Annotated in this window: 39 protein-coding genes and 1 pseudogene (2 of these 40 cut by a window edge); 27 read left to right on the top strand and 13 right to left on the bottom strand. The window is 44.3% G+C overall.

Going from position 1 to position 57,671, the window contains the following annotated elements:
• The 4 genes from AC58CZ_RS10400 to uvrA form a co-directional block, all read left to right on the top strand.
• On the top strand, positions 1–898 hold the 3' portion of the coding sequence (locus AC58CZ_RS10400; RefSeq protein WP_494224681.1) for a DUF1176 domain-containing protein. Its footprint begins 185 nt before the window's first position; the window shows 898 of its 1,083 coding nt (coding positions 186–1,083); its start codon lies off the left edge, out of view; the stop codon is at positions 896–898.
• Between the two features lie 565 nt (positions 899–1,463).
• Entirely contained in the window at positions 1,464–3,128 is a 1,665-nt protein-coding gene (gene csdA, locus AC58CZ_RS10405; protein WP_494224682.1) for a DEAD/DEAH box helicase CsdA, read from the top strand.
• A 259-nt stretch (positions 3,129–3,387) separates the two neighbouring features.
• A complete protein-coding gene (locus tag AC58CZ_RS10410) occupies positions 3,388–4,632 on the top strand; it encodes a DUF819 family protein (RefSeq protein ID WP_494224683.1) in 1,245 nt (414 codons plus the stop codon).
• Between the two features lie 234 nt (positions 4,633–4,866).
• Positions 4,867–7,434 (top strand): excinuclease ABC subunit UvrA, encoded by a 2,568-nt coding sequence (uvrA, locus tag AC58CZ_RS10415; protein WP_494224684.1) that lies wholly within the window; start codon positions 4,867–4,869, stop codon positions 7,432–7,434.
• Between the two features lie 50 nt (positions 7,435–7,484).
• Here uvrA and AC58CZ_RS10420 read toward each other — a convergent pair whose 3' ends face one another.
• From AC58CZ_RS10420 to AC58CZ_RS10430, 3 genes are all read right to left on the bottom strand, one after another.
• Positions 7,485–8,225 (bottom strand): proteasome-type protease, encoded by a 741-nt coding sequence (locus tag AC58CZ_RS10420; RefSeq protein ID WP_075107608.1) that lies wholly within the window; start codon positions 8,223–8,225, stop codon positions 7,485–7,487.
• Positions 8,226–8,266: 41 nt separating this feature from the next.
• A complete protein-coding gene (locus tag AC58CZ_RS10425; protein WP_075107609.1) occupies positions 8,267–9,052 on the bottom strand; it encodes a transglutaminase family protein in 786 nt (261 codons plus the stop codon).
• 73 nt (positions 9,053–9,125) lie between these two features.
• Positions 9,126–11,573 carry a circularly permuted type 2 ATP-grasp protein gene (locus AC58CZ_RS10430; protein ID WP_494224685.1) on the bottom strand — a complete coding sequence of 816 codons (2,448 nt, stop codon included), beginning with the start codon at positions 11,571–11,573 and terminating at the stop codon, positions 9,126–9,128.
• A 227-nt stretch (positions 11,574–11,800) separates the two neighbouring features.
• On the opposite strand from AC58CZ_RS10430, the gene AC58CZ_RS10435 reads away from it, so the two are divergent.
• Both AC58CZ_RS10435 and AC58CZ_RS10440 read left to right on the top strand, forming a co-directional pair.
• Complete coding sequence (locus AC58CZ_RS10435) at positions 11,801–12,205, top strand: GDSL-type esterase/lipase family protein (RefSeq protein ID WP_494224686.1); 405 nt, start codon at positions 11,801–11,803, stop codon at positions 12,203–12,205.
• Positions 12,206–12,788: 583 nt separating this feature from the next.
• Positions 12,789–13,544 carry a zinc-dependent peptidase gene (locus tag AC58CZ_RS10440; RefSeq protein ID WP_494224687.1) on the top strand — a complete coding sequence of 252 codons (756 nt, stop codon included), beginning with the start codon at positions 12,789–12,791 and terminating at the stop codon, positions 13,542–13,544.
• A gap of 132 nt (positions 13,545–13,676) precedes the next feature.
• On the opposite strand, the gene AC58CZ_RS10445 is transcribed toward AC58CZ_RS10440, so the two are convergent.
• Positions 13,677–14,345: a hypothetical protein gene (locus AC58CZ_RS10445; RefSeq protein ID WP_494224688.1), complete on the bottom strand. Its 669-nt coding sequence runs from the start codon at positions 14,343–14,345 to the stop codon at positions 13,677–13,679.
• Positions 14,346–14,555: 210 nt separating this feature from the next.
• Here AC58CZ_RS10445 and AC58CZ_RS10450 point away from each other — a divergent pair, with 210 nt between their 5' ends.
• On the top strand, positions 14,556–15,041 hold the full coding sequence (locus tag AC58CZ_RS10450; protein ID WP_494224689.1) for a hypothetical protein: 486 nt from the start codon (positions 14,556–14,558) through the stop codon (positions 15,039–15,041).
• A 585-nt stretch (positions 15,042–15,626) separates the two neighbouring features.
• Positions 15,627–16,592: an EamA family transporter gene (locus AC58CZ_RS10455; protein WP_494224690.1), complete on the top strand. Its 966-nt coding sequence runs from the start codon at positions 15,627–15,629 to the stop codon at positions 16,590–16,592.
• Between the two features lie 151 nt (positions 16,593–16,743).
• On the opposite strand, the gene AC58CZ_RS10460 is transcribed toward AC58CZ_RS10455, so the two are convergent.
• Positions 16,744–17,457 carry a DarT1-associated NADAR antitoxin family protein gene (locus tag AC58CZ_RS10460; RefSeq protein WP_494224757.1) on the bottom strand — a complete coding sequence of 238 codons (714 nt, stop codon included), beginning with the start codon at positions 17,455–17,457 and terminating at the stop codon, positions 16,744–16,746.
• A gap of 706 nt (positions 17,458–18,163) precedes the next feature.
• Between AC58CZ_RS10460 and AC58CZ_RS10465 the strand changes: the two genes are divergently transcribed.
• Positions 18,164–19,438, top strand: a complete 1,275-nt coding sequence (locus AC58CZ_RS10465) for an integrase arm-type DNA-binding domain-containing protein (RefSeq protein WP_494224691.1) — start codon at positions 18,164–18,166, stop codon at positions 19,436–19,438.
• Between the two features lie 233 nt (positions 19,439–19,671).
• Complete coding sequence (gene ppc, locus AC58CZ_RS10470; RefSeq protein ID WP_494224692.1) at positions 19,672–22,458, top strand: phosphoenolpyruvate carboxylase; 2,787 nt, start codon at positions 19,672–19,674, stop codon at positions 22,456–22,458.
• 185 nt (positions 22,459–22,643) lie between these two features.
• Here ppc and AC58CZ_RS10475 read toward each other — a convergent pair whose 3' ends face one another.
• Positions 22,644–23,606: a hypothetical protein gene (locus tag AC58CZ_RS10475; protein WP_494224693.1), complete on the bottom strand. Its 963-nt coding sequence runs from the start codon at positions 23,604–23,606 to the stop codon at positions 22,644–22,646.
• 247 nt (positions 23,607–23,853) lie between these two features.
• On the opposite strand from AC58CZ_RS10475, the gene AC58CZ_RS10480 reads away from it, so the two are divergent.
• The 12 genes and pseudogenes from AC58CZ_RS10480 (at position 23,854) to AC58CZ_RS10535 (ending at position 39,077) form a co-directional block, all read left to right on the top strand.
• Positions 23,854–24,867, top strand: a complete 1,014-nt coding sequence (locus tag AC58CZ_RS10480) for a LysR family transcriptional regulator (RefSeq protein ID WP_071001559.1) — start codon at positions 23,854–23,856, stop codon at positions 24,865–24,867.
• Between the two features lie 316 nt (positions 24,868–25,183).
• Positions 25,184–26,470, top strand: coding sequence for an NRAMP family divalent metal transporter (locus tag AC58CZ_RS10485; protein ID WP_093070913.1), 1,287 nt, complete (start codon positions 25,184–25,186; stop codon positions 26,468–26,470).
• Positions 26,471–26,829: 359 nt separating this feature from the next.
• Entirely contained in the window at positions 26,830–27,723 is an 894-nt protein-coding gene (prpB, locus tag AC58CZ_RS10490; protein ID WP_075107124.1) for a methylisocitrate lyase, read from the top strand.
• Between the two features lie 61 nt (positions 27,724–27,784).
• Positions 27,785–28,912, top strand: coding sequence for a bifunctional 2-methylcitrate synthase/citrate synthase (gene prpC, locus AC58CZ_RS10495; protein ID WP_494224694.1), 1,128 nt, complete (start codon positions 27,785–27,787; stop codon positions 28,910–28,912).
• A gap of 297 nt (positions 28,913–29,209) precedes the next feature.
• Positions 29,210–31,843: a Fe/S-dependent 2-methylisocitrate dehydratase AcnD gene (acnD, locus tag AC58CZ_RS10500; RefSeq protein WP_494224758.1), complete on the top strand. Its 2,634-nt coding sequence runs from the start codon at positions 29,210–29,212 to the stop codon at positions 31,841–31,843.
• Positions 31,844–32,056: 213 nt separating this feature from the next.
• Positions 32,057–32,317: pseudogene (locus tag AC58CZ_RS10505) on the top strand (type II toxin-antitoxin system Phd/YefM family antitoxin); the annotation flags it as partial.
• A 101-nt stretch (positions 32,318–32,418) separates the two neighbouring features.
• Complete coding sequence (locus AC58CZ_RS10510; RefSeq protein ID WP_037025847.1) at positions 32,419–32,679, top strand: Txe/YoeB family addiction module toxin; 261 nt, start codon at positions 32,419–32,421, stop codon at positions 32,677–32,679.
• A gap of 80 nt (positions 32,680–32,759) precedes the next feature.
• On the top strand, positions 32,760–34,013 hold the full coding sequence (gene prpF, locus AC58CZ_RS10515) for a 2-methylaconitate cis-trans isomerase PrpF (RefSeq protein ID WP_494224695.1): 1,254 nt from the start codon (positions 32,760–32,762) through the stop codon (positions 34,011–34,013).
• 54 nt (positions 34,014–34,067) lie between these two features.
• Positions 34,068–34,832 carry a hypothetical protein gene (locus AC58CZ_RS10520; RefSeq protein ID WP_494224696.1) on the top strand — a complete coding sequence of 255 codons (765 nt, stop codon included), beginning with the start codon at positions 34,068–34,070 and terminating at the stop codon, positions 34,830–34,832.
• Positions 34,832–36,685 carry an ATP-binding cassette domain-containing protein gene (locus AC58CZ_RS10525; RefSeq protein ID WP_494224697.1) on the top strand — a complete coding sequence of 618 codons (1,854 nt, stop codon included), beginning with the start codon at positions 34,832–34,834 and terminating at the stop codon, positions 36,683–36,685. The genes AC58CZ_RS10520 and AC58CZ_RS10525 overlap by 1 nt, the downstream gene beginning before the upstream one ends.
• 71 nt (positions 36,686–36,756) lie before the next feature.
• Complete coding sequence (locus AC58CZ_RS10530; protein WP_494224759.1) at positions 36,757–37,383, top strand: GNAT family N-acetyltransferase; 627 nt, start codon at positions 36,757–36,759, stop codon at positions 37,381–37,383.
• A 152-nt stretch (positions 37,384–37,535) separates the two neighbouring features.
• Positions 37,536–39,077, top strand: a complete 1,542-nt coding sequence (locus tag AC58CZ_RS10535) for a bifunctional 2-methylcitrate dehydratase/aconitate hydratase (protein ID WP_494224698.1) — start codon at positions 37,536–37,538, stop codon at positions 39,075–39,077.
• 46 nt (positions 39,078–39,123) lie between these two features.
• Here AC58CZ_RS10535 and AC58CZ_RS10540 read toward each other — a convergent pair whose 3' ends face one another.
• On the bottom strand, positions 39,124–39,903 hold the full coding sequence (locus tag AC58CZ_RS10540; protein WP_494224699.1) for an SDR family oxidoreductase: 780 nt from the start codon (positions 39,901–39,903) through the stop codon (positions 39,124–39,126).
• Positions 39,904–40,089: 186 nt separating this feature from the next.
• On the opposite strand from AC58CZ_RS10540, the gene AC58CZ_RS10545 reads away from it, so the two are divergent.
• The 3 genes from AC58CZ_RS10545 (at position 40,090) to AC58CZ_RS10555 (ending at position 44,406) form a co-directional block, all read left to right on the top strand.
• Complete coding sequence (locus AC58CZ_RS10545) at positions 40,090–41,490, top strand: DUF2868 domain-containing protein (protein ID WP_494224700.1); 1,401 nt, start codon at positions 40,090–40,092, stop codon at positions 41,488–41,490.
• Positions 41,491–41,611: 121 nt separating this feature from the next.
• Positions 41,612–42,586, top strand: coding sequence for a sterol desaturase family protein (locus AC58CZ_RS10550; RefSeq protein WP_371547019.1), 975 nt, complete (start codon positions 41,612–41,614; stop codon positions 42,584–42,586).
• A 125-nt stretch (positions 42,587–42,711) separates the two neighbouring features.
• Positions 42,712–44,406, top strand: a complete 1,695-nt coding sequence (locus AC58CZ_RS10555; protein WP_494224701.1) for a DUF3482 domain-containing protein — start codon at positions 42,712–42,714, stop codon at positions 44,404–44,406.
• On the opposite strand, the gene AC58CZ_RS10560 is transcribed toward AC58CZ_RS10555, so the two are convergent.
• The 3 genes from AC58CZ_RS10560 to AC58CZ_RS10570 all read right to left on the bottom strand — a co-directional run bounded on the left by AC58CZ_RS10560 (position 44,401) and on the right by AC58CZ_RS10570 (position 47,600).
• Positions 44,401–45,438 carry a TRC40/GET3/ArsA family transport-energizing ATPase gene (locus tag AC58CZ_RS10560; RefSeq protein ID WP_494224702.1) on the bottom strand — a complete coding sequence of 346 codons (1,038 nt, stop codon included), beginning with the start codon at positions 45,436–45,438 and terminating at the stop codon, positions 44,401–44,403. The genes AC58CZ_RS10555 and AC58CZ_RS10560 overlap by 6 nt on opposite strands.
• A gap of 52 nt (positions 45,439–45,490) precedes the next feature.
• Positions 45,491–45,802: a cory-CC-star protein gene (locus tag AC58CZ_RS10565; protein ID WP_494224703.1), complete on the bottom strand. Its 312-nt coding sequence runs from the start codon at positions 45,800–45,802 to the stop codon at positions 45,491–45,493.
• Between the two features lie 115 nt (positions 45,803–45,917).
• Positions 45,918–47,600, bottom strand: coding sequence for a carbon starvation CstA family protein (locus tag AC58CZ_RS10570; protein WP_494224704.1), 1,683 nt, complete (start codon positions 47,598–47,600; stop codon positions 45,918–45,920).
• A gap of 307 nt (positions 47,601–47,907) precedes the next feature.
• Between AC58CZ_RS10570 and AC58CZ_RS10575 the strand changes: the two genes are divergently transcribed.
• Entirely contained in the window at positions 47,908–48,576 is a 669-nt protein-coding gene (locus AC58CZ_RS10575; protein ID WP_494224705.1) for a hypothetical protein, read from the top strand.
• 92 nt (positions 48,577–48,668) lie between these two features.
• On the top strand, positions 48,669–49,232 hold the full coding sequence (locus AC58CZ_RS10580; RefSeq protein ID WP_430284397.1) for a hypoxanthine-guanine phosphoribosyltransferase: 564 nt from the start codon (positions 48,669–48,671) through the stop codon (positions 49,230–49,232).
• An 81-nt stretch (positions 49,233–49,313) separates the two neighbouring features.
• Here AC58CZ_RS10580 and recD read toward each other — a convergent pair whose 3' ends face one another.
• The 3 genes from recD to AC58CZ_RS10595 all read right to left on the bottom strand — a co-directional run.
• Positions 49,314–51,518: an exodeoxyribonuclease V subunit alpha gene (gene recD / locus AC58CZ_RS10585; protein ID WP_494224760.1), complete on the bottom strand. Its 2,205-nt coding sequence runs from the start codon at positions 51,516–51,518 to the stop codon at positions 49,314–49,316.
• A 72-nt stretch (positions 51,519–51,590) separates the two neighbouring features.
• Positions 51,591–56,105: a UvrD-helicase domain-containing protein gene (locus tag AC58CZ_RS10590; RefSeq protein ID WP_494224706.1), complete on the bottom strand. Its 4,515-nt coding sequence runs from the start codon at positions 56,103–56,105 to the stop codon at positions 51,591–51,593.
• Positions 56,106–56,177: 72 nt separating this feature from the next.
• On the bottom strand, positions 56,178–57,671 hold the 3' portion of the coding sequence (locus AC58CZ_RS10595; protein WP_494224707.1) for an exodeoxyribonuclease V subunit gamma. Its footprint extends 2,988 nt past the window's final position; the window shows 1,494 of its 4,482 coding nt (coding positions 2,989–4,482); its start codon lies beyond the right edge, outside the window; it ends in the stop codon at positions 56,178–56,180.

Raw genomic sequence — 57,671 nt, forward strand, 5'->3', positions numbered from 1 at the left:
ATCTATCTTGCTGACTCGCCGTGCAGGGGCAAACGCCGCTGTAGATGGCAAAGTCAAGCTTGGTGGTGCTAAAGACAGCTCTTCTAAAGCCTTAATGCAATTAGGTAACCGTCACCGGATATCACTATTTATTAACGATCGAAATTATGGTGAAACCAAGCCGTATTCTGCAGCCGCAGGCAGTGCTGAGCTAACCCAAGCACAGGTTACCGCCTTAGTTAGTGCCCTTCAGCGATCAAGCAAAATCACATTCGCATTACGTAACTCGCGCTGGCAACTCTCAGACAGAGGAGCTAGTGCGGTCATGTTAAAGGCCGATGATGTCCAAGGACGCGTGGGTACGCCAAGTGCGCTGATGAACCATGATAATGCGACCAAATCTAATAGTAATATCTTACCCCCTAAAGCAGTACCTGTACTACGTTTTGTAGAGCCTAGTGGCAAGTCTGCTGCTAGCGATAAAAAGTTTGTCATGAGATCCTCTCAATTGGCCTCATTGATGAAAGGAACGATGAAAGATGCCGATGCTGACTGCCCAAATCTATCAGACAAGTCACCTTGGCGTGTCAGTCGCCTAAATGATTCACAGCTGCTCGCACAGCATGATTGTTGGACAGCTGCTTACAATGCAGGTAGTGGGGTGTGGGTGATCAATGATAGCAAACCTTACAAGCCGACATTGGTCACGACTAGCGCCACCAATTACGACAAAGGTAAGCTTAGCTCAGTACAAAAAGGTCGCGGTATTGGCGACTGTATGAGTCAAGTCGATTGGGTGTGGACGGGCCGCGCGTTTGAGAAAAGCCATGAAAGCACCACTGGACTGTGCCGTCTTATTGAAGCGGGCGGGGCATGGCAGCTGCCGACTTATGTCACGGATGTTAAAGTAGTCAAATAATCACCGATTTTTTATTGAATGAGACGTTTAGCATGCTCAATAGAGGACTTATTCGGGCTATTTACTCAGTAATTGAATAAATGGCTACACATAATTTTTTATTGTGCTATACTGCGTCGCCACGCAAGCTTAGGCTTTCGTGAATTATGAGATTGATAACATCGCCTGCGATTTTGGGTCTAGGATGACCATAAGTAATTGTTGCCGATGATTTTGTGTACTTAAATAACGCCTTAAACATATCAGTTATTTTTGACTCATATCTTATCTACTGACCTATATAGGGTCTAGATTGGTTGCTGTTTGCGATTATCTGCTTTGGACAAAGCATTGATAATGCGCGTATATCAAACATGGATAAGACACTCGGCACTACCACCAAAATACGTCAGACAGCACGAACGCATTTATTATAAAGACGCTAAGCTCTAATGGCTTGGTTTCTGATTATCGACACTTTTATGTTGCTCGGTAACCTTTAATAAAAGCAGCGTGATGAACGGTTATCAGTGGTATGCATCAAGTTTGCTGAATTTACAGCAGCTTATACTTACCAAGGATTACTATGACTGACATCTTATCTGCAATCGCTGCTGAAAACGGCATCATCGAAAGCAACGACACTACTGCAAATACTGACACCAATACTCAAGCGGCTACTACTGACGCTGCTGAAGAAAACAAAGTCACCTTTACTGATCTTGGCATTGCTAAGCCAATTCTTACTGCACTTGATCGCAGTGGCTATACCAATCCAACCCCTATTCAAGAACAAGCCATTCCTTTTGCACTAGCCGGCCGTGACCTTTTATTGTCAGCGCAAACGGGTAGTGGTAAAACAGCGGCATTCGTGATCCCAGTACTCGATCGTTTGAGCCGTGCGACCAGCTTTGACAAACTAACCAAAGCACTTATCCTAACACCAACGCGTGAACTTGCTCAGCAAGTACATGATAGCGTCCGTACGTATTCTAAAGACATGCGTGGTCTATTTTGTGTACCACTCGTTGGCGGCGCACCATACAACGGTCAGATCACTGCTTTGAAAAAAGGCGTTCAAGTAATCGTTGCAACACCGGGTCGTCTACTCGACCATATCAATGCAGGTCGCGTTGATCTATCAAACCTAGAAGTATTGGTACTGGATGAAGCGGATCGCATGCTAGACATGGGTTTTGCTGATGATATCAGTGACATTTTGCGCGCCGCTCCTGTGGATCGCCAGACCGTCATGTGTTCAGCAACTTGGGATGGCCCAGTCGGTAAAATCGCTGCCAGCTTCACTAAGAACCCTGAGCGCGTATCAATCAAAGTAGAATCTGCACACATCGAAGAAAAAGTGTACTACTGTGATGATTTTGATCACAAAAACCGCTTGCTTGACAAAATCGTTTGCCAACAAGAGATGGATCAAATCATTATCTTTGCTGCAACCAAACGTAGCACTGAAAAATTGGCAAAACAACTACAAGAAGCGGGTCATAAAGCAAGCTTCCTACATGGTGACCTGCCACAGAGCAAGCGTAACCGCATCGTTCAAGATTTGCGTAATGGTAAGGTAAAAATCTTAGTAGCGACTGACGTTGCGGCTCGTGGCCTAGACGTGCCAGCTATCTCGCACGTCATCAACTATGATTTACCACGTCAGACTGAAGATTACGTCCACCGTATTGGTCGTTGTGGCCGTGCTGGTCGTACTGGTGTGGCTATCAGCCTATGCAGCATGGATGATCGTCCACAATTGGCCGCCATCAACCGTTACTTAGATCGCAAGATGGAAGTCTGTGTTATTGAAGGTATGGAGCCTAAGAAAACCTACGTACCTAGCGAAAACAAAGGTAAAGGCCGTGGTCGTGGCCGTGGTCACTCTAATGGCGGTGGTCAAAGCCGTGGTCGTTCAAGCGGTGGTTATGCTGGCAAATCTAGTGGCGGTGGTCGTGGCCGTTCAAGTGATGGCACACTAACTGGTCAACGCGCAAGCAATGACAGCGGTTATCAAGGTAAGCCACGTGATTCGTCTGGTAAGCCAAATGAGCGTTCAGGTGGCAAGCCGTACCAAGGTAAGCGTACTGGTGGCCCAAGCCGTGGCGACAGCAACGGTGTTCCACGTGGTGAGCGTGCGGCAACTGGTCGTGGTCGTCCAAGTGGTAGCCAAGGCCGTCCGGCAAATCGTTCTGACAGCCGCGGTCAAGGTCGTCCAAACGGTGGCAACCGTGGTAAAAACTCGTAATATCGCTATAGCTGACGATTAATATTCGTAATTAATATTAATCGTCTAAAGTAGTAAAAAGCCAGATACTTGTTATCTGGCTTTTTTGTGTGTGACCCATTGTTCGCTGATGGTATAGTTAAGCTTTTGCAGGCATGACTAACTATGATTCGTTTAGAACTCAGCAGTTATTAAGATCATTGACATGGCTGCTTGCGCGAGTTTTTTAGCTTGTCTATACTGATTCACTTTTGCCAGTTGTTTGCCTCGGAGCGCCTTGATGCCTACTACCTCCACTTTAGCAATTGATAGCCTGCCATTAGCTTTCGGTATCATTATGGCAATCATTGGCCTAGTATTCTATACCCAAGGTTTGCCGGGTAAATTCTGGCGACGGTTTTATGCGGTATTACCCGGTATTGTGCTGTGCTGCTTTATACCTGCTACTTTGAATAGCTTAGGGGTGTTCGCCGATGGGGTGGGTTCACAGATTTATGGATTTACCGCGACGTATCTGCTGCCAGCCAGTTTGCTATTGATGACCTTATCCATGGATGTTCCCAAAATACTAGGATTGGGTTGGAAAGCGATTGCCATGTTCTTTGCCGCCAGTATCGCCATTATCATCAGTGGACCTATTAGCTTAGGAATCGCCAAATGGGTGTCACCTGAGATGTTTGTCGACGATACATTATGGCGTGGATTTTCAGCCGTGGCAGGCAGTTGGATCGGCGGTGCAGCTAACCAAGCGGCAATGAAAGAGCTGTTTGGGGTCAGCGATGATTTGTTTGGTATGATGATTCTGGTCGATGCCACTAATGCCTCATTGTGGCTATTGGCAATATTAGTAATGGCAAAACACAGCGCAAAGATCGATCGATTCTTGCGAGCGGATACCAGTAGTATTGATAAAGTCATTAAAGCCGTCGAAAGCTATGAGCGCGATCATGCCCGTCCAGCCACCATCAATGATTTGATGGTGATGTTTGGTTTGTGCTTTGCCATGGTAGGAGTCGCGCACTTTGTTGGTGGACAAATTGCTGACTTTTTTGCCCCATATAAATGGGCGGTGCAATATAGTTTTGCCAGTTCATTCTTTTGGATGGTAGTCATTATTACTCTGTTAGGTGTCATTTTTTCTTTTACTAAGATTCGCAGACTCGACCATGTGGGCGCGTCCAAAATGGGTACCGTATTTATCTTCGTGCTGATTGCCGCGATTGGTATGCAGATTAATTTAGCGGGTATTGTCTCGCAGTGGCGGCTATTGCTTATCGGCTTTTTATGGATGAGTATTCACGTCGTGATTATCTTTGCTGTTGCCAGACTTATCCGTGCGCCGTTTTTCTTTTTGGCGGTAGGTTCTAATGCCAATACAGGCGGTGCATCGTCGGCACCGATCGTCGCGACGGCTTTTCATCCATCGCTTGCGCCTGTTGGGGTATTTTTGGGTATTATGGGCTATGCGGTGGGGACGTTTGGCGGGTATATCAGTACCCAGCTGATGCGCTTGGTAGTGGGTTAGTATTTAGGTTATCCATATTCTGATAGCATTTTTTCCTCAAAAAACCTGCAATGATTGCGGGTTTTTTTATTATAAGGTGCCTAATGACTTAAGTTGTCGTTTTGTCTATCTATGCTATTGATACGTAAGCATTGCCACACCCCTGCATGAGTACGTGTTAACCTTCCTGCTACTCAGATGAATAATAATAAATACGTTAGCAATAAATAGTGTCTCAATAGGAAAAATAGCGTCATGGCCAATCCAAAACAATTAGAAGCAACAGAAAATAAGACAAGTATCGTCAAGAACGCTCTATACAACCCTAATCAAGAAAATATTCAGGTCAGAGGTGCGCGTGTTCATAATTTAAAGAACGTCGATGTGGATTTGCCGCGCAATGCCTTAGTGGTCTTTACGGGTATATCTGGATCGGGAAAATCATCATTGGCATTCGGTACGCTATTTGCCGAGTCACAGCGCCGCTATCTTGATTCAGTATCGCCTTATGCCAGAAGGCTCATCGATCAGGTTGATGAACCCGATGTCGATACTATAGAAGGGTTACCGCCAGCAGTTGCCTTACAGCAGCAGCGGGGTACGCCGTCAGTACGCTCGTCCGTCGGTAGTGTAACAACTATATCTAATGGTCTTCGTATGCTGTACTCACGAGCCGGAGAGTATCCCGCCGGCCAAGAGATACTGTATGCCGATGCGTTCTCGCCCAATACGCCAGATGGTGCCTGTCCCACGTGTTCAGGTATCGGCCGTGTGTTTGAGGTCACCGAGGATCTGCTGGTACCAGATAATACCAAGAGCATTCGCGAGCGTGCCATTGCGGCATGGCCACCGGCATGGCAAGGTCAAAACCTGAGCCGTATATTGACCACACTAGGCTATGATATCGATAAGCCTTGGCACACCCTGCCAAAGAAGACCCGCGACTGGATCTTGTTTACCGATGAGACACCAACAGTGCCTGTTTATCCTGAGTATGATATAGAACAGACACGGGAGGCAATTGAGAAAGGGGAAAAGCCAAACTATATGGGTACGTTTACCAGTGCCAAAAACTTTATTTTACATTCTTTTGCCACCACTCAAAGCCCGCGCACCAAAAAACGCGTGTCGCAATTTATGCAGATATCCGAGTGTCCAGAATGTCACGGCAAAAAACTTAAGAAAGAATCACTGTCGGTTAAATTTGCAGGACTCGATATCGGTGAGCTGTCACAGCTTACATTGACGGACATGGCCCAAAAACTTGAGAAAACAGCACACACCAAAGTGGCAGATGACACACCAAACCGCGAAAAAGCCATCGTTGCCCAGCGTATTGCCAGTGATATTCTCTCTCGTATTGAGGCACTAACACGGCTTGGTCTGGGCTATCTGTCACTTGAGCGTACCACGCCAACGCTATCGCCTGGTGAACTGCAACGATTGCGATTAGCGACCCAGATTCGCTCGCAACTGTTTGGCGTGGTTTATGTCCTTGATGAGCCATCAGCAGGTCTGCACCCTGCTGACACGCAGGCGCTACTTGGGGCGCTAGATGAGTTGATCGCGTCTGGTAACTCGGTGTTTGTGGTTGAGCACGACGTGAGTGTGATTGGGCATGCTGATTGGGTGGTAGATGTCGGGCCACAGGCTGGCACGCATGGCGGAGAGATTGTCTATAGTGGGCCTGTAGAAGGGCTACGTGAGGTTGCGCAGTCGCATACGGGTCAATATCTCTTTGCTAACGACACGGCGAATCATCAGTCAAAATCTGACACAAGGCAACCGACAGCGTGGCTGAAACTCGCAAATATCGAGCGCAATAATATAACAGGCTTGGATGTTGAGTTTCCGCTTGGGGTGATGACTAGTGTCACGGGTGTCTCAGGGTCAGGTAAGTCGAGTCTTGTCAGCCAAGCATTGGTAGAGCTTATCAGTGAAGTATTGGGGCAAAAGACGGTTACTGAAGCGCCTGTAGGTGAGGCAGATTTGCTTGAGCAAGAGCTTGAGACAGTCACTGGTGGTGAAATTGTCGCTGGCATGGAGCAAGTCCGTCGTCTTATTAATATCAATCAAAAGGCGATTGGGCGGACACCGCGCTCAAACCTAGCAACCTATACAGGATTGTTCGATGATGTGCGTAAGCTGTTTGCCGCAACTAAGCAAGCAAAAGCACATGGCTATGACGCTGGACGTTTCTCGTTTAACACCAAAAAAGGCCGCTGTCCAAATTGTGAAGGTTTGGGTTTTGTCAGTGTGGAGCTGCTATTTTTACCAAGTGTTTATGCACCTTGCCAGGTCTGTCACGGGCAACGCTATGACGAAGAAACACTTACCATCACGTATCGAGATAAAAACATTGCTGAAGTATTAAATTTAACCGTTGAAGCGGCTCATGAGTTCTTTGTTGATGAAGCGCCTATCTTGCGCGCATTAGATGCGTTGCTGCAAGTGGGGCTTGGTTACTTACGTTTGGGGCAGCCCGCCACTGAGCTGTCAGGGGGTGAAGCACAGCGTATTAAGCTGGCCACTGAACTACAACGCACGCAACGAGGCGATACGCTCTATATCTTAGATGAGCCAACCACAGGTTTACATCCTGCTGATGTATCCATGCTGATGGCGCAATTAAACGGTTTGGTCGATGCGGGGAACACCGTCATCATGGTTGAGCATGATATGCAAGTAGCCAGTAATAGCGACTGGATGATTGATATGGGGCCAGGGGCAGGTGATGAGGGCGGGTTAATTGTCGCTCAAGGTACGCCAGAAGACGTGGCCCAATCAGAAGACAGTCGCACCGCACCGTTTTTATTGGTGTGATTTTATTGATGTGACGACCAGTTTTCAAATGGGGTCTAAGAGTGAAGGGGCTATCCCCAATAATTATCAGGGCATTTGGGCAATTCAACTAACGTGCGACGTAACGCATCTGACCATTGATGACGGATGGTATTAAAGTACTCATCACGCTCATCAATACGGCGACCTTTGGGTAAGATTAAACTGTCATTTTTATAAAGCACAAAATCTATCGGCATACCGACCGATAGATTTGAGTGAATAGTCGAATCAAATGACAGCATCAACGCACGTGCCGCGTGTCTTACATCCATGTTATAGCTGACAGAACGATCCAAAATAGGTTTGCCATATTTGCTTTCGCCCAACTGAAAGAAAGGCGTATCTTCTGTGGCTTTGATGCAATTGCCTTCAGGATAAATCAGGTATAACTCAGGCAGATGTCCTTTAATTTGACCACCAAGCATAAACGAGCTAGTAAATGCCCCATCGCGACTAGAATTAGCGACTGCTTTTGCATGATTCATAATATCACGCATACATTCGCCAACCATTTGCGCCGCATCAAACAACGTCGCTACCGTATTGAGGTTGCTCTCAGCACGCTGGTCAATGTCGTTTTGTAGTTTATTGAACACTGCCTGCGACGTCGCTAAGCTACCCGCTGTCTGTAGCACCATAAAGCGCTCGCCCTCAACGCCATATTGATATAACTTTCTAAATGTCGATATGTGATCAACACCGGCATTGGTGCGCGTGTCACTGGCAAAGACCATACCGTCTTTTAGACGAATGGCAGCACAATAGGTCATAAGATACCCTTGATGAAAAAAGTAATAGAAAATAGCAAACGCTATGATAGCTTTTTGACTAATACTAAACTGTAAAGATTTTCGTAACCGCCGCCCATACGCACGCCGCGAACAGGTGCCGTATCTAGATAATCTCGCCCAATCGCCACATACACATGTGAGTTTGGGGTAAATGCCTGATTTGAGATATCAAAAGTATACCAGTAACCATCTAGCCAAACCTCAGCCCATGCGTGACTGGCCATGTGATTTTCGGTATCATCATACAGATAACCAGATACATAACGCGCTGGAATCTGTTGATCGCGCAAGATGCTTAAAAATACATGCGTATGGTCTTGGCACACACCGGCACTTGTCGCAAATGCCTCAGCAGCGGTCGTGCCCACATGCGTGACGTCTTTAACAAAAGGCATTTTCATAATCAGTGCATTTGCCAACGCCTTTAGGCTGTCGTGAGTAGGGGTTTTCAGATAAGGTGCTGCAAACTCTCGCATCTCTTGTGAGCATTTGGTTAACGGGGTTTGTACGGTAAATAGCAGGTAGGGGACATGATCCATATCCTCTAAACGTTCGGTTTCGGTATTGATCTCAACGACACCCGACGCCTGCATTTGTAAGTTGTTATGTGCCTCGTTACGACTGAGCGTGAGCCATGCATTACCAAAGCCGTCCTTTTGGTTGGTCGCCACTTTAGGGAGCATAACATCCCATTTATGAATGGTTTGGTGCGGCATTTGCATGGGGGTCATGCGTATATACTGTACACTGCGCTGCGCCAGCTCATCGTAATAATAGTTGGTTTGATGACTGATTTGAAGTTTCATAATATCTTCTCCTTTTTCTGTTTATTCCATATGTCTCATGAGCCATTATTATTGGTTTTTGGCTAGACACCTTTTAGACACCTTGACGCAATATGAGATTGAACTCTTTGCTAATCAGCGCAAAATCACTAAATTTCTTTGACCTAATCATCTGATTGGTCAAACGGATAAGCTCACGCCAGCGCGTATTCTCCGGCAACTCATTAATCCAATGTCTGAATTCAAAACTGACCTCTGTTGAATCCTCTCCCAACAAGACGGCACGCTCAAGCTGCTCAAAGTGACGCCCCAATTGCCAGAAGCAAGTCACTGTCGGATTCTCTTGTTTCATCGCAGCGTTACACGCGTATAGCTGCAAAGTCGCTGCTCGATACGTGCCAGCACTAGATAGACGCTTGATCAAGTTATACAGCTCAGCAGTATCTTTACCAATGACACCTTTGGCCTCTTGGACATTGTCCTCAATCGATTGCACGATATTGGGGATGATGTTTTGTTCTAAATCAGACATCATTTGTGCTTTCATGGTGGTAAGCGACGCTTCACCATCAACAGCAAACCCTAAGTGACTGATTAAATGTTTGATCTGTGATTTTTTGAGATCGCCTTTGATGAGCTGTTTCATGACATCGTCATAGTGATACAGGCGCTCACTATATCGACCTAGCCATATTAAGTGACTGGCGGTAGAGAGTAGCAGTATCATGGGCGCATCATCTAAACTCTCGTAACCGGTTTCTAAGGGCTGGACGCGATTATAGTAGTTCGCATGCCCTAAAGCGTTGCCTGTAGAATTGACACTTACTGAGGATGAAGGCAAGCACTTGTCGGCTTGCTGGCTGTCTAAATCACTGTCATCAATAACCCAAGTGTCTTTGATACCGCCGCCTTGCGATGAATTGACGACCAAAGAACCTTCAACCATGGCCACTCTTGTCAGACCACCGGGTACGATATCTACCGTGCCATCACCATGACTGAGAATAAAAGGACGCAAGTCAATATGACGCGGTGCGATACCATCGCTCACGGCAGTGGGGTTGGTAGATAGTGAGATGGTTGGCTGAGCAATAAAGCCGGCTGGATTTTCAAGCAGACGCAGGCGATATTCTTCGATTTCTTCTTTGGTTGATGTCGGACCAATAAGCATCCCATAGCCGCCTGAGCCTTGCGTTTCTTTTACCACCAGCTTGTCCAGATTATCAAGCACATATTTGAGATCATCAGGCTTACGGCACTGGTAGGTCTCAATATTAGGTAGGATAGGCTCTTCATTTAAGTAAAACTTAATCATATCTGGTACAAAAGGATATAAACTCTTATCATCGGCCACGCCCGTACCTGGTGCGTTTACGATAACGACGTTGCCAGCGCGATACGCACTCATGAGCCCTGATACACCCAATATGGAGTCAGATTTAAAGGCTAACGGATCAATATAAGGATCATCAATGCGGCGGTAGATGACATCGACTTGTACTTTACCGCGAATACCTTGCATGTAGACTTTGCTGTCCTCAACGACCAAGTCATAACCATGAACGAGTGGTACATTCATCTCATGCGCTAAAAAAGCATGCTCATAATAGGCACTATTAAAGCGACCTGGCGTTAAAATGACGACTTGCGGATCATATTTGGACGTTGAGCTGGCAAGACAGGCTTTGAGACGGTTTGGATAATCACTGATGCCCATAATAGGGGTGTCAGCAAATATATCAGCTAAGAGGGTTTCTGATATATTGCGGCTCTCAAGCATATATGAGATGCCTGACGGGGTGCGCAAGTTATCCTCTAAGACACAGAACTTGCCAGACTCATCACGAATTAGATCGATACCACTAATGTGAGAGTAGATTGGTTTGTCGAGCTCAATGCCCATCATCCACGGTTCATAGCAGCCACTGGCATACACATAGCTGGCAGGAACAATATCGGCCTTCATAATGGCTTGATCATGGTAGATATCATGCAAAAAAGCATTGAGAGCAGTGATACGCTGTTTGCAGCCTGCTTCTATCTGTTGCCATTCGCTCGCTGCAATAATGCGTGGAATGATATCAAATGGAATCATACGCTCGATGTTTTTGGCATCGCTATAGACCGTAAAAGTAACCCCTTTACGGTAAAAGATGTTTTCTGCTTGTTCGTTTAGATAATTGAGGGCATCCATGTTGATGTTATCAAGCCAATGACCAACGGCTTTTGCAACGGGACGATACTGACCTTTGCCTGTTTGGAGTTCATCAAAACTTGGTGCGCGTGATGGGGGAGTGTCTGTTGAGTTACTATCTGCTGACTGATTGGCGGGCGTGTCCTGTGACTTATTTTGTGATTGACTCTGCGACTGGCTTTGCGATTGCCCTGAAGTGTTGTCCTTGTCTTTTACACTGGTTTCAGGGGTAGCCGTATCCTCATTTGTATTTTTATTCTGACTTTGGTCTTTGATGTGACCTATTGACTGCTCTTCTTGAGGTTGATTTTGGCTCTGACCCTGACTTTGAGATGATTTTTTATTCATAAGTACCTCACGTATCCTTGGTAAAGTTATACTTTATGATGACTACACCCTCTATGCTAAGCAAGGGATCACTTGTATTTCGCCAAACAGGTAGTCTATCTCCTGTATGAACTATACAACGGTTACTGAGTAGCATACAACAAGGGTTAAGTAATAGGTTTTTAGTAATATCAACTTAAGTCTGATAAATTTAACTCAATTTTTATGAAAAAAGGAAAAGAGTGGACATGAAGATGCGAGGTAAGTTTTTGGTGCTGGCTAGCATGGGATTGGTCGCGACTCTCAGTATGACCGGCTGTGATAGTGAGCCACAGCAAGAAGCCGTGCCAGCTGGTAGCATAGTGATTTCCCTTGGTGACTCGCTGACTTACGGTTATGGCGCGAGTCTAGATGCAGCTTATCCTAAGGTGCTTGCCGATTTGAGTCATTGGACCGTTATTAATGCAGGCGTCAATGGCGATACCTCCGCAGATGTGCTGGCTCGTGTCGATGATATCACTACTCAAAATCCCGACTTGGTACTGCTTGGCGTGGGTGGTAATGATGTATTGCAACGCGTTCAGCCTGAGACTACACGTGCCAATATCACCGCTACTATCGACACCTTGAAAGAGGAGGGCGTGGCGCGATGAAGAATAGCTACTTACTGATGGCAATAAGCGCAGCGGAGCCTTCTTATTTGTAGATTTTTCACACCGTAACGGACGCTTACTCAATGATAAAGGTGAGATGGTGATCAATAACACAGGTCTTGCTGCTTTGACATTATTGGTCGCTGAGTCTGAGCCGAATCAAAAGGAAACCTTAATCAAGTTGATTATGAACATGTTGTCGTTGGAGGTTTGATTTAAAAAATGCGTTGTTTCTTTTTCTTGTAAACCACATTTAATTGAGTTATTTTTTAGTGTCTATGACGTTCAAATCGAGACGTTTGAGCTGAGTGTTAGCAACAAGGTTCATAACAATGTCTATGCTTATCTGAATGGCGATACTACCTTTGTACGTGATGATAAAGACAGCTCAGTACAGTTAGGCTTACAGTATCAATTTTAAAACATAATGTATGGATGACAGTCTGCGCCGCTCAGTAATGTATTTATGAGCGGCGTTTTTTATACATTTTAATATAGTAATTATCATGGCGTGCTACTGGTTATCGCTATAATATACGTAGAACGGCTGGCCTATATACTAAGAAGAATAGGGATAAAGTGTATGTTTGACATCATAAAAGACTGGCGTGAGCAGCGTATATTGGACAACAGCGAGTTCACGCATGAAGACTGGACGCGAGCAGCTGAGCGTATCATGATATTGGATAGGTTGATTGAAGACGAGCTAAGCCGCTTGTTTGATTTGGCGACTTTGTTTTTGGATGATAAGTCGATTGTGGGCGCACAAGGTTTTGAGATTACTGATGCGGTCAGACAATCCATTGCACTACAGGCGTGCTTGCCTATCTTAAACCTCAGCCTTGAGTGGTATCGCGGTTGGTCATCTATTATTATTTATCAAGGTTCGTACAAAAGCGAGAGTATAACGGTAGATGAATTTGGTATCGTCCATGAGGGCAGTCAGCACCGTAGTGGGGAAGCATGGCAGCGAGGTCCTGTCGTTCTCTCATGGAAGGATGCCAAGCACTCAGGTGAGCGTGATGGACACAATGTGGTCATTCATGAATTTGTGCATAAGCTTGATATGATGAATGGCCGCGCTAATGGCTTTCCACCGATGCAGCCTGACATGGATCCTGCACGTTGGACACAAATCATGTCGCGAGATTTCGAAGACTTTCAAACGCATCGTAAGTCAGGTTTAGATCGTTATGGTGCGACCAATCCTGCCGAGTTTTTTGCGGTATTGAGCGAAGTATTCTTTGAGACGCCGCAAAAGCTGGTGGATGCTTATCCCGATATTTACGATATTATGGTGAAGTTTTTTAAGCAAAGTCCACTTCAGCCAAAAGCATAATTTTAAATTTATATATCAAAAATTGAATATAATTCAATATGATAAAGAGACAAAAAGGGCAGTGCTTCATATGTGATGCACTGCCCTTGTTTAATATAATTTATCTGACCATCCAGATGCTTACGCTGTTATTTAAACCGTCCACTGATCGTTAACGACAGCGACGAGATAACGCTTACCCTGATACTCATCAAACACCAAGCGCAACACCCGCCAGTCTAAACCGCTGTATTCATCACTACCTTTATAGTAAAACTCAACGACATCAGAGTTTTGATATATTTTATTTAGGTTATTGATGCTATTGCCACTTTTTTGAAACTCATTGACGCTAAGGGTAGCGTCATTAAAGGTTTTGGCCTTTACCCAAGTGTCTAGGTACTCTGGTAGCGGTATGATTAATGGCTCACCAGAGCCGTCACGTTCACCCCAAGTAAAGCGGATTTTGGACTGCTGCAAATACTGTGCATATTGCGCGCGATTAAAGACTTTATCAGACTCAGGGCGCACGTAGGCATACATCGAAAAACGGACGCCACGTGTGGGATGAATATCATCAGTAATTCTAGCAAAATCCTTATTGGCGAGCGCCCGCTGTATACGCAACGCTTGCTGCTTTAGGGTTTGTTGACTGATATCAGTACTTATAGCCGTTGCTGAGGTGCTGGTAGGTTGAGAAACAATGGCTTCACTGGACTCAGAAGCGGACTGGCAACCAGTCGCGGTCAAAGTAAGCAATAAAAAGCCACTAGAAGCCAATGCCGCAGATTCATCCTTAAAAAAGGTAGGTAGTATTATCATAAAAGCATCCTTACCACAGTTATTAGTGAAATAAACGTCACGATAAGCCACTAAAAGTTGTCGTCACAATAGATAAAAGAGCATAAAAGCGCTATGTAATCGGAATTTTGATGAGTGAACCTGAATGATACGATAATACAGCAGAGTCGTTATATGGCTATGATGTAATAGACCGTAACACTTATAAGATAAAAGCTCGTAGAGAACGACATGCCAACATACAAATCGCTGATATTACTATCAACCATAGCACTGACAACTGTCGGTACTGCTACAGCAGATGTGACAAAAGCATCTCAGAAACAAGCTGCTGCGACTGATATGAAAATCACGACCATTACAAAAATGTACCAACAAGATATCGATGACCAAGGTATGAGTAATCCTATAGTGCTACAGCAATATGCCAATGCTGACTTACAAGCAGCCATGCAGCTAGAACAAGATTACTTTGATAAAAATCAAATGTCCTGCAATGTTGATTATGATGTGCTGTGGGATTCTCAAGACCCTGATTATACTCAAGACAAGAAGTTTTCGACGACTGATAAAGGATTGGTTCAAGTCAGCTTGGCGCAAGGTAGCAATATTTATTATGATTTGACATGCAATGATAAAGATTGCCAAATCGCAGATGTTAGCTTAAATGAAGATGGTGGAACTTTGAGTAAGCATTTACTTGAAACTTGTCGTTAGTAGAAAACTGAATTGATATTAAAAATGTCAGCGCCAAGCTATTTTAAATTTAAAAATACGCAGTTAAATATAGAAACGATATGACGATATTGATGTTTACTCTTATACTGAAACCGCTGGTATGTTTTCGCATAATGTATATTATGTTAAATAAAGTCTATATGCTTTGGATATGAATGCGCGCTTATTAATATCGATGTCTGATTTGGAACTGCTTTTTTAATAAACACTTATGCATTTCATGTTATCCATGTATAAGATTAATAGAAAATACTGCAATCGGTATGCTCTCAACGCATTACTTTGTGATAGATTGTCTTTCTATTATGACAAACAACAAAACGACCTGATGTCATGGAGTTATCCAATGCGACATATCAAAAGACTACCTGCCATAGATGGTCAGCTTGGTTGTTTTGAGTCTGTACCTTAATCATTCAGTGCCGAGCTGGATGCCGCCTGATCCATTTCGTAGTGTCGGTGCTCATATTCGCCTCTCTTTTGAAGAGTATATGGCAAAAGGTGAAGTATAGATTCTAACTATAACAAGAGTGTTAATAATAAAGATTAAACACGGACGATCACATGACCCCTATATACACTGCACTGGCTGTACTGGTTACCTTTATCTGGGGTGTGAATTTCACCTTTATTGCATGGGGATTAGAGAGCTTCCCGCCACTAATGCTCACTGCCCTGCGTTTTTTCTTTACCGCAGTGCCGTTGGTATTTTTTCTTAAACCGCCTACCTTTAACCGTACCTTACTCATCTATGCTATCGGTACCTTTGTCATGCAATATGCCTTTGTATTTACGGCCATGCATCTAGGTGCATCACCAGGATTGACGGCGCTTTTGCTACAAATGCAGATTTTTATCACGGTGTTGTTGGCGTACTTTATCTTGGGCGAAGCAGTCAGTCGCATGCAAATCATCGGTATGTTGGTCGGAGTATTAGGCCTTAGCGTGATTGCGCTAAATCTCGGCGGAGATATGCCTGTGGCTGGATTTGTCTGCATTTTGATTGCCGCAGTCGGTTGGAGCTTTGGTAACATTGCCTCCAAGCAAGCCTCAGCACAAGCGACCTTAAAAGCGGCACAACAAAAAACAGGTGTGGCTGCTATCGCACCTACCACTGGGAAAAATAAGACATCTGCTTTGTCTGCTCTTGCACTGGTAGCATGGGGCGGTCTCATTGCCTGCGTGATCTTAACTGTATCTTCTCTTATGTTTGAGACTGACGCATGGCAGCTGGCGACATTTACGGATGCATCGCTCAAATCTTGGCTATCACTTGGGTTTATCGTGTATATCTCAACCCTAGTGGGCTTCGGACTCTGGGCACATCTACTCAGTCAAAATACTGCCTCCAAGGTTATGCCATTTGCTCTATTAGTGCCGGTATTCGGTATGACAACGTCCGTAGTACTTACGGGCGAAGTTGTAACGTGGTGGAAAATGCTGGCAATGATATTGATATTGTCGGGGTTATTATTAGCAAATGTGAAATTTGGGATAAGGAAAAAACCTGCTCATAAGTACGGAGTCTAATAGTTCACTCTTAGATAAATGGATAAACGATGGTTAAAGACTCATTGCCTATACAATGAGTCTGGCTATTAAGTAATATGACGTGAAGGCAAATAAGATAATAGAGACGATCAATAGCCTATGGTTTCTCATGTTTATCGTTACGCATTTATTAAATCCAACCTTCTTCCAAAAGATGCTCAGTATTACTGATTTTAAACTCACTACATAAGTCATAAAAGGTCATTGGATCTTCAACATTATCGAGCATCTCACGTTTATTGAGCGCCACAAATAACGCCAGTGCATAAGCTGCACTATGGATGGATTTTTTGGGATTGAAGGTAATATCGGTAAAGGCTTGATATTGCATCACTTCCTCATGTAGCTGAGGATTTTGCTTTAAGGCGTTCACATATAGCCAATCATAAAATACAGTCAATGGCTCCGTGCCCCACTCCATACCAAAATAATTGTAACCAGTGAGCTCTCCTGATGTCATCAATCGCTCATCTTTTCTGGCTTGTCTGGGTGATATGGTCAGCAAGTCTTCATAAGGGCCACCATCTTCAAACACCATGCTGGCTTGAAAGGCGTTTTCGACACTATACTGCTTGCCATCATGCTCATTAGTGATTTGTAGGCTAAATGGGCTCAGTGGAAAACTCAGCTTATTGCCAGATTTACTGGATAACTCCAAAACATGGTTAAAGCCATACTTTTTACGAATGACCTGATGCATATCATTGATAGATTTTTTCTTTTGTCTGGTCGCAAACCCCACATGCCGTTCAAATCTGACCATGTCTGTTTTTACTAGGTTGTCACTGTTGACTCTAGGCATAAAGACAGGTCTGTGCTCTACAGCGTCTTGGCTTTTTGCCATAGAGTTGCTTCTTTGTTCCATAACGATATGCCTTATATCAATAGTCTTTTATAAGTTTTCTTTCACAGTTGATCTGGTCGCCAAATGGTAGCTGGCCACTCATTTTGACAGATACTGAACGCCATCAACGCTCGCGAGGCAGTTTATCTTATTATGCATCATTTATCTGCCCTATTTTAAATTTGCCAATAGACTTGCTGAGTTTTGTTTTTATAAATACTTAGAAAATTGGCTTTTAGTCGTTTTACATACCTGCACTGATATTAGACCTTAAAACAGTACCTTCCAGATTTGCATAGAACAGTACTATGACTATGACCCTGATTTTTATATTCTGTGCGCGTACGCGACCGTGGTTTTTATAATAAATCTGCTCTATCGCTTACCAAATGGACGATTCGCCTTATAAATATCTCTAATTATGTGCCGAAATGATGAGCAAAAAACGATACTTAACCCAATAAGCGCACGGTCTACTCCTTATTTCCTCAATATGCTACAATTATCCCCAAGTGAGCCTTGGTGATAAATCAACATTGCATGCCTTTAGAATAAAGGACTTATTTTGTGTATTAATAAATATCAGTGTCCATCGCGGTGTCCAAGTATTATGTAGATAATTGCCCCACTAAACAAAGCAGTTATCACTGATTATATTTTTATCGTGTCTCTCTCATTTTTTATTATAGTAATTACGGATATAGGTATGGCTGTCGACAACATAAATGATATCAACAAACTTGAATGTCGAGATAAGGATTACTCGGTCAGTGTCTCAGGTATCGCGGGTCTAAGTCTACGTGTCTATCCAAACGGTAAAAAAGAATACTACCTGCGCTACTCTCATCCACATGTCGATGGTAAGCGGCCCAGAATGATGCTCGGCAAGGTTGAGGACATCAGTCTATATGAGGTCAAGTACAAAGCAGAGACCATACTTAATACGGTCGCAAACGGCTCTGACCCCAAAGCCATACAGCAAAAAGAGCAAGTGAATAAGTATGCTCACTTAAAGAACGCCACGTTCGCTGACATTGCCCAAGCATGGCGAGATCACAAAACATCCAGTCGTCAGCAAAGCAAATCAAAAAAACCTGCGTTTAGTGAGTCGACACTCAAATTTTGGGATTTGTGCTTGGGATACATGTGCCGTGATATTGGTGATCTGAGAATGAATGATATCACCAGTGAGATGATATTAAGTGTGTGTGAAGCAATCCAACATAACGACAATCAAGCGACCTTCGTTGGCGCCAGTACGCGGCTTTATACGGAAAAAGTATTTTCATTCGCTGTCGCACGAGGATTATGCGATAAAAATGTAGCGATTGACACCCGTGGCGAGTTGGCACCTGCCAATTCAGGCAATCACTTGCCAGCTATTACCAAGCCCGATCAGTTTGCGACGCTTTTACATGATATGTCCAATTTTAAAGGGGCAAGCAAGCTCACATTAGAAGCCATGAATTTATTGCCTTATGTGTTTGTACGTAGTATTGATTTGCGCTCTATGCGCTGGCAGGATATCGACTGGGATAATAATACATGGGCATTCTCCCCGACCAAAGGCGAAGGTCGCGACGACATGGTATCGCACTTAGTCGTGCCATTAGCGACGCAAGTGATTGCGCGATTACGAAACATTCAATCTATCACAGGACATAAAGAGTATGTCTTTGCCTCAATGCGCGGTTCAAGCAATGCTTATATCAGCAAAGCCACACTGGTACAGATATTTCACCGGCTTGGATACAAAGACGTGCAATGCGCGCATGGCTTTCGGGCCTCGGCCAAAACCTTGCTTATGGAACAGCCAGAGTTACGCTACTCAGACATCGTTACAGAATTACAGCTGGGTCACAGGATAAAAGACACGCACGGCGGAGCTTACAACAGACTTGATGAAATCGATACTAGGGTACAGATGATGCAAGATTGGGCGGATTATATAGATAAGCTGCGAGATTACGCTAAGACGTAAGCCAAGTGAACTCGCGCTAAGAATCGTTTGAAAAATAGACGGGGCGTTAAATACACTATAATATGACGAACATCAATTGATAAAAAATTGCTTTGAGCGTCAGACATAACTACCCATTCATGTTAAATTGTAAAAAACGGTAAGGATGTCTGTAGAGATAAAAAATCTATGATAGCCCTAATATTATACTCGTTAACACTGTACTCACTCATTTAATAAGAAGGTTGTTAAGGATGACTTTAGATAATAACGTACTACGTAAACGCACCAGCTTATTGGGTTCATTGCTAGGCGATGCCATTTCTCGCCAATCTGGAGAGCAGACAATAAAGACCATTGAGACCCTGCGTAAAGGTTTCATTCAACAGCGTCGTGAGCCAAATGAGGCACATAAACAGCAGCTTATCGACTTTATTGCGTCTTTGGACAATCAAACTTTAAAGGACGTCATACGCGGCTTTTCTATCTATTTTTTTCTGGCCAATCTCAGCGAAGAAAACTACTTGCGTGAGCAGCGTCATAAGCTGCGTATGCAATCGGAGCAAAGCTGGGAGGGGTCATTTCGCCGTACCTTACTTGAATGTCGTGAGCGCAATATCGAGCCGGCTCAAATGCAGGAGCTTATTGATCAGCTCAAATTTACGCCCGTATTTACAGCGCATCCTACCGAAGCGCGTCGCCGTACCACAATGAATATCTTACAAAGTCTATTCACGCACAGCGACGCTTTAAACAATGTGTCTGAAAACAGTTTCGCCTACGAGCAAGCCAAAGAGCAAACCGCGCAAACGATTGATCTATTATGGTCGTCAGATGAAGTGCGCACGCGCAAGCCGCTGGTCTATGACGAGATTAACAACGGCCTGCATTACTTTAATGCCAGTTTGTTCAGCGCCATTCCCAAAGTATATCGCAATATCAAAAAAGCCATTGTCGATATCTATCCAGAGCTGACCGACTATCCACTGCCTGCCTTTATGAGCTTCGGTTCATGGATTGGCGGTGATAGAGATGGCAATCCTTTTGTGACGTTTGAGACCACAGAACTTGCCGTCTTAATGCATGCGGATACCGTACTGCGTCACTATCAAGTGCTACTCAAAAAACTGCGCCGCCAACTGATTCATAGTGACACTATTGTCACCGTGTCTCCCGACGTATATGCCAAGATCAAAAGTTATGATGAGCTCGATCAGCGTGTATTTGACTATAATCTAGATGACTATGGCAACGAGCCGTATCGTCGATTGCTTTCTTTAATACTCACTAAGGTCAATGCCACCAATCGCCGCATTCAAAGCAAAGGTACTGACATCGAGGCTGAAAAAGATGCCTATGCCAATCCAGAAGATCTATTAGAAGACCTACGCATTATCCGCCAAAGTGTCACTACTCACGACAAGGCGCATGCAGATGGATTATTGCTTGATGTGATTCGCCTGGTAAAAACATGCGGCTTTCATTTGGCAGCGCTCGATATCCGCCAAGAGTCGTCATACCATGGCGAAGTGATTGCAGATATCTTTGCGAGTGCCTCCAACCTGCCTGATTATCAAACGCTAAGCGAAACCGAACGTCAAGAGTGGCTCACACGCTTGTTAGAAAAACCGGGTACGCCGCTCATCTATACCGATAACTTAACAGACAAAACACGTGAGCAATTGTCATTGATGAATTCGGTCGCCACCTTACGCAAACTGGTGGGACAGGCGACTTTTGGTAGCTATGTTATCTCAATGACCAATAATGCCAGCCAGCTACTAGAAGTGTTGCTGTTAATGCGATTTGCAGGCTTATGTACGATTGATGCTGACGGTCAATTGTCTGCTGACCTACCTGTCGCACCGTTGTTCGAAACCATCGAAGATCTTAAAAACATCGATAAAATCTTGCCTGCTGTGCTAGACAATCCACTATATCTCGGATTGCTACAGAATACAGATAATACGCAAGAGATCATGCTAGGTTATTCGGACTCATCAAAAGATGGCGGTATCATCACCTCGGCTTGGCAGCTGTATAGTGCGCAGCAAACCATTAATAGTATTGCTGAGCAATATGGTATAAAAACACGATTATTCCACGGACGCGGCGGTTCGGTGAGTCGCGGCGGCGGATCAACGCACAAAGCCATTGCGGCGCAGCCGGCTGGCACGTTACATGGTCAGATTAAAGTGACCGAACAAGGCGAAGTGCTTTATGCCAAATATGCCAATACGGATACTGCCGTGTTTGAGCTGACCATGGCAATCACGGGTACACTCAAAGCCTGCTCGACAAGATTTGTCGTGCAACCGACTGAGTTGCCAGAGTATGAAGCCTTGTTTGCACGGTTAGCAGATGCTGGCGAGCAGCGTTATCGAGAGCTGACCGATCATACGGAAGGGTTTTATAAATTCTACTCACAAGTGACCCCAGTACAAGAAATCTCTTTACTGAACATTGGCTCACGTCCTGCCCATCGCAAAAAAGGCTTGCCAAGTAAAACCACATTGCGAGCGATTCCTTGGGTATTTGGCTGGTCGTTAGCACGCTTTACCCTACCTGCTTGGTATGGCGTTGGTAGTGCTCTGCACAGTGTCAGAGACAACGAGATTTTGATGAAAGAGATGAATGCGCGCTGGCCATTTTTTAGTGTCTTTATCAGTAATATTGAGATGGCTTTTACCAAATCTGAGATGAATATTGCACAAGCATATAGCCAGTTGTGTGATGACGAGGCGCTACGCGAACAGATCATGAGTGAGGTGCTCGATGAGCATGAGCTGACTTCTTCCGGTCTGAATTCTTTGCTAGATCAAGAAACGCTTTTATCTGGTCAGCGAAACCTTGCGGCATCTCTGCAGTGGCGAGACGCTTATCTAGACCCGATTAACTATATACAGATTGAGCTGTTGAAGCGTGCTAGACAACAAAATGAAGATACGACAGATAACCATAAATATGGCGATCTCAATGTAGAAGACCCATTAATCCGTAGTATTAACGCACTGGCAGCGGGTTTACGTAATACGGGGTAAGAGACGATACGACTGACCAACCAACGAGAATATTCTGATAGATTGCTACTGTCATAGTTATTTTCAGTGTGCTTGCCAGCATGATGGTGATAAAAAAATGTACCGTCGCCCATTATTTTTCTGTGGCACGGTACAAGGTACTATATGCCTCTGCTGTAATTAAAATGCGCCTGAACCTAACTGTTCTAATCGTTAGTCTCACGATACAACGTGGTTTGTGACTCTTGCCTAAAATCTTCATAGGTAATGGCAGCCTCACTCTGTGGAGCTGGAGGGGGTTCTATAGGCTCAACTTCAGCTGCGGGCACGTTTTGTTCGCTATTGTCTGCATTAATCGATTGTGCTGACACTAACGGCTCCTCGACCGTATTGGCGTCATTAGGTAATGGATCGTCATCGCTATTCACTACAGGTTCGGCGCCGACCACTGGCGTGCTAGTGGTCGGCGCAGGCGCTGTCCCATTTAAGCCACTATCATTGCTAACAGTAGTATCAGAAATAGAAATCGATAAAAATCCTGTAAAAATAAGGGTAAATACGACAATAGCAATGAGTAGTGAACCAAAAATCATACCAATAATGAGAGGTTTTTTACTACTGACCACTGTCTTTTGTGGTTTTATAGCATCCCTATGATCTGGTTCCAATGGGTTGGATTTAGTAACTAAAGGGTCATCGATCGTTGTGTTAGATAAAGGCGTCGCTTGATCGAGAACGACAGAAGATGGCTTTTTTTCTTCATTATTCTTACTTAAATCACTATTTAAGTTATGGTCAACACCAGCATAATTATCCATTCGTGTATCTGACACCTTGTTTTGTGTCGATGCATTTTGACCTGGAAAATCAAAAGTAGCGTTTGTTGTGCCGATGTCGGCAAACTCTAATCTTGGCTCTTTATCGTTATTTTCATCTTCGAATAGTTGCAACTCTTCTACGCTTAAAGGCTCAAAAGCAGGTAACTTACTGGCCGTTTTTAAGGATGTTGAATCATCATGATCATTTTGGGTATCATTTTCAGCGCTTTGGACTCGACTGATAAAACGTTCGTAAATATTGTTTTTGACACGCTTACGCGATTTTTTATGAACGAGTTGAGACAACTCTTCGTCAAAATCAGTACCGATGTCTTTTTTTTCGTCGTTCATAAAATAAAACCAAGCCAGTTTATGCTACTGACAGTAAATGACTGATAAAATGAAGTTGTGATTTTTATTGCTCAAATGTAACAGCATCACTAGTCCCCCAATATAGTTGCTCACACCCCTATCTTCAAGCACAATTTATTTTAGGTCGCTAATATTTGCACAGCTCGTCTTAAGTTAAGTAATGAGGTAGAAGCTTATTAAAAACGGCTTGTATAGAGACAACATATACCATAACAGGCTTAATAACATGGATTTAAAACAGCTCAATGCATTTATTGCTGTCGCGAATTTGCGCAGCTTTAGTGCAGCCGCAGAAAAGACAGGATTGTCACAGCCAAGTTTGAGCCGCCTGCTGAAACAGCTTGAGACCGATATGGATGTCGTGCTTATCGATCGTTACCACAGGCCATTACATCTGACTGAAGCGGGCGAATTTTTTTACGATAAGATAAGCACCATACTGACAGAAATCGAGACCGTCACGAGTATGACCCAGCGTTTATCAGCGCCAAGTAGTGCGCTAAACATCGGCTTTGTGCCGTCAGTATTATATGGGTTACTCCCTGAAATCATCGCCATGCTCAAGCAGTCCAATTCTGATATAGAGGTCAACCTCAAAGATATCAGCTCTTATCAGCAAATGGAGGCACTCAAATCTGGTGAGATTGATATCGGTTTTGGGCGTTTTGCCCATCAAGATCCATGGATTCAACAAATATTACTGCGTCATGAGCGCTACGTGGTGGCCTTACCAAAGTCGCATCCTCTTGCCCATGTAAAGGAGCAGCGTTTGATAGATTTGGCAAATAATCGCTTGATTTTATACCATCAAACGCATTTGCCGATTGCTACTACACTACCAACATCAGAGTCCATCAAAGCAAAGCAGGAAGCTAATACAAAAACCAGACGTGTCATCAATGAAAAATCTGCACTTAGCGAGCCGATTACGGAGCCGTTGTTACATTTGTTTGCACAATACGGTATCTCACCCTTTGTGACTACCACGGTGAGTGACTTGCAAGTAGCTCTAGGCTTAGTCGCCGCGGGCGAAGGTATCACGCTTGTACCTGCCAGCTTAACCACAGTACGTACAGAACAAATCAGCTATCAGCGTTTGGTACACGAAAACGTCACCTCTCCTATTTATTTGCATACTCTCAAAGATTTTGTGCATCCAAGTATCTCTGAGTTATTGAATGCTATCTATCAGGTCTATGAAGAACGAGGCATCACCTACCGGCGACAAAAATTTGTGTAACGTCCTTAAATGACCAGATATTGCGTGGATATTGTGTTATAAAGAAACGCCAAAAATAATCTGACCTAATACTTGATATTATCAGATTAATATGCTAACCAAAAAGAATGGCAATGCAAACAAATAGTAATAACTATCACTGTTAATAAATAGAATAATCATTCTCCTGAATCGTATTGGTGTGCTAAAGTCGATACAAGATTAATCGTTTTATAAAAAAACACGTATAAACACGTATAAAGCGGTTGTCTAGTGATCACTGGCAAACTGACACAGGTAAGTGATGTTTTGCCGTTTTAACCATTTCGAGGTATTCATGTCCACACAACCACTCAACAACCCAAGTACCACTGACGATATCGTTACTGAGCAACAAGAAGGCTTTAGTTGGCGTATCTTTGGCCCCGGTATTTTGATGGCGACCGCTGCAATCGGTGGCTCGCATCTGATTTCATCGACGCAGGCTGGTGCTATATATGGCTGGCAGTTGGCGATTATGATTGTTTTAGCCAACGTATTTAAATATCCGTTTTTTCGCTTTGCAACCGACTATGTTTACGATACGGGCGAGAGCTTGATTGCAGGCTACGCCAAGCGCTCAAAGGTGTATCTTTGGGTATATTTTATCCTCTCTATCTTATCAGCGGTCATCAGTACGGGTGCGGTCTCGCTGATTGCAGCGGTAATTTTGGGCTTTATGCTACCCGCCTCTCTTGAGTTATCGACGATGGTGCTGTCTATGATCATCGTGGCCGTCTCTTGGTTCTTTTTGATAGCCGGTCATTATAAATTGCTCGATGGCGTGACTAAATGGATTATGATTGCTTTGACGGCAGCTACCGTTGCCGCAGTCATGATTGCCGCTGGCAAGCCCACGGTCATGGCAGCAGATTTTATTGCTGTGTCTCCTTGGAACCTAGCGACACTCGGTTTCATCGTCGCACTCATGGGCTGGATGCCAGCACCGCTTGAGTTTGCCGCGATTACTTCTATGTGGACCTCTGCCAAAGTCAAAGCCGATCACACCACGCACAAGCAAGGCTTGCTCGACTTCAACGTCGGTTATGCCGTTTCAGCGATTCTAGCCTTGTTTTTCTTGTCGCTTGGTGTGTTTGTCCAGTATGGTTCAGGACAAGAGATTGAGTTGGTCGGCGGCGCTTATATCAACCAGTTAATCAATATGTATACGGCAACTATCGGTGAATGGTCACGATTGCTGGTAGCGTTCGTCGCCTTCATGTGTATGTTTGGCACCACGATTACTTGTGCCGACGGCTACGGCCGTGCCAATGCTGAGTGCTGGCGTTTGCTAAAAGGCGAAAGCGAAATCAATAAAAAGCAAATCGCTTTTTGGACGACATACGCTATCGGTGGCGGGCTTGTGATTATTACGTTCTTCACAGGACAATTGGGCGCAATGCTTAAGTTTGCCATGATATCCGCGTTTGTCTCTGCGCCTATCTTTGGTTGGTTAAACTACTCATTGGTTAAGAAACATAAAAAACTGTCCGCAGGTATGAACGCTCTGTCTATCGCAGGCTTGATATTCTTGGCGGGATTTGCCTTATTGTTCTTAGCCAATTTGGCAGGTTTATTTGCTTAAACTTAGTCTTTTTTAAGCTCATGATAAATGAAGCCCTAATAGCTCAGCTGTTAGGGCTTTTTGGTAGGAACAGGACAATTTGTAGAGCAATATGCCTATCGTAATTGTAACTAAATGTAAATTGTAAAGTATCTTAATATTTGAATATTTGGGTAATATGAATACTTATCATAGCGAAGTATTGAAAAATACATAATGCTATTTGTTTTATGAATAATATTAAATTAACTACAATTAATTATTATAAATAATAAACAATAATCCATAAGCTAACCTTTGCAGACGTGGATAATTGGGTATAATCAGTGACAACAACAAGATTATTTTCTATCCATACAAGCTCATGAAAGGATACTCACATGACCTCACTCTCAGCAGGTGCACGCTTTCGCAGTGCGCTTAAACAAAAAAATGATAATAACCAGCCACTACAAATTGCAGGCGCGATCAATGCCTACACCGCGATGATGGCGACCCAAGTCGGTCACCAAGCGCTGTATCTCTCTGGTGGCGGTGTGGCAAACGCGTCATTTGGTTTGCCTGACTTGGGCATGACCAGCCTTGATAACGTGCTAGAAGACGCTCGCCGTATTACGGATGCAGTCGATACCCCGCTACTTGTCGATATTGATACCGGCTTTGGCGGTGCGTTTAATATTGCTCAAACCATCAGAAAAATGGAAAAGGCAGGCGTGGCAGCCGTCCATATCGAAGACCAAGTCGCGCAAAAGCGCTGTGGTCACCGTCCTAACAAAGAAATCGTTAGTATCTCAGAAATGGTTGATCGCCTAAAGGCGGCATTGGATGCGAAAACGGATTCTGATTTTGTGGTGATGGCTCGTACTGATGCGTTATCAGTCGAGGGCTTAGACGCTGCTGTTGAACGTGCCGTTGCCTTTGCCGAAGCAGGTGCAGACATGATCTTTGCAGAAGCGCTGACGGATATTGAGATGTATCGTAAATTTACCGATGTACTCGACATTCCCGTCCTCGCCAATATGACCGAGTTTGGTCAGACCGATCTGTATACCACTGACCAGCTGTACGGTGTGGGCGTCGATATGGTGCTGTACCCACTATCCGCTTTCCGCGCCATGAATAAGGCTGCATTGAACGTCTATCAGCATCTATTAGATGACGGTACGCAAGAAAAAGTCGTCGATACCATGCAGACGCGCATGGAGCTGTACGATTTCTTAAACTATCACGAGTTTGAGCAAACCTTAGACAAGCTGTTTGCGGACAATAAATAATCATAATAAGCAGTATTTTCACTTAACAATATAAAAAGCTACCCACAAAAGGAATGTAAACATGGCAGCACAGAAAGAACTTTCAGGCGCAGGACTTCGCGGACAAGTCGCTGGCAAAACCGCACTCTCTACCGTTGGCAAATCGGGCTCTGGTCTGACCTATCGCGGCTATGATGTATCAGAGCTGGCGGATAAATGTATTTTTGAAGAAGTGGCGTACTTGCTGCTATACGGCAATTTACCTACGCAAAGCGAACTTGAGAATTATCAAGCTAAGCTCAAAAGCCTTCGCGGCCTACCACAAGCATTAAAAGACGTGCTTGAGCGTATCCCAAGCGATGCGCATCCAATGGATGTGCTACGTACTGGTTGCTCAATGCTGGGCAACCTTGAGACCGAAACGGACTTCGCTCAGCAAAACGATAAAACCGACCGTATGCTGGCAGCTTTCCCATCGATCATCAATTATTGGTATCGCTTTAGCCATGATAACGTGCGTATCGAGACTGAGACGGATGATGCGACCATCGGCGGTCATTTCTTGCATCTGCTCAAAGGCGAAAAGCCAAACGAGCTACACGAAAAAGTCATGAACGTGTCGCTTATCCTCTATGCAGAGCATGAGTTCAACGCATCAACCTTTACTGCGCGTGTCTGTGCGTCTACTTTATCTGATATCCATTCTTGTATCACTGGCGCAATCGGTTCACTACGTGGCCCATTGCATGGCGGCGCGAATGAAGCGGCGATGGATATGATTGAGGGTTTTAGCTCAGCTGATGAAGCCGAGACAGAGATGATGGCAATGCTGGCACGTAAAGATAAAATCATGGGCTTTGGTCATGCCATCTATAGCGAGTCGGATCCACGTAACGTCGTGATTAAAGGCTGGGCTGAGAAGCTAGCCGCTGACGTTGGTGACGAAGTGTTATATCCAGTATCAGTACGCTGTGAAGAAGTCATGTGGCGTGAGAAAAAGCTATTCTGTAATGCTGACTTTTTCCATGCATCAGCCTATCACTTTATGGGTATCCCAACCAAGCTATTCACACCTATCTTTGTCTGTTCACGCTTGACTGGCTGGGCCGCTCACGTGTTTGAGCAACGTGCCAATAACCGTATCATTCGCCCAAGTGCCGAATATACGGGTGAAGAGCTGCGTCCAGTACCAGATATGAGTACGCGTTAAGTTGATTTCTTTTAAGTAGCTATTGTTACGTACTTATTATCAGCTAGCGGCAGTGCTAGCTGATACAGGTATGTCGATTGAGCCTAGCTTTGATATTTTTAGGTTTGATCGTCATACGCTATTTTTTTTATAGATCATGCCATCTTAACTTTCAATATCGATTCTTTAGCAAAGCCTGCAATAACGAACGATGATTTTGCTAAAGGAATGAATTTTTATCTAATATCGACGTTTAACTACTTATTATAATTAGCCAACAGCCAAAGGTGACTTATGGACAACGCCCTCGTACAACCCATGAACGATGAATTCAAAAAACCACTTCCTGATACTGACCTTTACTACTTTGACACTCGCGAAGCGGTCGAGAGTATCGAAGCGGGTGCTTATGACAAGCTACCATTTTGCTCAAAAGTATTGTGTGAAAACTTAGTACGCCGTTGCCCACCAGAGGATTTAACGGCAGCGCTAAAGCAGCATATCGAAGGCAAGCAAGATCTTGATTTTCCTTGGTACCCTGCCCGCGTGGTCTGTCACGATATCTTGGGTCAGACGGCTTTTGTTGATTTGGCAGGCTTGCGTGATGCTATCGCTGAGCAAGGCGGTGATCCGTCCAAAGTAAACCCTATCGTGCCCACTCAGCTTATTGTTGACCATTCATTGGCCGTTGAGCACGCAGGCTTTGAAGAAGACGCGTTTGAGAAGAACCGTGCGATTGAAGAGCGCCGTAACGATGACCGCTTTCACTTCATCAACTGGTGCCAGTATGCCTTTGACAATGTCAACGTCGTACCACCGGGTAACGGCATCATGCATCAGATTAACCTAGAGAAAATGTCACCTGTTGTACAAGTCGTACACAATAAAGCGGGTGAAGAAGTCGCGTTTGCCGATACGTTGGTCGGTACGGATAGTCACACGCCGATGGTCGATGCCCTAGGTGTGATCTCAATCGGTGTGGGCGGTCTAGAAGCCGAAAGCGTGATGCTGGGTAACCCGTCATATATGCGCCTGCCTGATTACGTTGGTGTTAAATTAACAGGCAAACTGCAAAAAGGCATTACTGGTACGGATCTCGTACTGGCGATGACGGAATTTTTACGTGATGCAGGCGTGGTCTCTACCTATATTGAATTCTTTGGTGACGGTGCACGCCAGCTAAGTGTCGGTGACCGCGCCTCTATCTCAAACATGACCCCTGAATATGGCGCCACTGCTGCGATGTTCTATATCGATGAGCAAACCATTGACTATCTACGTCTGACGGGTCGTTCTGAGGAACAGATTAAACTGGTTGAGCAGTATGCTAAGCAAACGGGTCTATGGGCTGACGGCATGGAAAAAGCCGAATACGCACGCGTCCTTGAGTTTGATTTGTCATCAGTCGGTCGTAACATGGCAGGCCCGTCGCGTCCCCATGCGCGTGTATCTACTGATGATTTGGTGGCCAAAGGCATCGCCCACGCGCCTGATCAAAAACTCCCTGAACCAAAAGATGGTCTCATGCCAGATGGCGCAGTGATTATCGCGGCGATTACCAGCTGTACCAATACCTCAAACCCTCGCAACATGGTTGCCGCAGGTCTTGTCGCCCGTAACGCGAATGCCAAGGGACTATTGCGTAAACCGTGGGTTAAGTCATCCTTAGCACCCGGCTCAAAAACGGTCAAAATGTATTTAGAAGAAGCAGGTCTAATGCCAGAGCTACAGGAAATCGGTTTTGATGTAGTAGGCTTTGCCTGTACGACATGTAACGGCATGAGCGGTGCACTTGACCCTGACATCGAGCAAGAAATCATCGACAATGATTTGTTCACTACGGCAGTGCTATCTGGTAACCGTAACTTTGACGGTCGTATCCATCCGTATGCCAAGCAAGCATTTTTAGCATCGCCGCCACTGGTTATCGCTTATGCCATCGCTGGTAACATCCGTTTTGATATTGAAAAAGACTCGTTGGGTAAAGACCAAGACGGCAATGATGTCTATCTAAAAGACATCTGGTTTGATGACGAAGAAGTGGATGCCATTGTTGCTTCTGCTGTTAAGCCTGAGCAGTTTAATGCCGTATATATCCCAATGTTTGATGAAGCCAAAAAAGATACGGGCAAAGCGTTAAGCCCATTGTACGACTGGCGTGAAATGACCACATATATTCGTCGTCCGCCGTATTGGGAAGGTCAAATGGCAGCGATGAACAAACTAAAAGGTATGCGTCCGCTTGCCGTATTAGGTGATAACATCACAACCGATCATATGTCGCCATCAAATGCTATTCTTGGTACGTCCGCAGCTGGCGAGTATTTGGACACTATGGGCTTGCCTGCTGAGGACTATAACTCATACGCGACCCATCGCGGCGACCATTTAACCGCGCAACGTGCGACCTTTGCCAACCCTAAACTATTGAACGAAATGGTACGCGATGAAGATGGCGAAGTTGTCCAAGGCTCACTGGCGCGCGTCGAACCAGAAGGTCAAGTCATGCGCATGTGGGAAGCGATTGAGACCTATATGAACCGTGAGCAGCCGCTTATCATCATCGCAGGTGATGGCTATGGTCAAGGCTCAAGCCGTGACTGGGCTGCCAAAGGCGTGCGTCTCGCTGGCGTAGAAGCAGTCGTCGCTGAAGACTTTGAGCGTATTCATCGTCAAAACTTAGTGGGCATGGGCGCGCTACCTTTACAGTTCGAAGAAGGTACGACTCGTCATACGCTAAATATCGATGGTACGGAAACCTTTGATGTCACAGGTGAAGTCTCGGCCGGCGGGTTGATGACTCTAGTAATCCATCGTACCGATGGTAGTACCACTGAGACGCCTATTATCTGCCGCTTAGATACGGCTGATGAAGTAAAAATGTACAACGCTGGCGGTATGCTACAACGCTTTGCTAAAGAGTTTATCGAAGGTACGCTGGATATTGCGTAAGCGTTAAGGCATAGCGTATAAGTAATAAATAAGCCGATGTTGTATAACCTTATATGACGTCGGCTTTTATTTGCTTTTGCGTTCTATACACTGAGTTTTGTTAATTACTCCTAAGTACTAGATAGTAGCTAAATATTGAGTTTGCTTAACCAATGGCGTAATATGTACTATATATTGTACAAGTCATGAAGCGTATTATGAAAGGAGTAAACCATGAGAGTCGTTAGTTTTTCAGAAGCCAGAAAGCATCTAAAGTCTGTCCTAGATACGGTAAACGATGATGCCAATGCCACTATCGTAACCCGCCGTGACGCTGATGATGCCGTTGTGATGTCACTTGATTACTACAATAGCCTGATGGAAACCGTCTATCTGCTAAAATCCCCTGCCAATGCGGCGCACTTAGCGGACTCTATTGCCCAATATAAAGCTGGCAAGACCGTGACGCGTGAGTTAATTGATACGGCAGAAAATAGTGATAAAAGTGACGGTCGCAGCGATAACAATGAGCACACGGATAGCGATATTGAGAGTGCTTGAACTCAAAGGCTTTAATCAATCCAAAGGGTCTAATAATGAGTGAGCAATTAGCATGGACAGACGCTGCGTGGAAAGACTACCTGTACTGGCAAACGCAAGACAAAAAAACACTTAAGCGTATTAATAAACTCATCACCGAATGTAAGCGTAATCCGTTTGAAGGGATTGGTAAACCTGAACCTTTAAAAGAAAACCTATCTGGATTTTGGTCAAGACGCATCGATGACGCCAATCGATTGGTATATGCTGTCGATGACAACTATCTAACGATTATCTCTTGTCGCTATCATTATTAATGAGCGTTCTTAGTCGTTCGTGTTTACTTGCTGATGACGCCATACCCAATCTTATAACAATATAAAAAGGACTCAATACAGTGACCCAAACCAACTCTCAATCAAAAGCTTCTTTCGCCCCGCAAATCCCCATCCCTGCCACCTATATGCGTGGCGGTACCTCAAAAGGGACGTTTTTTAAATTATCAGATTTACCTGAGCGTTGCCAAGTTGCTGGCGAGTCACGTGATAAGTTTCTGCTACGGGTCATCGGTAGCCCTGATCCTTATGGTAAGCAAATTGACGGTCTCGGCAATGGCAGCTCTAGTACCTCAAAGACCGTTATCTTATCGGCCTCAGACAGATCCAATCACGATGTGAATTATCTGTTTGGTCAGGTCAATATCGCCAAGCCTATGATTGATTGGGCGGGTAACTGTGGTAACTTAACTGCAGCCGTCGGTGCCTGTGCCATTAATATGGATCTAGTTGATGCCGACAAAATTGCTAATAGTATCGATGACAATGCTGAAAGCGGGATTTGTGAAGTGCGTATCTGGCAAGAAAATATTGGTAAAACCATTATTGCGCACGTGCCAGTCTATAAAGATACAAACGACAAAGTACAGGTTCAAGAGACGGGCGATTTTGAATTAGATGGTGTGACCTTCCCAGCGGCTGAAGTCAAAATTGAATTCATCGATCCGGTTGATGCCACAAGCGACATGTTCCCGACGGGCAATTTGGTCGATGATTTCGATGTATCAGGCTGCGGTCTAAATGCTGATAGCATCAAAGCCACCTTCATTAGTGCAGGTATCCCAACCATCTTTATAAACGCAGAAGATTTGGGCTTTACGGGTACTGAGCTACAAGGCGACATTAATAGTGATAGTGAGCTACTTACCAAGCTTGAAAAAATCCGTGCCACAGGCGGCGTGGCGATGGGATTATTTAAAGATGTGAGCGAGGCGCAAACCAGCCAACACATTCCTAAAATCGCATGGGTTGGTAACGCACAGAGCTATACCGCCTCTAGTGGTAAATCGGTCGATGCAGGCGAGATTGATCTAGTCGTACGTGCCATGAGTATGGGGCAATTGCATCACGCCATGATGGGGACAGCAGCAGTCGCCATTGCCTCTGCCGCGACCACGCAAGGCACGCTTGTTAACAAAGCTGCTGGTGGTGGCGAGCTGACAGAGGTACGTTTTGGTCATCCATCAGGGACATTGCTCGTCGGTGGTAAGACAGAACAGGTCGATGGGCGCTGGCAAGCCAAAAAAGTGTCGATGAGTCGTTCAGCAAGGCGTATCATGGTTGGTGAAGTTTTTGTGCCTGCGGATGCGTTTTAAAAAGACATATAACCTATGGATAAAATATTCAATCTATTTAAAGGATAGCTCAAAATGGTATTCAGTGAAGTTGTTGAGCGCATGAATTTGTTTACTCTTTCAGCGGTTAGAACATCTGATTTGGCAATATCTGCAAGAAAAATGATGAATTGGGATAAGGAGGCATGGTCTATAGCTCCTTTTTTGAGTACTGCAGCAAACAGACCAAACTTGGATGAAGATTTATTACCACTTGTACATGCTCTTTCAAATGAATTGAGAGTTACCATTTCATTAATATTCAAAGAACCTGAGCCTTCTGATATTTCTAAAAATGGTGGCGCTTCCTTTGGTCATGAAAATGAGTTTATTCCAGTTGAGCATATAATTGGAACTCAAATTATATTATATAACTACTGTTTGCTTGAGGCATATGAGTTCGACTTATACAGAAAAATATTACATGAGAAGCGAGAAAATTTTTTTGATGAAAAATTTTCACTTAAAGATATTGCTACTAGGGGTGTTGATATACTGGTTGAAGGAATTCTAGAACGTGAGCAAAACAGATATGAGCGAATGGGAGTAAGGAAAAGAATTAATCTCTGGAAGAATTTGGGTATAGAACCTATTCCTGAACAATGGATTGTGGCATATGAAGAAATTTCTAATAGAAGAAATACTCTTACACACGAGGCACACCCTGATGATGTTACCTTAGTTGAAGCAATTATAATTTTTCATCGAACAAGATTAATTGCGAGACAATTAGCTAATCACTTTAACGATGACAGTATAAGTCTTTGTCAAAGTCCTTTAGATGATTACCCTGAAATCTAATGCCGACATCTCCCCAACCACGCCGTGTGCAATTAGACAAAAAACCGCCAGTCGAGAAGAAAGAACGGCGGGCACTACTGTGGGATATCCTCAAAAAACTGGCGGTATTTGCTAAGCCTTATCGCTTGCTTATCATCGCCACCTTAGCGCTGACTGCTCTAGGCTCCTTTACCGCGCAAGTTAATGCCTTTGTACTACGTTATGCCGTTGATACCTTGACCGAAATCGCTACCCTCGCTGAGCCTTGGGAAGCTGGCGTGCGCATGCTGACCATTATCAGTGCGGTACTCTTAACCAAAGAGATATTATCGATATTCATCTCTTTTGGGCAACGCTTCTTCGGCGAAAAGATTCGTATCAATCTATCACGTGATTTATCGCAAAAAATCATTGAGCGCATCTTGACCTATCGGATGGCATTTTATACCAGTAGCGAAAACGACAGCGGCAAGTTGCAAACCCGTATTGATTATGGCGTCAGCAGCTTAACCAGTTTAGTGCAAAACTTCTTTATCGATATGCTACCGCTGTTTGCCAATGCGATCGTGGCGCTTATCATTATGTTTTCGACCAATTTTTGGATAGGCTTGGTCGGTCTTATTATCATTCCCATTTACTTTTTTATCAGTCAAAAACAAGCCAAGCGCCTACAAGGTTTTCGTCGGCAGATGCGTGGCTATAGAGAAGCCAAAAGTGGTTTGGTAATATCTTTGATCAATTCGATCAGCGTGGTGAAATCCTTTGTCCGTGAGTCGATAGAAGCAGAAAAGCACTTAGCCATTCAAAAGGAAATGACCGATAATCAGCTGCGTATTCGCAGTATTGGTTTTGTTTATGATGCTATCAAAACCTTTATCGAGCAGATTGGTGTGGTGGTTATTATCTTGCTCACCGCTTATTTTGTCCTACAAGGTGAGATGACCATTGGTATGATTTTGTTTCATGTCATGCTGTTTCAAAATGTCGCCGCCCCTATCCGTCAATTACACCGCATCTATGACCAGATAAATAATGCATTGACCTATGCCGAAGGTTTTTTTGATATTTTAGAAGATGACAGCCAAGTCGAGAGCATCGCTGGTATCAGTAGCGACAACTTAAAAGGTCATATCGAGCTTAAACATGTCGATTTTACTTATCCCAATGGTACGCAAGCGCTCAAAGACGTCAGCTTCACTATTAAGCCCAACCGTATCACGGCGCTGGTTGGCCTCTCTGGCGCTGGCAAGAGCACGATTATCAATCTATTGGTCAAGTTCTATGCGCCAGACGCAGGCTCGATATGCCTAGACGGGCATGATTTGGCTGACTGTGATACTCATGAGCTGCGTCAAAACATTGGTCTGGTGCTACAGAGCAATCATATTTTTTCGGGTACGATTAGTGAAAATATCCGCTATGGCAATATGAATGCTAGCATTGATGACATTATTGTAGCGGCAAAAAAAGCTTCGATACATGAGCAAATTGTCGCCTTGACAGACGGTTACGAGAGTACGGCCAAATCGCTATCGGGCGGTCAGCAGCAGCGTATTGCGCTAGCACGGATGTTTTTAAAAGATCCACCGATTGTGTTTTTGGACGAGCCGACCGCCAGCCTCGATGCTATCGCCAGCCAACAGGTCAAAAAAAGCCTCGATCTGATCAAAAAAGATCGTACCGTTATTATGGTTTCGCACAATATTGCTCAGATTATCGACGCCGATGATCTGGTAGTCATAGAGAATGGCGAAGTGGTTGAGACAGGTACCCATGAGGTACTTTATGCCCAACGCGGCAAATACTTTGAGATATTTAGTGCCATGTCTGATAGCTTAAATTTAGACAAAATCAGCCAGACCCTAAAGGGTTAGGAATGGTTAATGACTGCCTAAATCGTTATAATGCCCCTATTTTACCGCCTATTGCCAGAAGCTTGCCCATTATGAATTGTGAATTTTCTATCAAAACCTTTGATGAGCTGACCTCAGTTGACCTTTACCATATCCTAAAAGCACGCTCACAAGTGTTCGTCGTCGAACAAAACTGTGCTTATCAAGATATGGATGAGGTCGATTTTGATTGCTTACACTTGATTGCTCATCAAAACGCAGCGTTAGTGGGCTATTGCCGCATTGTTCCGCCTGAATTCAATAAACTAAAATCCAATCTATCGGTCGCCGACCCTACGATCAAGACCAATCACACTGCCATGCCTGCCATCGGTAGAGTGCTTGTGTTATCAGAGCACAGAGGTGACGGCCTAGCACGTCAAATAATGACTCAGGCTATTGCTCATTGCCGCAAAAAATACGGTAAAAAGCGTCCGATTATTATCTCGGCGCAAGTATATTTGCTTAGTTTTTATGAGTCTTTGGGTTTTGTACCTGAAGGTGAGCATTATCTTGAAGATAATATTGAGCACGTGAAGATGGTGCTATACGTTGCTAAGAAAAACAAAGTAAGAAAAGAAAGTGTGGATACTGCGTCAACCACGACCAAAGTTTTAAGCTTCCTGCTGTTTATTATAGCAGCGCTGTTTATTTTAGGTCTGCTCTATTTGATGATTTAAACGGCCTACAAAGCTTTACTTCTTAACACAATTCAGTCTGGTTGTTCCATATTGAGTATGCTACTTTTGAATGATAACCGCTTTAAAAGGATGACTGCGAGCATGGGTCAACAAAGCGAAAAGTTAGCACACTCAAGGAAGAGGAAACAACCATGTCAAATACCCATTCAGATACAGCCCATTCAAATACGAATGAGGCAACGGTAGAGAGCAATATCCGTCCAGAATATGACGATGAAATCCAAAAAATCGCCGATTATGTGCTCAATTATTCCATAGATAACGAGTCACCAAATCCCACTGATGCATGGCGTACTGCACGCCACTGTCTCATGGATACCATCGGCTGCGGACTACTGGCACTGCGCTTCCCTGAGTGTACCAAGCACTTGGGGCCTGATTGCCCTGATCAAATAACGCTGCATGGCGCTCGCGTCCCTGGCACCTCCTATAGACTAGATCCCATCAAAGCCGCTTTTGACATCGGCTGTATGGTGCGCTGGCTTGACTATAATGATACGTGGCTCGCTGCTGAGTGGGGTCATCCGTCTGATAACTTGGGCGGCATCTTGGCGGTCACCGACTATATCAGTCAAAAAAACATCAGCCAAGGGCAAGCACCTCTGACCATGAGGGCCGTGCTTGAGGCCATGATCATGGCGCATGAAATTCAAGGGGTGATGGCACTCGAAAACTCATTCAACCGCGTGGGTCTTGATCATGTGTTTTTGGTCAAATTAGCCTCAACTGCGGTCGTCGCCAAACTATATCAGCTGCCACGCGAGCGCATCATGGCCGCCATCTCACAAGCCATTGTCGATGGTCAGGCACTGCGCACCTATCGTCATGCACCCAACGCGGGCAGCCGAAAATCATGGGCGGCAGGTGATGCAACCAGCCGCGCGGTTCGGCTGGTAGATATCACTGCACGTGGTGAAATGGGTATCCCTGGCGCACTAACCGCACCGCAATGGGGGTTTTATGATGTGCTGTTTAGCCATACCAATAAGGATCTTGCGACCAAACCCGAAGACGAGCGTCGATTTACCTTTCAGCGTGACTTTGGCAGTTATGTGATGGAGAATATCTTATTTAAAATCAGCTTTCCCGCTGAGTTTCATGCGCAGACTGCTTGTGAAGCGGCGGTTATTTTGCATCCACATGTGAGAGGTCAAATTGATGAGATCGAAAAAATTGTCCTAACCACGCATGATTCAGCAATTCGCATCATCTCAAAGGAAGGTGCGCTTGCTAACCCAGCTGATCGGGATCACTGCTTACAATATATGGTGGCTGTGCCACTATTGACAGGCGATTTGATGGCGGAGAACTACGAGGATGACTATCATGAAGAGCATTTATCAATCGATGAGCTACGCGAAAAAATGGTGGTAGAAGAAGACGCACAGTATTCAAAAGATTACCATGACCCCAGTAAGCGCTCTATTGCCAATGCCATTCAAATATTCTTCAAAGATGGCAGTAGCACAGAAAAAGTCGCCATCGAGTATCCTATCGGTCATAAACGCCGCCGTGCCGAGGGCATTCCTATACTTGAGGCAAAGTTCCGAGCCAGCTTGGCCACCCGCTTTATCGACAGTCGGTGTCAGCAAATCATTGAGCTGTGTGACGATCAAGAAAAATTGGAGCAAACGCCAGTGAATGAGTTTATGGACTTATTTATGGCTTATTAGTGTTTTAACAGGATAGCCATCCTAAACCACCCTATCATTTGTATCATTACCAAAATATCGACTCTCCTGCCCAATCGACAAAACTGCCTGATTGGGCAGCCGTCATCCCTGATAGCACTTCCAATAAACACTCGGCGCTATACGCTGGCGAGAATAGATGTCCTTCAGCGACATTGCCTTGAAACGGCGCAGATAGCTGGGTATTCACGGTTCCCGGTTGCATAACGACTACGCACACCTCTTTGAGTGATCGGCCCCATTCGATACTCAAGTTTTTCATTCCCATATTGAGCGCCGCCTTGCTCATTCTATAACTATACCAGCCGCCAAGCTGATTGTCCGTGATACTACCGACACGAGCTGATATGGTCGCAAAAATAGCTGGGTGCTCAGCGCTACGCTCAGCTTTGGCGAGCAACGGTTTGATATGCTTGGCTATCAGCAAGCTTGCTAGTGCATTGATTTGCATGTTCTGTAAAAAGAACTCTGTTTCAATCTGCCTCAAGGCCTTTTCTGGCTGCGCAGTCTTGGTATGTAATAATCCCACGCAGTTGATTACCCAATCGACATGACCCATTGTCTGCTTGATGGTGTCGGCCGCTTTTTGGATACTGTCTTCATCACTGATATTCATGGGTAACCAGTGTAGATTTTCTGCTTCAAAGTTCGGCTCATTGCGATGATAAGTGGCGAATACTTGTGTACTATGTCTTTTAGCAGATGCGCCGTCATTTTGATCGGCAGCTGACTCTTGTACCAGCTGCTTGACCATGGCCTGACCAATACCGCCCGTTCCGCCGATGATAAGATAGATTTTATTATTCATCTAGAAGCGTCCTTTTTTACAAACCTTGATAGATTCATTTTGGCTGATTTTATAAGTGTTTGCTATGATAAAAATAATAGACATTATTCTCATTCTATATACGCTACAATAATTTTTAGCGATTAAACCCGCATTTTTTGCTTTCCATTATTTATACTGACGTTTTTATACGGATATCAGCGCCTTATGCTATCACCCCAAGACCAACTGACCGAGCTGGTACGTGCCTTAGAGACTGATCAGCACGTCTTTGCCACTGACCCGTTACTGATCACGGAAAAGCTACAGAGTGAGGATGGCACACCTATCCAAAAGCTGCATCGACGGGCCTCACGCATTGATAGCAATGGGGCGCTTGCGCGGGTACTGGGCAAAATAGATGGCCGCATAAAAGGCATCATGATCGTCATGAGTGTGGTGTGGTGCATCTCGGGATTTTTGGGTCTGTTCACGCTATTGCAGTCTAATGTGGTGAACTTCTTTTATGTATTGGTTTGCTTGCTTGGTTTTCATACTATTATGCTTGGTGGCTGGCTTGTCATGACACTTATCAATCGAGACCAGCAAGCGCCCAGTTGGTTTGCCAGCTTTGTCAGTCCCAGTTACCTCATACGCGGTAAAGACGATGTGACCAAGGCGGCCGTCGATCTGTATGAGCGCCAATTACAGCATAGCGGTATGCGCTGGTATTTGGGCCGGTTTAGCCATCAGTTATGGCTTGCGACGTTGACTGGCATGCTGCTTGCGATTATATTCTTGTTGGTTGTGCGTCAGTATAGCTTTAGCTGGGAGTCGACCCTACTCTCTGATCAGGCGCTGGTGAGCTTAACGCAAATACTCGGCTGGCTACCAGGCATGGTTGGTTTTGATGTGCCAGATAGTACAGCGATTGCACAAAGCAGGCTGGTCACAGAAGCGATGCCATTGTCTGTGGCGCGGCAGTGGGCAGGATTGCTAGTCGGTAGCTTGCTGATGTACGGTATTGTCCCGCGTGCGATAGCGTGGGTATTTTGTGCCTTGATGTTCCGCCGCAAAAAGATGCGCTTAGACATCAAACAACCGTATTACCAAAAGATCATAAATTTTTGGCAGCGTCAGGTGGTTGATGCAGATGACTTTACGGAAGCACCCGCACCTGTCGCGCCCAAAGCGGCGGTGAGTGCAGGCAAGAAACTGGTCGCCTTGCTTGAATATCCTTCAAATCAGGATAAATGGTGGCAGTCAGGGCTTGATGGCAGTCATCATGGTTTTCAACAATCAAGTGAGGTTGAGGATTTTGGTATCGTTGATGATCGTGAGGATATGGCACGGCTAAAAAACTACTTAGACGAGCACCCTGTACAAGTCCTATTAGGTATTCATAGCAAAGCGCTGCCTGACCGCGGTACGCTACGCAAACTTGATCAAATCGCCGCTCATGCAAAAGATGGTCTTATTGTACAGCTGCTTAGTGATACCACCCCTTCTGCTGGCTTGACTGACGCTCGTACGGATGATGAACCGGTAGATAAACAAGCCGTTCGCTATCAGCAGTGGCAAACAGCGCTCTCTGCGCGAAAAATTGGCTTGGTAGATATTGATTCTTAAAGTTTTTGAATGCGATACTTAATAATAATTATTTTTATAAAAGGGACAAAATAAACCAGTAATATAGAAAATAGTTATCTCTTGGGTAACAAGGATGTTTTATAGTGGCTAGGAGCCAAATATGTCAACAGACAACACCCTCTTAACATCAGGTGAGTATGGTCAGATATTGGATAATTACAAAGAGGCGTTAAACCAAAGTATCTTAACCGCTGCACCAGAGTCATGGCAGCCAATGCTGGCAAGTATCTTACCTGCTCACTGGCAAGAATGGCTGTTACCGCTGGCTGGTGGCCCATTTTTCTTATTGTTTTTGGCAGAGTGGTTTTATCAGTCTAAGCGTGGGAAAAATGAAAGCTTTAGCTGGCGCCGTGCGATGACCAATTTTAGCTTGGGCGGCTCTTATCTCGGATTTGAATTGATTGTCCAAGCACTTATTGTGCTGCCTATTTGCCTGTGGCTATATCAATACCGACTATTCACTATTGAGGTGACATTGCTGACAGCCATACCCATATTTGTCGCGGTTGAGTTCAGCTATTACTGGTTTCACCGTGCCTCACACCGCATGAATTGGTTTTGGTCAGCGCATGTCGTGCACCATTCAGATGATAAGATGAACCTATCCACCGCCATGCGCCAAAGCCTGCTGTACTCAGTGACAGGTTGGTGGTTATTTTTCGTCCCGCTGATGATATTGGGTGTGCATCCTGTCTGGGTATTTTTCTTTTATGCGTTAGATTTGATTTATCAGTTCTTTATCCATACCGAGACGGTGGGAAAATTTCCAAAATGGGTTGAGTATATCTTTGACACCCCATCCAACCACCGCGCCCATCATGGTACCAATAGTGAATATATTGACCAAAATTATGGCGGCGTTCTTATTATTTTTGATCGCTGGTTTGGCACTTACGTAGAAGAAGACACCGTCAATAATCCCGTCAAATATGGGGCTGTTGGTGAGACCAGTCACGATAATATTATTGGTCTGATATTTGGGGTGTTTTACCGAATGTGGCAGCGGTTTTTTCGTGCCAAGGGCATTAAGAAAAAAATCAAGGTACTACTGCGACCACCTACAGCAATCTCATAGCGTATCATGGATACATAAAATACAGTTTACGATATGGACACTACGCATCCAAAACCAACATGCCACCAGATTTGTTTTACAATAAATGGCTAAAGTTTGATCATCAATAACAATAAGACGCGACTATGAATAATGACAATAAAAACCAAAATCACGAGCATCACACGCCTACAGGTCTTTTTGCAGACAAGGCGTTGCCCAGCGACTCAAATAATAACGCCAAGACCTCGCATTCGACAGTGTCAAAAACGGCCGCCCAGTCTAGGGTAACTCATGATAATCAATCCATATCAACTGAATCAGTACCGCCAGCCACCGCAAATGTGACAAAAAAAACCATCGCCAGTGGTGAAGCGCTAAAATTGGCGGTCGTGGGACACACCAATACCGGTAAGACCTCCATATTGCGCACGTTACTGCGTGATGTCTATTTTGGTGAAGTTAAAAACGAAGCGGCGACCACGCGTCACGTCGAGCAAGCAAGTCTGACAGACAGTCAAACGGGTGAGGTGCTGGTAGCACTATACGACACACCAGGCCTAGAGGACGCATCAGGACTCATGGACTGGTTGGAGGACAACACCGCCAGTCGCCGTGATGGTATTGAGCGCTTGCAGCAGTTTTTGGCATCAGATATCGCTCAAGGTGCAGATAGCGGTGTTCTAGACATCTATGATTATAGCCAAGAAGCAAAAGTGATTCGTCAGCTGCTGGCAAGTGATATGGCCATCTATGTGGTAGATGCTCGTGAGCCAGTATTGGGCAAGTATAAAGATGAGCTAGCGATTTTATCGTGGGCCGCCATTCCGGTGATGCCTGTCTTTAACTTTACCGACAGTCAGAATGCCAATATTGATGCTTGGCAAACCATGCTGGCAAGACGCAATCTACATATTTCCACACGTTTTGATTCCGTTGCTTTTGAATTTGACGATGAGATGCATCTTTGGCAAAACCTCGCCACTATGCTCACTCATTCTGAGATGCTTGAGCAATTGATGCAGCGCCGGACTGAAGATTGGGCGCAGTTGTATGATGAGGCCAACATTATTATTGCTGACTTTTTATTGAATGTCGCTTCTTTTGTACGCGAGATCAATGAAGATGACGACCCGATGCCTGTCTTAGCGCAAATGCAAGAAGCGGTGAGGCAAAGTGAGCGTGCAATGCAGCACAATTTACTTAACCTCTATAAGTTTTATGACAATGCCGTTGCAGCAACCCCGCTTGAATTGCAAGCCTATCAGCAAGACCCATTCGACCCTGAGTTACTCAAGAGCTATGGTATCCGTACCACTTCTGGCGCAGCAGCGGGCGCGCTGTTAGGCTTGGGTATTGATGCAGCAGCGCTAGGTACGACATTGGGCTTGGGTGCAGCGATAGGTGGTATCGCAGGCGGGTTACTATCTAACACCAGTAGTATTGCCGATAGGATCACTGGGGTAAAACGCTTATATATCGATCCTGCGACGTTGACATTGCTAGCAACGCGAGCGATCGACTTACTCACTGCCCTACGCCATCGCGGCCATGCTGCGACTGATGCCACCCAGCTATTATATAAAGGCGAGAAAAGCAGCCTTGAGACATCATCAAATGATGGTAGTTACCACAATGATAGCAACAGCAATACTGATGAAGACAGCAACCCGATTACCGTATGGCCTGCGAATAAATTACCTAGTGAGCTAAAAAAGGCTCGCGGCAAACCGCAATGGTCATCGCTTAGCAGTGGTAAGTCTGAACAGGCGCAGCTGCTGCGCGCAGATATGGCATGGTCGCTGTCGGGCAAATTACAGACCTACAAGCGTGAGTCATGAGTTGCTATCACTTAACAACGCACTCAATGCCTCTGTGCCACGTACGTCTGTTTGCTGCAGATAAATTGGATACAGCGGATATTTAGAAAAATTGTTTTCAATATCCTGCAGCAAATCCTGCTGACGCTCAGCACGGCGGCGCCAAAACTCATCCGACTGCGTTGTTGATATCAACTGATTGATGACTATTGCTGCAGGCGTGAGCTTGCTGTCCTCTAGCTGTTCGATAGCCCGTTTAGTCTCAGCCAACGGCAACACGTCAGCCGTCATAACCAACACAATTGCCGTTTGTGTACGATCATGCAGCAGCAGTCCTGCTTGACGAAATAACTGCTTGCGCTTTTCTAGCACGGATACCGCTTGCTCCCAGCGATCAGGCTTTTTTGTGGCAAACGGATTGGCCACATGGTTCTTTTGAGCGCTATCCGTTTGACTACTTTTTTGATTGTGACTGTCCAAATGCGTCGCTACTGAGCGTAGCTTGGCTTGCCGTCGTTGCTGAGCAAGCAGTCCATCTGTCCATGCACCCATCATTTCTGGTAGTACTAGCAACCGTAGCGTATGCCCTGTCGGTGCAGTATCAAAGATAATATGCTCATAGCCTGCATCTGCCGCTTCGACTAAATGTTGGCACATGGATTCGAGCATCGCTGCTTCTTGGGCGCCGGGTGCTGATTTTGATAGCCTCAGATGCTCACGAATTTTGGGCATCATATCTGGATTGGCATAGGATTTAATCGTACGCTCAACTTGAGAAAAATGCTCGTCAACGATTACATCAGGATTTAACTCAATGGCATCTAAATAAGGTGATATTGCTGTTTTTGCGTTATTAAGCTGTGTATCCAACACGTCGCCCAAGCTGTGTGCTGGATCGGTTGAGACAATCAGCGTCTTTTGCTGCTGGCTTGCGTAATAACTGGCAAGTGCGGCGGCAGTAGTGGTTTTTCCCACACCGCCCTTACCGCCGATAAATATAATCGGTTGTGCTTTTAGTTGTTCTACTAATGTATGTAGAGGATGTAATGCCATATTTTTATCTCATTTCTTATATTATTTTTATTTTTCAATCATAAATAAACGATTAGCAGCAGCCAACATGGTCAAATGGGCATCTATCCATACCCATGCGCATGTGCCATTCGTGAAAGTTTTCTAAAAATAACGGCTGTAACTCTAAGGTATAAAAGCTGGCAGGATTATCAATGCCTAAGCTTTCAGCAAACATCAGCAGCATAAAGAAATCTTCTTCATCACGGGCAGCACGTGCCATCGTTTGGCGATAAGGTGCATGATAAAACTCATTGAGTCCTGCCACAAATCGTTGCCACCATGGTTGAGTACTCTCTGGTGGTTGGGCGTTTTCTATATCATTTGATGTGTTTTTATTTTCCATAATTCGCTTATACCCTACTTATTTCTTATTGCCTATCATGCCTATGTGATACAAAAAACGCCAGCAATTGCTGCTAGCGTTTTTGAGTTGATAAATATTTAATATGGTTTAGCGTTTAAATGTCACCGCTTTTGCCTTTGTGTATCGACCATTCTTTGCGTAATACAGACAGACTCTCAAACGTTACTAAGATGGTTGCTATCAAGATAATGATATCCATAATGATCAGCAGCCAATTGCCATCAGTGAAGAAAGTTTTGAGCTGAATAAGTAGTGCAAATACCGTCATGACTAGCAAGAACGACAATGGCGCTAAAGTGTACCAAACTGGTTTGCCTTTACGTAACAAGATAACCGTTACGATCATTAGTGTTAACGCCGCCATTAGCTGATTAGTCGTACCAAATAGTGGCCAGATAATCATACCACCAGCACCATCAATACCGCCCGCGCCGAATGCTAATAGCAAGCAGCTGCCGACAGCAAGCAATGTTGCGACCACACTTTTATTGAGGACTGGCAGGTTATAAAACTCACCGAACTCTTGGAAAATATAGCGTTGCAGGCGTACACCAGTATCCATAGTGGTACCTGCAAACAAGGCAGCCATGACCGTAAGCATCGTCTGTGATAGTACCATGTCGATGCCAACACCCGCATTTAATATGGTCGCACCACCATCAATGAAGGCACCGATAGAACCGTCGCCAAATTTTTGATAGACCGCTTGCCAATCACCAAGGGTAGCAAAACCTGCGGTTGCTGCTAGAATTGCGCCGAGTGCCAGCATACCTTCACCTAGCGCACCAAAATAACCAACGAAACGCGTGTCTTCTTCTTTATCAATCTGCTTAGACGTCGTCCCTGTCGCAACCAATCCGTGGAATCCTGATATCGCCCCACAAGCAATCGTCACAAACAACAGCGGCATTAGTGATGGCGTGCCAACTGGCAGTGCTGTGTTTATTGCTGGCGCGACAATATTTGGCGTGCCGATAAAGATAGCTGCGTACAATAAAATCAAACCAACGAACAGCTGCAAACCATTAATATAATCACGAGGTTGAAGCAGCATCCATACGGGCAACAACGAAGCAATCGCCGCATAGGCAAATAAAATAAGAATCCATACAGCGTTATCAGGTAAGCCCATCACGGTCTCAGGTAACACAATCGGGAACATAGGGCCAAGATAGATCAGCCCATATAAAGCGCTTACCCCGAGAATAGATACCCAAACCAAATTCATCTTGTAGCGATAAATACATTGACCGATGATAAAGGCAACCACCAAGGCGCCCCAAACAGGCAGTACAGCAGATGGCGTTTTGATCATCATATTAGCGATAGCAACACCAAACACCGCATTGACCATCAATAGTAACAAGAAAATCACAACCATCATCAAACTGCGGACACGTGTGCCCATGACTGTACCCGCAATAGAGCCAATTGACTGTCCCCTATTGCGCATACTTGCCCAAATGGCCGACATATCATGTACACCAGCCATAAAAATCGTACCGAGCACCACCCAAATGATGGCAGGTACCCAGCCCCAAATGACCGCAATTGCGGGACCAATAATCGGTGCAGCGCCTGCCACCGAGGTAAAATGGTGCCCCCATAGTACGTATTTATTGGTAGGAACATAATCCACCCCATCTTTCATCGTATGCGCTGGCGTGGGGCGACTGTTATCCAATGCTAAAACTTTAGTAGCAATGAATTTTGAGTAAAACACGTAGCCACAAAGCATAGCAGCAACGCCGAATATCAGTACAATAGCACTATTCATCTTATCTCTCCCTAGACAAGTAGTAGGTAGTCTTATAAGTTCAAGCTTTTTAAATCAAAATATAAAAAATATGCTAAATTAGTGTGCAGCGAGTCATTCATATAAACCGACCCGTCACCGAATAAATCGTAAAAATTATGTGTGATAAATATTAGCCAATAAATTTTCACATTGTACAATTAAGGTGCGTCACTAAGTAGCATATGGCGTGGTGAGTCTTTGTTTCAAATTCCGGTTAAATGGTAACCGATTTCACGACGAATGTAACGCAAGTAAGACATGAAAAACAACAAATAAAGGAAGCACAATGGCACATTATTTTGGATTCGTACCTTCAGATAAATTAAAAGTATTAATCAGCGAGGCCGAACAAGTCGTTGCTTCAAATGAGCAAGTAGAATATTACCCTTACCGAGACGCGCTCACTCATCAGACAGCTCGTGATCTAACGGACAATTTGTTAATCGGTTTGGTCGAAATTATTCCAAACCCTGAGCGCCAAGCGGCGATGCGCAAGATTGTTGCCACCATTGAACGTGCCACAGATACCCTACTCAATATCTTGTTGGGTAAAGAAAATAACGAAGATGTGCTGCCAAGCTTTCACTTTCTAAAAGATCAGGCAACTTTTATTGATAATGAAGGCGTAAAACGTATTGGTTTTAAACTATCAGAAGCAGATGCAAAAATCATCGATGAAGGATTTGCTGCTATCACACCAGAACACGTAGATAGAGCCAAATTTAAAACAGCGCTCGAAACCATGAATGACGCGACATTAACCCACTTCGTCAGCCGCTACGCTGAAACGTTAAAATTAGGTATGATCAAACGCAAATCAGTGCCAGTTGCCAAATCTGCGATTGATAAAGGAATGAATATGGCGCTTAACAAGCTACTACCTGATCTACCAAATGCCTCGCTCAATCGTTTGGCGAATTATTACCGTCCATTTATCATTGAAAAACCAGAGTAATTGCTAAATTTTGATCAAATGGTTATATAACATTGGGAAAACTCACCAAAACTTGTTAAAATACTTGGCATTTTTCACCAAAGGTGCGCCCGATGACCCAAATCAGCAATCAAGAAATCGAAAAAACATTACGTAACTCAGAGTGCCTGATCAGCAGCATTGAAGTTGCTGCCGCTTATGAGCGCTTGGCCGCTCAGCTTAACCTACACTACGCTGGTTTGAACCCAATTGTGATGGTTGTTATGAACGGTGGATTAATTCCAGCTGGTCAATTATTGACGCATCTGACATTCTATCATCGTATGCATTATATCCATGCGACACGCTATCGTGACAACGAAGGTACAAGCGATCTTGATTGGAAATTCAAGCCTGATGTGAGTATCGAAGGCGAGCATGTCTTGTTGATTGATGATATTTTTGATGAAGGCATCACTCTAAAGGCTGTTGTCGAGGAACTAAATAAAGAAAAACCATTATCTCTCGAGTCTTGTGTGCTGCTAAACAAGCAGCATGACCGCAAAGTTGCCGATTTTGATGTTGATTTCGTCGGTATTAATGTCGCAGATCGTTATGTCTATGGCTGTGGTATGGACTTCCATGGTTACTTGCGTCACCTGCCAGGTATCTATGCTATCAAAGAAGACAAAATTTAAATCTTATATTTTAGTATTTAATAACGTCTTAGCTCAAAAAAGCATCCAATTTGGATGCTTTTTTTATGCTCAGAATGATAATCATAAGTACTCAAACTGTAGGGACAAACCGGTATGTCTTTCGGTCGGTGTTTGGACAGCTTTCTCAAAAGCGTGTTTTGTACTGTATATCGTCACTTGTTTTTTGGCACGAGTCACCGCTGTATAAATAAGCTCCTTGCTTAATAATCTTGCATGATTATCATCAAACGTAATTGCGACATGATTAAATTCAGATCCCTGCGACTTATGAATCGTCATAGCGTACGCAGTAGCAACTACCTCCTCGTTGAGTAGATTGACCGCAATCCCTTGCGTCTTATTTTCAAAAAACACTTCCAATCGACTTTTGTCATCTGATGTCTGTAAGCAAAAACCAATATCACCATTAAATAACCCCAATTCATAGTTATTCTGCAAAATCATAATAGGGCGACCGTGGAACCATGCGTTTTGACCCAGTGGGAGCTTTAGTTCAGTGAGATGCCATTGGGTAAGATAATTATTAATGTAATGATCGCCCCACTCACCATTGTGACCAGCAGTTAATACTCTGAACTCACTAAATATTTCCATCAATGATGCAATAGTGCTTTTTATTGATTCTGGCATAGATTTTTCTATTGGATTTCTTAGTAAATTTTTAACTTTTTCTATATACGGTCGATAATTTTGGGAGATCTTTGAGATATTTTTTTCATTGCTTAGGCTATTTTTTATCTGATTGCTTGGTACAGAGTCTACTTGCAACGTATTAACGTATTGGAAACTCAAGGCATCGTCTTGCCTTAATAATTGCCAAATAGTTTGAAGATTTGTCTCTGCTCTATTGATTTGGATAGCCAGCTTGCCAATACCTGAGTCCGCGCCAAATCGGCGACTCTCAGTCAGCTCTGCATGAATGGATTGTAGCAATGGTATGCGGCATAAATCCGCCAATACCGCCCCTGCATCGACTGCTGCCAACTGGTTAGCATCACCTAACAGTATGAGCCTTGCTCCTGGTTTCACTGCACTCACCAAGTAATTAGCCAACTCAACCCCTAGCATCGACGCTTCATCAACAATGATAATATCTTCGCCAAGTGGATTATCGGCATTGTAACGAGGTCTGCCCGTCCGCCCAATACCTAGCAAACGGTGAATGGTTTTGGCTTCTTGCAGTTGCAAATCAATGCCCGCTGTATCCAAAGCAGCCTGTAAAGACTCTTGCATACGCTGTGCAGCCTTACCAGTAGGCGCTGCTAGTGCGAGACTCGCACTATCCGTACTAAATCTAATATTTTCAGAACCCTCCCCTCCACTCTCTGTCGCTTGTTGCAGTGCAATAACTAACTGAGCAACGGTGTATGTTTTACCTGTCCCTGGACCACCGGTAATGATACTAAACGCGTTGTTATTAGCGACATTAATTGCTTTTATTTGATTTTCGTGAAGACTTTCAGGTATTGTTATTGGTAAAGGCTTTACTTTTTGATTCAAGATATTGTTAATATTTTTTGCCAAATTAAATTCGGCCTGCCATGCGCGATGTAGCCAAAAAGTGATAGATTCTTTTGAATTTTGGCTGTTAGTTATGTCGTAAATGATAGGTTGGTTATTATTGCTTAGGCTATTTTCTTCATTGTTACTATTAGTGTTAGCCTTAACCTCAGCAAACAAAGCATGCTTATTAACTAGATTCATGAAAAAATTAAAATCGGTATTTTTTAGTAGCTGAAATACCTTGGCAATTGTATCAAAACGCTTGGTTAGCATGTCCTTTTCATGATTACTCAGCGCCAACTGTATCCATAGCTGATCCCGCTTATCAAATAATGTGCTTAGCAATGCAAATATCGACGTTTCGGCGGTAGGTTGATCCTCTGGTTGAGTGTTTGATTTGGTATCTATGAGCGCAAAGATTGGCATTGCTAGCATCTCTAATAACTGTTGCTGCCAAGTGTATAATGTGACTGACTCATTATTGATTTCACCTTGCAATACCTCTTCATTCTCAGAAGACTCAATGGTCAGTACGGTATGACCCTCTTCCAAATGCGTCGCTAACATCATGAACAATGCGTTAAATAAATAATCGTCTTCTTTCTTATCGGCTTGTTTGCTCTCATTATTCGCTTTTGCATCCGTTGCGTCGTACGCTATACGCGTTTGCTCACGGCGTAGCAAAATGTAATCACTGATATTACTGGCCCAGCTTTCTTGCAAGCCCATTACCGCACTACTCTTATTATTATTGCTCATGATATATTTGTCTCTATTTTGACCTGTTTGATCTTTTTAGAATCTTTGGTTAATAATATTCGCTATGTAAGCTTACTAATCAGGTACACCAAATAGCGCATCTAAACCTTTGATAAAATCGATTGGTATATCCCACGTCACAAGTCCATAACGGCCGTTGTATGGTAATTCGCTCGTTTTAATAGCCTCTTGTGATACGGTATCGACTGCTTGAGCGTCGGGGCTGTATACCCCTCTTAGAAAGACATATTCTACCGCCCCTAAATACTTAGCCTCATTGCCTACATAATCAGCAATTCTCATCGAAAGGAATCGATGCAATGCTACTTGGTAAATTGCTGCCTGTAGCCAATACCCTGCTTTGGACATGGCTTTTTTAAGTGTAGTTTCATTATAATCACTTAGGCTATTCCCTAAAAAATTACTCTTATAATCGACCACATAATACTTGCCAGCATGCTCATAAACCAAATCAATCTCACCACGCAAGTAACGATACAAGTGCGTTCTATTTTGCGGTACAAGATTGACATGCTTGTCTGTCTCATCAGGTAGATACTGTTGAAATAACTGACTGATATCTTCTGCTTTAAAGCGCTCTGACAACCCCATATTGAACTCTAATTCAGCAAAGCGTTGCTCTTCGTTGAGAGAATAAAGTGACTGATTGGACGCTAGCAGCGGGGTACCCAGCACCTCTTCAATCCAAGCAACCAACGCCTCATGCTTTGTCGTATCTATTGCATCAGCGTTAAATGAGACAGAACTCTCTTCTCGGTTGCCTTGTGCTCTACGGCTTTGGTGTTCAGCACTGCTATACACCAGCGGTAATTGATAACTACTTACCGCTCTATCGATCACCCCAGACCACTGGGATTTATTAGTGAAATCGATTTTTTCAAATATCTCATGTAAAAACGTACCTGCATTAGCACCTTTTACAAAGGTAAAGCGAATATCCTCTTCTGACTTGAGACTTATCTCATCAATTTTTTCGAAAGACGTATTACTATCAAGGCTACTATTAGGATAAGGTTCTAACGACATTGCAGCGTCTGCCATATCAATGTCTATCGCATCATCAATACGCTCATCAACAACAGCCATTGCTTGCGTTGATTCGTCTAGCTGACGAGCCAAAGCCGTGAAGCTGGTCTTAGCCCAACCATAAAAATAACTCGTTTTCATAACCTCAGCAAAAGGAACGTACTCAATCACTTGTGTCGTGGGCTCTATGGTAAGTTTGGTATCTGTTGACGTTACTGTCTTAGCATAATTGCTATTGTAGAACTCATTAATATTATGCCCTCTAAGCATACCTATCGTGCCTTTTAGCCTATCAGGTAATTCAAACTTTGCGTCTACAGAGTCAAACCAATAAAATACTGGTTTTAACTCAAATCCTGTTTTGTTGCTTGGATCTCGCAACACCACATAAAGTTGTTCGCTAGCCCGCGTAAATGCCACATAACCAAGTCGGCGCAGCTCATCAAAGCCTTCTTTTGTTTCGATATCAGTATAATAGTCCTCTACCGTAGCAGAGCCTTGCAATGGTGAGAAGCGGCGCTGATTACCTATCGATTGCCCTTGAGTAGATTGCTGTACTAACGCTGAAGGCGCTTGCTGAGCATTATATAGATACAGACCATAGTCTTCTTTGTTGCCTGATTTCCTGCTAGCATCTCCCATACCCAGTACATAGACTATCGGAAACTCAAGCCCTTTTGACTTATGAATGGTCATGAGCTGCACGCCAGACTCTGTGGGTAGCGGATACTGCTTGGCCCAATCACTATTGGGTGCAGCCTCTATGTGTTGTCTAAACCAAGCCAACAGCTCATGCTCACCCATACTTAGGCCATACTGCGCCAACACATCCATGATATGACGCAAATCCATGATATGTCGATCACCTTCTGGATGAGCGGCCAGTGCTTGCCAAACGCCTTGTGACTGTATGGGGCTTTTATCCAATAAATAGTGTAACGCCGATAAAACACCAAAATGCTGCCAACGCTGTGCGCCTTCTTTTAGATACGTAATAAAATCTTGATAGCTCTTTTTATGTTCTCTATTTTGGACATCGCTACTATTTGGATTGATACTATTAAGTCTATCGTCACTCTCAGCCACACCTGATTCATGATCCGTCATCATGGCTTTGATATCGTTGATACTCAGCCCATATAAATGACTAGTTAAGACCCGATTAATCATGTCATGACGATACGGATAGAGCATGGCGCTCAGTAGCGCTGCGATATCCTCTGCCATAATCGTCTCGAAGATACTGACATCACTGGTAGTCAAGGTTGGTACACCCAGTTTTACCAGCTCATCTTCAACCTGCTTTAAATCTTTTTTGGTTCGTGCCAGCACACCGATGTCACTGGGCTGAATCGGACTATCTTTTAATGTCTGACCACTACTGAGTAAAGTGGCAATATGACGAGCGGTGATTTCATACTCATCATAATCAAGCTCACCATCTTTACCATTAGGCAAGTGCAATACACTCACTGGCTGAGCAGAAAGCACGTCTGTCACCAAACTACTATCTTTTGCGTCTAAATCCCTAAACCAAGATAGTTTACTCTTGGCTTCCTCACCTTCTTTTTCTTTCCTAGCTTTCGTATGCTGGTAATAAATATCACTGCCCAACTGTGCCAGCTTGTTTTCAGCAGTCGTTGCTGTCGGCATACCAAACCAGCAGTTTAGTGCATGAATCACCCCTGCATTTGAGCGACGGTTGGTGTTGAGCGTCCAAATGGTACTTTTGTCAAACTGCCCTTTCATATAATTATAGTTGGTCACGTCACCGCCACGGAACCCATAGATCGCCTGCTTTGGGTCACCAACCAGTAGCAAAAACTCATGGCTGGATTTTTTGGTGGTGGATTGCTTGTCATTATCCGACTGTTTGCGTTTACGCTTTGGCAAATAAATGCTCTCGATCATAATGGCCTGCTCGCCATTGATATCTTGCGACTCATCAATTAATGCAATGGGGTAATGGTGACGTATATAACGTGCTAGCTTATCGCCTTGCCGACCTGTTAATGCCTGGTTCAAGCGCACCATTTGCAGACTAAAGGTGGTCTCCCCTCGCTCCTCTAAAATAACTGGCAGTCTATTGCGTACCGCAAGCACGATATGACGGTTGAGGTTAGCTAGGACAGTGATTATGTATTCATCCAACTTTTTGCTTTGTTGGATGTATCGTTTAAAATCACGAACGACTTGCAGTTCGTTAAATATTAAATTAACTCTTTCACCATCCTTTGGCTTATAGAATTGCTTTCCTATATCATCAGTCTTCTGAAAAGCTTCAATCAACTTTCCCGTATAATTTTTCGCGTCTGATATAAACCTATAAGCAGCTGGACCAAAATCTTCTAATGCTTGAATAATTTTAGGCCATGAGTCTCTATTGTTTTGCAGCTGTCCTTTTGGAACTTCATAATACTCGCCGTCAGGTTTGAAGAAAATATCAAGCTCATCGCGGCGTTCAATAATAGTATTTATAAGCCGCTCGTAACCCTCGAGTGAAAAGTCACTCATCACAATCTCATCAATAGGTGCAGTAATAAAATTCAGCGAGCGAGAAACGAATTTTTTATGATCCCCTACTGCAGTCAGCTTACCTTGCTTATCCATAAGCGCATACAGTTTGGGCTGCTCATGATACAAACGACTTTGAAACTGACGCAGCTCATCGTGAATGATACTATCGGTGATCTGCTCGATACTGCTGTCTTCAATGATTGCCATACCTTGCTGATGACCGGTTTCACTACTGTACTCGGTCAGCCACTTTTGCGCCAAACTATCAAGTGTCCCGACAAATAGCTTATCCAATGTCGTTAATACTAATGCGGTGCGCCGAATTGCCTCTGTTATAGGATAGCTATACACATGATCGAGCAAATAACCGACCAAGTGTAGGTTCACAGGATCTTGCATGATGGTATCTAAGCGTACGTATTTGGCTTGCTCTATCAACCACTCTTCACGATCTTTTTTGACTTGCGCGCGCTTTTCTCGAGCCACCTGCTGAGCATGTTTATGGTCATGGTCAATATCTTGATTAAGCTCATCAGCCTGTATTTTAGCATTTGACTCGTTACTTGAGTCGTTGCTTGTTGGCTTATCCTTGTTATTCTTGTTATCGTCACTGTCAGGCAGTACCTGCAGTAGGTTGGGATATAAGTTATTTTTGTTCTTGGTATCTGCACTCAGGTTATTGACCCATTGTAATAACTGATAAAACTCTACCAAACGATCATGGATACGCTGACGCATTTCGGCGGCGGCGGCTCGAGTAAAGGTGGTGGCAATAATTTGTTCGGGCGCACGCCGTGCCTCAATCAGGAGACGCAGCACAATGCCAGTCAGAGTCCAAGTCTTGCCCGTACCCGCTGAGGCTTCGATAAGGTGTCGGCCAGTTAAAGCAACAGCAACCGCTGGTGCTATTTCTTCTTTTTCCTCAACTATAGCCCCTGAGTCACCCAAAACATCTGAATGATCGTCAGATAAACTTGGTTGCACGGAAGGTTCAATAATGTCGGTTGTGTCAGTAAAATCTGTCATATAAGCGCATACTTTTAATTATTATCTATAAAATCTAGAGGATAAAAAGAAAACTAAAAACAACTGCTATAGCTAATTGTCTAACCCATCTAATGCGGTAAACATCGACCTATACAGTGGTTGCGCCAAGGTGGTCAACGCTGCTGATAAGGCTCTAAAGGCATCTTGATCACGCAGTACATATTGCCAGATGGCATGCTGAGAGCAAGTATCGTATACCGTGTCTGAGTTATAATTAGGTCTTAGCCAATCTGAGAAGTCTGCCCGTTTTGGCCAATAATTGCTATTTTCATTATCATCTGCTTGCGATTTTGAGCACTTAGCCAGATAATTGAGCGCATACTCAGGCAGTAATGTGATGGGTGTTTGACCCGATAGATTGCCAAAAATCGCCCACTTTATTAGTTCCAGTACCGCATCTTCATAGACGATTGGGCTTAGTTTAAATGCGATGACATTTTTGTAGGCATCTACTTTTGAGCTGGATTTATTAAAGCGCCAGATACTCACGCCATCATTTGCTGCCACTTGCTCAGCCGTGGTGCATCTGGCTACTTGCCAGTATAGATGGGACAACCAAAACTTAAGGAGATGTTTTGGACTGGCAGAATTGGGCAGTATATTTAACCATTGCTTAGGTGATTGCTCGGCATAGGTCATGCCTGCCTGAATATGAGCATTTTTATTATGGGTATCTAATAGTACTGATGTGGGTGATAGCATTGGCGTTAACAGCGGCACTAGGCCTTTTATTTTGATAGATTTTGGCAGTAATTTAAGCCATGCGTCTGTGTCTATTTGACTGTTTGTGTCGTTATTCACATGACTGAGCACAGCCGCCAAATCTGACAATTCAACGGGTTTTTCTATGGTGGGGGTAAGTAACTGCAAATCTGGCATGTCCTCTGTTCTACCTACATTAGGTACAACACGTTCACCAAAACCATTAGTGATCAACTGCTCTTCAAACTCTAAACACTGCTGCTGTAATTGTTGTTGCTGATTGGGTAACGTGGTTTGGCGCGCTACCCCTGCTGGTATAATTTTTTGATACATCAACGTTGAGCTATCTTGCTGAGCCGTATTGTCAGTACGCTTATCGGCGGTCAGCCCTTTAATCAAATGATCTTTAATCTGATAAGTTGTCAGGTGATCCAAAAACAATGGCTCTTGATGCGCCATCGCTTCCTCACCTTGTACCACATGCACTTTTTGAGTACGCAAAAACGCTTTGGCAGGATGGCGCACTTGATACACCAGCATACCCTCAATATCTATCTCGCCAATATTAAATACGGTATCACGCACCATTCGGGTGAGCGCCTGAGTCCTATCGCTCATATCATTAGCAGCAGTAGAAGTATCGAGTCCCAGCATATTGGCTAATGTAGACACGATTTGATGATTTATGTTCCCCAGTCCACCCAAGCGATGACCCAGCATTTGAGCAATGGCTTCGTACTGTGTTTTTGTGGGTAAGCCAATCAGTTGTGGATGCTCGCTAGATCCTCTTTTCTGTAGTGTCTCAAACACAGCCTGCCATAGCGGGGCTGGAGGAAATTGTTT

The organism is Psychrobacter sp. CR212, from assembly GCF_059693765.1.

What these genes read in the sequence shown, in the direction of transcription:
- acnD (WP_494224758.1), top strand. Translation starts at nt 29,210, where the DNA reads ATGAACGATGAATTCAAAAAACCACTTCCTGATACTGACCTTTACTAC.
- AC58CZ_RS10420 (WP_075107608.1), bottom strand. Translation starts at nt 8,225, where the DNA reads ATGACCTATTGTGCTGCCATTCGTCTAAAAGACGGTATGGTCTTTGCC.
- prpC (WP_494224694.1), top strand. Translation starts at nt 27,785, where the DNA reads ATGGCAGCACAGAAAGAACTTTCAGGCGCAGGACTTCGCGGACAAGTC.
- AC58CZ_RS10520 (WP_494224696.1), top strand. Translation starts at nt 34,068, where the DNA reads ATGGTATTCAGTGAAGTTGTTGAGCGCATGAATTTGTTTACTCTTTCA.
- AC58CZ_RS10410 (WP_494224683.1), top strand. Translation starts at nt 3,388, where the DNA reads ATGCCTACTACCTCCACTTTAGCAATTGATAGCCTGCCATTAGCTTTC.
- AC58CZ_RS10430 (WP_494224685.1), bottom strand. Translation starts at nt 11,573, where the DNA reads ATGAATAAAAAATCATCTCAAAGTCAGGGTCAGAGCCAAAATCAACCT.
- AC58CZ_RS10545 (WP_494224700.1), top strand. Translation starts at nt 40,090, where the DNA reads ATGCTATCACCCCAAGACCAACTGACCGAGCTGGTACGTGCCTTAGAG.
- csdA (WP_494224682.1), top strand. Translation starts at nt 1,464, where the DNA reads ATGACTGACATCTTATCTGCAATCGCTGCTGAAAACGGCATCATCGAA.
- AC58CZ_RS10480 (WP_071001559.1), top strand. Translation starts at nt 23,854, where the DNA reads ATGGATTTAAAACAGCTCAATGCATTTATTGCTGTCGCGAATTTGCGC.
- AC58CZ_RS10450 (WP_494224689.1), top strand. Translation starts at nt 14,556, where the DNA reads ATGCCAACATACAAATCGCTGATATTACTATCAACCATAGCACTGACA.
- AC58CZ_RS10535 (WP_494224698.1), top strand. Translation starts at nt 37,536, where the DNA reads ATGTCAAATACCCATTCAGATACAGCCCATTCAAATACGAATGAGGCA.
- AC58CZ_RS10440 (WP_494224687.1), top strand. Translation starts at nt 12,789, where the DNA reads ATGTTTGACATCATAAAAGACTGGCGTGAGCAGCGTATATTGGACAAC.
- AC58CZ_RS10465 (WP_494224691.1), top strand. Translation starts at nt 18,164, where the DNA reads ATGGCTGTCGACAACATAAATGATATCAACAAACTTGAATGTCGAGAT.
- AC58CZ_RS10455 (WP_494224690.1), top strand. Translation starts at nt 15,627, where the DNA reads ATGACCCCTATATACACTGCACTGGCTGTACTGGTTACCTTTATCTGG.
- AC58CZ_RS10435 (WP_494224686.1), top strand. Translation starts at nt 11,801, where the DNA reads ATGAAGATGCGAGGTAAGTTTTTGGTGCTGGCTAGCATGGGATTGGTC.
- uvrA (WP_494224684.1), top strand. Translation starts at nt 4,867, where the DNA reads ATGGCCAATCCAAAACAATTAGAAGCAACAGAAAATAAGACAAGTATC.
- AC58CZ_RS10540 (WP_494224699.1), bottom strand. Translation starts at nt 39,903, where the DNA reads ATGAATAATAAAATCTATCTTATCATCGGCGGAACGGGCGGTATTGGT.
- AC58CZ_RS10555 (WP_494224701.1), top strand. Translation starts at nt 42,712, where the DNA reads ATGAATAATGACAATAAAAACCAAAATCACGAGCATCACACGCCTACA.
- prpB (WP_075107124.1), top strand. Translation starts at nt 26,830, where the DNA reads ATGACCTCACTCTCAGCAGGTGCACGCTTTCGCAGTGCGCTTAAACAA.
- AC58CZ_RS10475 (WP_494224693.1), bottom strand. Translation starts at nt 23,606, where the DNA reads ATGAACGACGAAAAAAAAGACATCGGTACTGATTTTGACGAAGAGTTG.
- AC58CZ_RS10530 (WP_494224759.1), top strand. Translation starts at nt 36,757, where the DNA reads ATGAATTGTGAATTTTCTATCAAAACCTTTGATGAGCTGACCTCAGTT.
- AC58CZ_RS10575 (WP_494224705.1), top strand. Translation starts at nt 47,908, where the DNA reads ATGGCACATTATTTTGGATTCGTACCTTCAGATAAATTAAAAGTATTA.
- AC58CZ_RS10425 (WP_075107609.1), bottom strand. Translation starts at nt 9,052, where the DNA reads ATGAAACTTCAAATCAGTCATCAAACCAACTATTATTACGATGAGCTG.
- ppc (WP_494224692.1), top strand. Translation starts at nt 19,672, where the DNA reads ATGACTTTAGATAATAACGTACTACGTAAACGCACCAGCTTATTGGGT.
- AC58CZ_RS10580 (WP_430284397.1), top strand. Translation starts at nt 48,669, where the DNA reads ATGACCCAAATCAGCAATCAAGAAATCGAAAAAACATTACGTAACTCA.
- AC58CZ_RS10510 (WP_037025847.1), top strand. Translation starts at nt 32,419, where the DNA reads ATGAGTGAGCAATTAGCATGGACAGACGCTGCGTGGAAAGACTACCTG.
- AC58CZ_RS10590 (WP_494224706.1), bottom strand. Translation starts at nt 56,105, where the DNA reads ATGACAGATTTTACTGACACAACCGACATTATTGAACCTTCCGTGCAA.
- AC58CZ_RS10550 (WP_371547019.1), top strand. Translation starts at nt 41,612, where the DNA reads ATGTCAACAGACAACACCCTCTTAACATCAGGTGAGTATGGTCAGATA.
- AC58CZ_RS10445 (WP_494224688.1), bottom strand. Translation starts at nt 14,345, where the DNA reads ATGATAATACTACCTACCTTTTTTAAGGATGAATCTGCGGCATTGGCT.
- AC58CZ_RS10560 (WP_494224702.1), bottom strand. Translation starts at nt 45,438, where the DNA reads ATGGCATTACATCCTCTACATACATTAGTAGAACAACTAAAAGCACAA.
- AC58CZ_RS10485 (WP_093070913.1), top strand. Translation starts at nt 25,184, where the DNA reads ATGTCCACACAACCACTCAACAACCCAAGTACCACTGACGATATCGTT.
- AC58CZ_RS10460 (WP_494224757.1), bottom strand. Translation starts at nt 17,457, where the DNA reads ATGGCAAAAAGCCAAGACGCTGTAGAGCACAGACCTGTCTTTATGCCT.
- AC58CZ_RS10525 (WP_494224697.1), top strand. Translation starts at nt 34,832, where the DNA reads ATGCCGACATCTCCCCAACCACGCCGTGTGCAATTAGACAAAAAACCG.
- AC58CZ_RS10570 (WP_494224704.1), bottom strand. Translation starts at nt 47,600, where the DNA reads ATGAATAGTGCTATTGTACTGATATTCGGCGTTGCTGCTATGCTTTGT.
- AC58CZ_RS10565 (WP_494224703.1), bottom strand. Translation starts at nt 45,802, where the DNA reads ATGGAAAATAAAAACACATCAAATGATATAGAAAACGCCCAACCACCA.